34 protein-coding genes and 2 pseudogenes are annotated in these 51,454 nt (G+C 47.8%); 16 read left to right on the top strand and 20 right to left on the bottom strand.

The features are described 5' to 3' along the window. Positions 1–38: 38 nt before the first annotated feature. The 8 genes from B5D35_RS11585 to B5D35_RS11620 all read right to left on the bottom strand — a co-directional run bounded on the left by B5D35_RS11585 (position 39) and on the right by B5D35_RS11620 (position 8,658). The gene (locus tag B5D35_RS11585; RefSeq protein WP_078752740.1) at positions 39–443 is read right to left on the bottom strand and encodes an SDR family NAD(P)-dependent oxidoreductase; all 405 of its coding nucleotides are present in this window, start codon (positions 441–443) and stop codon (positions 39–41) included. Next, on the bottom strand, positions 443–1,468 hold the full coding sequence (locus B5D35_RS11590; RefSeq protein WP_078752741.1) for a zinc-dependent alcohol dehydrogenase: 1,026 nt from the start codon (positions 1,466–1,468) through the stop codon (positions 443–445). The genes B5D35_RS11585 and B5D35_RS11590 overlap by 1 nt, the downstream gene beginning before the upstream one ends. 54 nt (positions 1,469–1,522) lie before the next feature. Then, positions 1,523–2,614 carry a mandelate racemase/muconate lactonizing enzyme family protein gene (locus B5D35_RS11595; RefSeq protein ID WP_078752742.1) on the bottom strand — a complete coding sequence of 364 codons (1,092 nt, stop codon included), beginning with the start codon at positions 2,612–2,614 and terminating at the stop codon, positions 1,523–1,525. Then, positions 2,611–3,582, bottom strand: a complete 972-nt coding sequence (locus B5D35_RS11600; RefSeq protein WP_078752743.1) for an ABC transporter permease — start codon at positions 3,580–3,582, stop codon at positions 2,611–2,613. Before B5D35_RS11600 ends, B5D35_RS11595 begins: the two co-directional genes overlap by 4 nt. Next, entirely contained in the window at positions 3,579–4,538 is a 960-nt protein-coding gene (locus B5D35_RS11605) for an ABC transporter permease (RefSeq protein ID WP_212567538.1), read from the bottom strand. Before B5D35_RS11605 ends, B5D35_RS11600 begins: the two co-directional genes overlap by 4 nt. Before the next feature lie 41 nt (positions 4,539–4,579). Further along, a complete protein-coding gene (locus B5D35_RS11610) occupies positions 4,580–6,085 on the bottom strand; it encodes a sugar ABC transporter ATP-binding protein (RefSeq protein WP_212567539.1) in 1,506 nt (501 codons plus the stop codon). A 73-nt stretch (positions 6,086–6,158) separates the two neighbouring features. After that, positions 6,159–7,136, bottom strand: coding sequence for an ABC transporter substrate-binding protein (locus tag B5D35_RS11615; RefSeq protein ID WP_078752745.1), 978 nt, complete (start codon positions 7,134–7,136; stop codon positions 6,159–6,161). A gap of 49 nt (positions 7,137–7,185) precedes the next feature. Next, positions 7,186–8,658: an aldehyde dehydrogenase family protein gene (locus tag B5D35_RS11620; protein WP_212567540.1), complete on the bottom strand. Its 1,473-nt coding sequence runs from the start codon at positions 8,656–8,658 to the stop codon at positions 7,186–7,188. A gap of 333 nt (positions 8,659–8,991) precedes the next feature. Between B5D35_RS11620 and B5D35_RS11625 the strand changes: the two genes are divergently transcribed. Beyond that, the gene (locus B5D35_RS11625; protein WP_139367755.1) at positions 8,992–10,602 is read left to right on the top strand and encodes a GMC family oxidoreductase; all 1,611 of its coding nucleotides are present in this window, start codon (positions 8,992–8,994) and stop codon (positions 10,600–10,602) included. A 161-nt stretch (positions 10,603–10,763) separates the two neighbouring features. Here the strand turns inward: B5D35_RS11625 and B5D35_RS11630 are convergent, their stop codons facing one another. Beyond that, positions 10,764–11,933, bottom strand: a complete 1,170-nt coding sequence (locus B5D35_RS11630) for a Card1-like endonuclease domain-containing protein (RefSeq protein WP_078752747.1) — start codon at positions 11,931–11,933, stop codon at positions 10,764–10,766. 397 nt (positions 11,934–12,330) lie between these two features. On the opposite strand from B5D35_RS11630, the gene B5D35_RS11635 reads away from it, so the two are divergent. From B5D35_RS11635 to B5D35_RS11650, 5 genes are all read left to right on the top strand, one after another. Continuing rightward, positions 12,331–19,620 (top strand): retention module-containing protein, encoded by a 7,290-nt coding sequence (locus tag B5D35_RS11635; RefSeq protein WP_244556568.1) that lies wholly within the window; start codon positions 12,331–12,333, stop codon positions 19,618–19,620. A gap of 66 nt (positions 19,621–19,686) precedes the next feature. Continuing rightward, complete coding sequence (locus B5D35_RS24860) at positions 19,687–21,495, top strand: type I secretion C-terminal target domain-containing protein (protein WP_244556569.1); 1,809 nt, start codon at positions 19,687–19,689, stop codon at positions 21,493–21,495. 170 nt (positions 21,496–21,665) lie between these two features. After that, a complete protein-coding gene (locus tag B5D35_RS11640; RefSeq protein ID WP_078752748.1) occupies positions 21,666–22,409 on the top strand; it encodes a glycerophosphoryl diester phosphodiesterase in 744 nt (247 codons plus the stop codon). A gap of 121 nt (positions 22,410–22,530) precedes the next feature. After that, positions 22,531–23,007 carry a Dps family protein gene (locus tag B5D35_RS11645; RefSeq protein ID WP_078752749.1) on the top strand — a complete coding sequence of 159 codons (477 nt, stop codon included), beginning with the start codon at positions 22,531–22,533 and terminating at the stop codon, positions 23,005–23,007. Between the two features lie 474 nt (positions 23,008–23,481). Next, positions 23,482–24,630 carry a PKD domain-containing protein gene (locus B5D35_RS11650; RefSeq protein ID WP_078752750.1) on the top strand — a complete coding sequence of 383 codons (1,149 nt, stop codon included), beginning with the start codon at positions 23,482–23,484 and terminating at the stop codon, positions 24,628–24,630. A gap of 184 nt (positions 24,631–24,814) precedes the next feature. Here the strand turns inward: B5D35_RS11650 and yccS are convergent, their stop codons facing one another. Then, a complete protein-coding gene (gene yccS, locus B5D35_RS11655) occupies positions 24,815–26,989 on the bottom strand; it encodes a YccS family putative transporter (RefSeq protein ID WP_078752751.1) in 2,175 nt (724 codons plus the stop codon). Positions 26,990–27,189: 200 nt separating this feature from the next. On the opposite strand from yccS, the gene helD reads away from it, so the two are divergent. After that, entirely contained in the window at positions 27,190–29,268 is a 2,079-nt protein-coding gene (gene helD / locus B5D35_RS11660; RefSeq protein ID WP_078752752.1) for a DNA helicase IV, read from the top strand. 88 nt (positions 29,269–29,356) lie between these two features. On the opposite strand, the gene rluF is transcribed toward helD, so the two are convergent. The 3 genes from rluF to B5D35_RS11675 form a co-directional block, all read right to left on the bottom strand. Next, on the bottom strand, positions 29,357–30,643 hold the full coding sequence (gene rluF / locus B5D35_RS11665; protein WP_078752753.1) for a 23S rRNA pseudouridine(2604) synthase RluF: 1,287 nt from the start codon (positions 30,641–30,643) through the stop codon (positions 29,357–29,359). Between the two features lie 288 nt (positions 30,644–30,931). Then, positions 30,932–32,392: an HD domain-containing phosphohydrolase gene (locus B5D35_RS11670; RefSeq protein ID WP_078752754.1), complete on the bottom strand. Its 1,461-nt coding sequence runs from the start codon at positions 32,390–32,392 to the stop codon at positions 30,932–30,934. Between the two features lie 73 nt (positions 32,393–32,465). Further along, positions 32,466–32,957 carry a hypothetical protein gene (locus tag B5D35_RS11675; RefSeq protein ID WP_078752755.1) on the bottom strand — a complete coding sequence of 164 codons (492 nt, stop codon included), beginning with the start codon at positions 32,955–32,957 and terminating at the stop codon, positions 32,466–32,468. 353 nt (positions 32,958–33,310) lie between these two features. On the opposite strand from B5D35_RS11675, the gene B5D35_RS11680 reads away from it, so the two are divergent. From B5D35_RS11680 to B5D35_RS11690, 3 genes are all read left to right on the top strand, one after another. Next, the gene (locus B5D35_RS11680) at positions 33,311–34,045 is read left to right on the top strand and encodes a PilZ domain-containing protein (RefSeq protein WP_078752756.1); all 735 of its coding nucleotides are present in this window, start codon (positions 33,311–33,313) and stop codon (positions 34,043–34,045) included. A 99-nt stretch (positions 34,046–34,144) separates the two neighbouring features. Then, positions 34,145–34,765 (top strand): chemotaxis protein, encoded by a 621-nt coding sequence (locus tag B5D35_RS11685; RefSeq protein WP_078752757.1) that lies wholly within the window; start codon positions 34,145–34,147, stop codon positions 34,763–34,765. A gap of 25 nt (positions 34,766–34,790) precedes the next feature. Continuing rightward, positions 34,791–35,525 (top strand): oxygen-binding di-iron domain-containing protein, encoded by a 735-nt coding sequence (locus B5D35_RS11690; RefSeq protein WP_078752758.1) that lies wholly within the window; start codon positions 34,791–34,793, stop codon positions 35,523–35,525. 132 nt (positions 35,526–35,657) lie between these two features. On the opposite strand, the gene B5D35_RS11695 is transcribed toward B5D35_RS11690, so the two are convergent. Then, positions 35,658–37,289 carry a VRR-NUC domain-containing protein gene (locus B5D35_RS11695; protein WP_078752759.1) on the bottom strand — a complete coding sequence of 544 codons (1,632 nt, stop codon included), beginning with the start codon at positions 37,287–37,289 and terminating at the stop codon, positions 35,658–35,660. Positions 37,290–37,391: 102 nt separating this feature from the next. Between B5D35_RS11695 and B5D35_RS11700 the strand changes: the two genes are divergently transcribed. The 3 genes from B5D35_RS11700 to B5D35_RS11710 all read left to right on the top strand — a co-directional run bounded on the left by B5D35_RS11700 (position 37,392) and on the right by B5D35_RS11710 (position 42,760). Further along, entirely contained in the window at positions 37,392–38,840 is a 1,449-nt protein-coding gene (locus B5D35_RS11700; RefSeq protein WP_244556570.1) for a phosphatase PAP2 family protein, read from the top strand. A gap of 287 nt (positions 38,841–39,127) precedes the next feature. Continuing rightward, positions 39,128–42,184 carry a D-2-hydroxyglutarate dehydrogenase YdiJ gene (gene ydiJ / locus B5D35_RS11705; RefSeq protein WP_078752761.1) on the top strand — a complete coding sequence of 1,019 codons (3,057 nt, stop codon included), beginning with the start codon at positions 39,128–39,130 and terminating at the stop codon, positions 42,182–42,184. A 159-nt stretch (positions 42,185–42,343) separates the two neighbouring features. Next, entirely contained in the window at positions 42,344–42,760 is a 417-nt protein-coding gene (locus tag B5D35_RS11710) for a VOC family protein (RefSeq protein ID WP_078752762.1), read from the top strand. Between the two features lie 41 nt (positions 42,761–42,801). Here the strand turns inward: B5D35_RS11710 and aqpZ are convergent. Continuing rightward, positions 42,802–43,494 (bottom strand): annotated as a pseudogene (gene aqpZ / locus B5D35_RS11715) (aquaporin Z). Between the two features lie 318 nt (positions 43,495–43,812). Here aqpZ and B5D35_RS24310 point away from each other — a divergent pair. Next, entirely contained in the window at positions 43,813–43,971 is a 159-nt protein-coding gene (locus tag B5D35_RS24310; protein WP_157828351.1) for a hypothetical protein, read from the top strand. A gap of 64 nt (positions 43,972–44,035) precedes the next feature. Here the strand turns inward: B5D35_RS24310 and B5D35_RS11720 are convergent, their stop codons facing one another. From B5D35_RS11720 to B5D35_RS11735, 4 genes are all read right to left on the bottom strand, one after another. Beyond that, positions 44,036–46,333 (bottom strand): YgiQ family radical SAM protein, encoded by a 2,298-nt coding sequence (locus B5D35_RS11720; protein WP_078752763.1) that lies wholly within the window; start codon positions 46,331–46,333, stop codon positions 44,036–44,038. 132 nt (positions 46,334–46,465) lie between these two features. Then, a complete protein-coding gene (locus B5D35_RS11725; RefSeq protein WP_078752764.1) occupies positions 46,466–47,452 on the bottom strand; it encodes a DUF2860 family protein in 987 nt (328 codons plus the stop codon). A gap of 131 nt (positions 47,453–47,583) precedes the next feature. Next, complete coding sequence (locus B5D35_RS11730) at positions 47,584–48,120, bottom strand: DUF6942 family protein (RefSeq protein ID WP_078752765.1); 537 nt, start codon at positions 48,118–48,120, stop codon at positions 47,584–47,586. An 8-nt stretch (positions 48,121–48,128) separates the two neighbouring features. After that, a complete protein-coding gene (locus tag B5D35_RS11735) occupies positions 48,129–48,998 on the bottom strand; it encodes a LysR family transcriptional regulator (protein WP_078752766.1) in 870 nt (289 codons plus the stop codon). 120 nt (positions 48,999–49,118) lie between these two features. Between B5D35_RS11735 and B5D35_RS11740 the strand changes: the two genes are divergently transcribed. Together B5D35_RS11740 and B5D35_RS11745 are read left to right on the top strand one after the other, a co-directional pair. Then, positions 49,119–50,318 (top strand): MFS transporter, encoded by a 1,200-nt coding sequence (locus tag B5D35_RS11740; RefSeq protein ID WP_078752767.1) that lies wholly within the window; start codon positions 49,119–49,121, stop codon positions 50,316–50,318. 220 nt (positions 50,319–50,538) lie between these two features. Further along, on the top strand, positions 50,539–51,003 hold the full coding sequence (locus B5D35_RS11745) for a hypothetical protein (RefSeq protein ID WP_078752768.1): 465 nt from the start codon (positions 50,539–50,541) through the stop codon (positions 51,001–51,003). Between the two features lie 151 nt (positions 51,004–51,154). On the opposite strand, the pseudogene B5D35_RS11750 reads toward B5D35_RS11745, so the two are convergent. Further along, positions 51,155–51,370: pseudogene (locus tag B5D35_RS11750) on the bottom strand (diguanylate cyclase domain-containing protein); the annotation flags it as partial. Between the last annotated feature and the right edge of the window lie 84 nt (positions 51,371–51,454).

Raw genomic sequence — 51,454 nt, forward strand, 5'->3', positions numbered from 1 at the left:
GCCTGAAACTCAGTATATTGCTTAAGAACCGAACAACTTTAGGCTGCCATGTCTTCCAACCGAATTAAGCAACAAAGCCCGTTTAAGTTAACCTCGATGGTTTCATCCCAAAACGCATCACTGTGTTCGACCGCAGGCGCACGTTTAATGGTACCTGCATTGTTGATGAGAATGTCGATATCAGGGTGTTCTTCGTTTATCTTGGCTAGAAAGGCTTTCACAGATCGGCGATCAGAGAAATCGCACGGGTATGCCCAACATTGTCGGCCTTTTGCCGATACTGCTTTTTCAATGTCGCTGCCTTGCGTCTCAATACTTTGGCTTACGGCGATAATGTCTGCGCCAGCCTCTGCCAGTGCTTCTGCCATGGCTTTGCCAATGCCTCTTTTCGCGCCTGTCACTAATGCTTTTTTACCGCGTAAATCAAATGCACTTTTTTCCATTAGTTCAACTCCGAGTTAACTGCGATTAGCGTTTTCATCGACAAATCTTTCGGTGGAATAAAGGCTGATTGAATGTCGTCTAGAGAGTGTTTATCTATAATCACATCGTCCGGATTCACTTTTCCTTCACGTAATAAGCGAATGGCGTATTCGAAATCAGTATCTTCGTAGACGCGAGCACCTAACAGTTCGAGTTCTTGCCAAAAGAATTTAAACAGATCGATAGTGGGCTTGCTGGTGTGGATGGCAACCATGCAAATACGCGCTTGTGAGGCGGATACTTGAGTAAACAAATCCACCCCTGCTTGCACGCCTGATGTGTCAAAAATGGCGTTGAAACCGCGCCCATCTGTGTCGGAATGTAGCTGCTCAACAAGATCCCCATCTTTTGCGTGGCGGGCATTAAAGCCAAGACCTTGTGCATACGCGATACGCTTTTCATCGATTTCACAAATGGTCACCTTGGCACCGATTTCTCTGGCAACCATGGCGATAAGCATGCCAATTGGCCCACCACCAATCACCAATACATCTTCCCCAGTAACGACGCGTGCGCGATTGATATCGTGGCAGGCTACCGCCAAAGGCTCAACGATAGCGGCATGGGCAAGAGAGACTTCATCAGGAAGGTGGTGAATGGTATGCGCCGGTACTGACCAATACTCTTGGAACGCGCCGTCGGTGTCCAAGCCCAAAAATTTGAGGTTTTCACAGATGTGCTTCAAGCCGCGCTGACATGTCGAACAGTCACAGCAATGGTTAAGGGGGCGCACCACCACACGATCACCCAGGGTGACGCCTTTTACATCATCGCCCACAGCATGGATGACGCCAGACATTTCATGACCAATCACGCGATGCGTACCTACACGAGCATCCATATGGCCGTGGTAGACATGCACGTCGGTGCCGCATATTCCGCAATATGCCACACGGATTTGAACTTCATCCTCTTTGGGCGGAGAGATGGAGACGGATTCAACAGTAAAGGTTTTGTTTCCTTCGTAGAATGCTGCTTTAGTCATGATAATTATCCTTTCCTTTTGTGGTGAGGTGTAACCTTGTTGTGCGATGTGACGTTAGCCAGCATGTGCAGATTCAAGTTTTTCCCAATCAAAAATGACGCCTGTCCCTGGCGTATCCGATGCGACTGCACGCCCGTTTTCGATGACGACAGGGCGCGTGGTGTATTGCTCTATAGGGAAGGAGTGGATTTCTAACCACCCCTCACAGGGCTGACTGGAGACCAGACTGACGTGGAGTTCCTGCATGCCGTGACTGCATACAGGGATACCGTATTTTTTCGCTAATGCTGCTACGTCTAACCAGCCAGTGATGCCGCCGCAATTAGACGCATCTGGCTGAATGAAAGAGAGTGATGCAAGCTCAAACGCCAATTTGAACTCTTCTTGGGTATGAAGGTTTTCACCCATGGCGAGCGGAATTGAAGTGGATGACGCGATGGTTTGGTAAGCGAAGTAGTCGTCGGGCAGGGTGGGCTCTTCAAACCATGCTAAATCATAAGGCTCGAACGCATGGCTTGCGGCTATGGCATGCTCTACGGTCAAGGAATAGTTGGCATCCACCATAAAGATGCGGTCTGGTCCCAGCATTTCCCGTACAGCGTTTACACGCGCCGTATCGTCATCCAGATTAGGCAGTCCCACTTTGATTTTTATCGCTTCAACACCGCGCGCCAGATAGCCTTCAATGTTGCTGATCAGCTTGGGTAGAGGGAAATTCAGGTCGACGCCACCGCAATAACAGTTGCAGTGATTCGCATGCCCGCCCGCCATTTTCCAAAGGGGCTGATTGCTTTGTTTGCCTTTGATATCCCAAAGCGCGATATCGATTGCCGAGATGGCGAACGTCGATATTCCCCCGCGGCCAACGTAGTGCATTCGCCAGAGCATGGCGTCATAAATGCCTCGAATGTCGGAGGCATTCTTTCCTATCAGAAAGGGGAGCAAATCCGCGTCCAAGGTGGCTTTAATGCCGTTCCCACCTACGCCGCCTGTGTAGGTATAACCCACGCCCTCATCGCCATTTTCCAGCGTAATTTCAACGGTGACGAGTTCAAAGTGAGTGTGTGCACCGTGCTTAGCATCAGCAAGGGGTTCATCCAGAGGGATGCGGAAAAGACGAGATCTCGCCTGCGCAATTTTTGTCATGTCAAACTCCGTTTATTCAATGCGTGTTTTTTGACGAGGTGTGCTTGAACCAAAATGACACCAAGCAAGAAACCGCCACGGATCACCATCTGCCAGTACGCAGATAAGCTAATGCTGCCTAATCCATTTTCGAAATTAAGGACGTTGAAAATCAGCCCTAAGAGAAGTGCGCCGCCGACAGTAGCGGTGATTGAGCCAGATCCGCCAGTCAGCAAGGTGCCGCCGACAACCACCCCGGCGATGGCTGACAACTCCCAGCCAACGCCTTCAAGCGGTTGTCCTGCTCCGAAACCTGAGGCAAGAAAAACACCGGCTAAACCAGCACAGCCGCCGCTGAGCAGGTACACAAAGACTTTGACGCGATTAACGTTAAGCCCCATCAGCGTGGCTGCTTGTTCATTGTCGCCAACCGCCAGCACTTTTCGTCCAAGTGGCATGCATTCCAGCAACACCCAAGTGAACAACACCAAAATCAGCACCACGACGATGGTCCAAGGCAATACACCAAAGGCTTTCCCTAAGCCGAGTAGAGTAAAGTTAGATGACCAGTCAATGGAGATGGTTTGCGCACCGGAAATGACGAGAGAGCCACCTTTGGCGCCTAGCATGGTAGCGAGGGTGGCAATGAAAGGCGGAATTCGCATGACGGTAATGAAAAAGGCGTTGATGGCACCAAACGCCATGCCAGCGAGAATACCTCCGGGCAAGGCGACTTCTAACCCATAAGGGCTGAGATAAGCGGCAATGACAGAGGCAAATGCCGCAACAGACCCGACGGATAAATCAATTCCGCCTGTCATAATCACAAAGCACATGCCGATCGAGATGGCGATAAACATGGCGTTATAGTTAAGAAAAGAGGCGATGTTGTAACTGCCGAGGAAGTTGTCGTAGCGCAAGCCACCAAAGATCACCAACCCGAAAAAGACCAGCCAAACGCCGAGAGTTTGTCGATGAGAACGTGTCATTCGCCAGCCCTCCGCGTTTGTTGTACGTACACAGCGAGCACGATGATGAGTGCTTTAGCGATAAGCGCGACTTCATCTTCAACACCATTCGCCAACAGGGTGTACTTCACGAGTTGAATGATGACGGCTCTGAATACAGCGCCAAAGATAGGGGCCTTGCCACCTTGTAGCACTGCACCGCCAACGACGGCTGCAGCAATGGCATCGAGCTCCATCAGCTCGCCATTTCGCGCAGCATCAGACGCAGAATTGATAGACACGACAATCATGCCGGCAATACCCGCGAGCACACTGCATGTGGCGTACGCGGCGATTTTGACCTTTTTAACGGGGACACCCGCAAGGTGGGCAGATCGCTCGTTGCCACCCACCGACAGCAAATAGCGGCCAAACGCTGTGCGTCTGACAATGAAACTGAAGATGATAGCCAAAACCAACATGAGCCAGCCTTGGAACGGCAATCCGAGAATTTCACCGCGGCCGAGGAAAGCGAACCCTTCGTTGTTGAAGGTTTGCAGGTTGCCGTTGGTCAGTACCTGAGAAATACCACGACCGGAAATAAACAAAATGAGGGTGGCAATGATGGGCTGAATGCCCCAGTTACAAATAAGATAACCGTTGAACATGCCGCACAAGGCTGCCACAAAAAGGGGAAGCACAATGGCTGCAGTCAGCCCGAGGGCAGGGTAGCTTTCGCCGAAAGATGACGTAATAATCAACGGAGAAAGGGCACCAGCCAATGCCATGACTGCACCAACAGAGAGGTCTATCCCTGCTGTTGCAATCACGAGCGTCATGCCGATCGCGACAATCGCGATTGTCGCAACCTGACTGATGTTGACGTACAGCGTCTGTATTTGCAGGAAGTTGGGTGTAAACAAGACATTGAAACCTAACAGGAGGAGGAAGCAGATAGCACCGCCATACCGCCAAAGGCTTTGTTGTTTATCTTTCACAGTGTGATGTCCTTTTCCCTGAAAAAGTATCCAAAACATGGTTATTTGCCGGCCATTTCGCGTACGAGAGCGTCTTCAGTGATGTTGGGTGCGACCAGTTCAGAGACCGCAGAACCTTCGTTCAGCACGACGATGCGGTCTGCACCTTCTATCAGCTCTTCAAACTCCGAACTGATAAGGAGCACCGCGTTTCCTTGATCGACGTAGTCGCGAATGATGGTTTGAATTTCACGTTTTGCTCCGATATCAACTCCGCGCGTAGGTTCATCAAGAATGAGGATGTCTGGCTCGGTGGCGAGCCAGCGGGCGAGGAGAACTTTCTGCTGATTTCCCCCAGAAAGCTGACTGATAGGTTGGTTAATATCTGCGGTTTTGATACCGAGTGCACGGACGTACTTTTGCACGAGTGCTTCCTCTTCATCAGCATTCACAATGCCACTGCGTGAAACCTTTGAGACCATCGCAAGGGTAAGGTTTTCGCGCACACTCATTTCGGGAACGATGCCTTCCATTTTCTGATCTTCAGACAGGAAGCCGATATTGAGCGCGATGGCGTCGGACGGTGAATCTATCAACACGTCTTCGCCCTTGATCTTGATGCTGCCTGTTGTTAGTGCATCGACACCGAAAATGGCGCGTGCGGCTTCTGTTCTGCCTGAGCCCAGTAAACCACCCAAACCAACAATCTCATTTTTCTTTATAGTGATTGAAACCTTGTTTAAGTGGTGGTTGGTGGAGATGTCTTTGGCCTCAAGCAGCACTTCGCCGGCCTTATGACCGCCGCCTTTCAGCTCAGTTAAGCCGGATTCTTGGATAGAGTTTTCATCTCGGCCGAGCATGTCTGAAATCAATTCCAGCTTGTTGGTGTCTCCAATCTTGCGACGCGCAACCGTTTGTCCATCACGCATAATGGTCACGCTGTCACAGACCGCGAAGAGCTCTTCAAGAAAATGGGAGACATAAAGAACAGAAACGCCTCTGGCTTTCAGTGAGTGAATCACCCCAAACAAGACGTTAATTTCCTTGTCGTCCAAAGAAGAGGTAGGTTCATCCATGATCACTAATTGTGTGTTGAGCGAGACGGCACGAGCGATGGCGACCAACTGTTGGATGGCTGTTGAGTAATCACCGAGTGGTGCCTTGACATCGATGTCTATGTCGAAGCCTTCAAGCACCTTTTGGGCATGCTGGTGGCACGCATTCCAGTCGATAAAACAGCCCAACCTTGTAAGCTCGTGACCCATCATGATGTTTTCCGTCACGCTTTGGAGTGGTACGAGATTGAGCTCCTGGAAAATGGTTGCTACACCGTGATCTTGCGCATCACCGGGACCAGTAAACAGTGCCTCTTTCCCCGCGAAAACCACACTACCAGCATCGCGTGTGTACACCCCGGTCAGAATTTTTATAAGGGTCGATTTTCCTGCCCCGTTTTGGCCGATGAGCGCATGCACTTCACCGGGTGCGATCTGCAACGATGCATCTCGCAATGCGGGATTCCCCGAAAAGGCCTTTTGAATCCCTTCCATGTTGAGCAACATGTCCATATAGCGCCTCTTAAAGTGCGGGGCATTTCCGCCCCGCGATCTCGCTGTTTCTATTCTTTTACGAGTGGATAAATCAGTACGCTGAGTCAACAAACTGTGCGGCATTTGCCTTGGTAAATATGCGATCTTTTACCTGCACCCAAGGCTCAATGTTTTCGCCGTTGGCATAACGTGTCATGGTTTCGCAAGCAAGAGGGCCAAAGAACGGGGAGCTTTCTACAGTGACGCCCATTTTGCCGTCGATGATGGCTTGAAGTGCATCACGGGTTCCGTCAATTGACACGACCATAACGTCTTCACCGGGTTTGCGGCCTGCAAGCTCTAGTGCTTGAATTGCACCGATTGCCATCTCATCGTTGTGGGCATAAACGATGTTGACGTCAGGGTGGGATTGCAGAAGGGTTTCCATGACCTGACGACCTTTGTTGCGGGCGAAGTCGCCGGACTGAGAGGCAACAATGGTCATGTTGTCTTGCTTGGCAATCACATCATCAAACCCTTTACGACGGTCATTAGCCGGTGAGGAACCTGTCGTGCCTTCCAGTTCGATGATCACACCTTTATCGCCACTGAAATTGGCCACGGTCCATTCCGCTGCACGCTTGCCTTGATCGACAAAATCGGAGCCAAGGAAGGCAACGTAATGTTCACCCGCTCGGGCGACATTTTTGTCAACAGAGCGGTCAACGAGGAAGGTAGGAATCCCCGCGGCCAGCGCTTTCATTACCGCTGGAAGCAGCGGTTTTTCTTCGCGTGGAGGCAGGAAGATGACATCGACGCCTTGCGCGATCATGGAATCAATATCCGCGACTTGCTTTGCCGCTGAGCCAGCAGCATCGGTGATCACTATGTCCCAGTTACATTGTTGAGCGGTATCTCGGAAAGACTGGGTTTCAGCGATTCGCCAAGGATTGTTACTTTCCATTTGGGCGAAGCCAACTTTGTAAGTGTCCTTTTTCTCTAGAGGAGGCAGATCCCCGGCGGTTGCCGCAAAAGTGAGCGTTGCAAAACTTAGCGTAACCAGTTGTGTTGCCAGTGTTTTAAGTTGCATTCCTTTTTCCTCTTACTTCATTGTCTACGTACAACAGATACGTGCAGAATCAGCCTTGCCAGTTCATGTACAAGGTTTGTTTCTTCAAATACTCTTCAAGACCATATTTCCCGTCTTCCCCCCCAAGTCCAGATTGTTTCCACCCATTATGAAAGCCCTGAACTTGTTCACCATTGGCGCGGTTAAAGTAGATTTCGCCAACCTTTAGAGAGGATGAAAGCACCATAAGACGACTTATCTTTTGGGTGAAAACATAGGCGGATAAACCGAAGTCGCTGTCATTGGCATGCTCTATAGCTTCATCAAAATCAGACACGCGAAGGGCAGGAACAGCAGGGCCGAAGATTTCTTTTTGCATGAGGGGGTTTTGGTTGTTTTTGACTTCCAAAACACTGGGAGCAAACCAATAGCCTTTTTCCGATTCGCCACAGGCTTGAGGGCCTCCCTTGAGCAAGTATTCCGCGCCTTCTGCTACGCCTTGATCAATCAGACTTTGCACTTTATCCCGTTCAATACGGCTGACTTTTGGCCCAAGTGAGACATTTGTCATGGGGTCGCCAACCGTTAATGAACGGCATTTTTGTATAAATTTCTCAAGAAACTCATCGGCAATTGCGTGGTGTAAATACATGCGTTCGTTGCAGGTGCATATTTGGCCAGCATTGGTAAATCGAGCAACGACAGCGGCGTTAACGGCTTTTTCGAGATCGGCATCTTCCATCACGATAAAAGGGGCTTTACCACCTAGTTCGAGCCGCACCGCTTTGATTTGTTGGGCGGCGGTGGTAAGGATTTGACGTCCTGCCCGGTTACTGCCCGTGAGGGTAATGAGATCGGATCGAGGGCTTTCTACCAGTGTTTGTCCGACGACAGCACCTCGTCCCGTCACCACGTTAAACACTCCATTCGGCAGCCCGATATCGCGGGCGATTTTTGCGAGAGCTAGACCTGAGAGTGGGGTGTTTTCGTGGGCAAGGAGGACAAAGCTATTCCCTGCGACAAGCGCTGGTCCCAGTTTTCTGGCGACCAATGCACAGGGGTAATTCCACGCGGTTAATCCAACCACGACGCCATAAGGCACTTTGTGGATCCAGATTTCCTCGTCGCGGTTATCCGAAGGAATGATGTCGCCTTCCAGACGGTGAGCGTTGTTGGCAGCAAAATGAAGAAAGGCGGCAGTCGCACTGACTTCGCCTTGTGCTTGGTGAAATGGTTTGCCCTGTTCTGCGGTAATGATTCTGGCGAGATAATCGCGCTGGCGATCCAGCTCCAATGCCATTTCCCTTACATATGTCGCGCGCTCTGCGGTTGTTTTACGCGCCCAAACTCTCTGAGCGGATGTTGCTGAACTAAGCGCCGATTCAGCATCGCTCGGCGATCCATCAGGAATACTCGCAATGATATTTTCATTGGCAGGGTTGTCGACGACGAGGGTGCTTTTAGCATCCCCTTTTGTGAACTCCCCATCAATGAACATCTGAGCATCAATAACATTCCCCACTTGGAGATCTTTCAACCACATTCTCAAAATCCTTTTTGGTACGATCAAACTATTTTGTTTGATATCTGCAATTTATTCATTTGGGGCGTTATAGCCCGATATATTCCGATATAGCGGCGTGAAATTCTTTTTATGTCTTATTTTTAAAAATGTTTTGTCATACCAAAAAGTATATCTTGTGAATGGTAGGTAGAGAAAATTGTCATATGAAACTGAGTGTTTATGTCACCCTCGTGAGTATAGCCAAGCGCGGTTATAGGGAGGCGTTGGCTATCTTTAGGTGGATGAAGGCTAACATTCAACAAGCACGCGCTTGTGAAAGTACTAGCCAGAATGAATCGTCAAGGAGTGATTGTGGAAACATCGTATGACTATATTGTGATTGGCGGCGGGTCAGCAGGGTGTGTGGCTGCCGCCAAATTGTCGGCAGTGGGTACGGTATTATTGTTAGAAGCCGGACATTCTCATCACCATCCTTTGCTTGATATGCCTCCGGGTATTTTCAAAATGATCAACGGTTCTAAGTACATGCGGTATCACACCACCACACCTCAAGCCCATTTAGACGGCAGACAACACGATATACCGCAAGGTCATGTTTTGGGGGGCGGTTCCTCGGTCAATGCGCAGGTTTATATTCGGGGAAGACCGTCTGACTATGACGAATGGCAATCAATTCTCGCTGAAGATGAAGAGAACCCTGGCTGGGGGTGGGATGATGTGCTGCCGTATTTTAAAGGGATGGAATCTAACAACCGCCTGAACAATGCGTTACATGGTGTTGATGGCCCTATGAAGGTTTCTGACCCCGGCCACATTGATGATTTTTCACGCTGGTTTGTGCAGGCCATGCAAGCGGTGGGCATGCCGTTCAATCATGATTTTAATGGTGAATCCCAATTTGGCGTTGGCTTTTATCAGTTTATGAACCGTCACGGTAAACGAAGCTCAGCGGCATATGCTTACATTGAACCTCAGAAAGACAATCCTAACCTCACCGTGTCTTTGAACACAGAAGTGCACCGAATTATTCTCAAAGACGGCGTGGCAACCGGAGTGGAATGTGTGCCCGAGGCCGGGGGGAATATAACGTTTACGGCGAAGAAGGAACTGGTGGTGAGTGCAGGAGCACTCGTTACGCCGAAATTGTTGATGCTTTCGGGGATAGGTGACAAAGCGCACCTTGCTGAACATGGTATAGCTTGCCAACTTGATTTACCGGGCGTTGGGCAAAATTTGATTGACCACCCTGAAGTGCCTATTACTGCCTTTGCTAATGGTCCCTATGGTTATTATCGGCAGGGTGAGGGATGGCGAATGGTGAGAAATGGGCTGCAATTTACGTTGTTTGGCTCAGGGCCAATAACGTCTGCAGGCGTAGAGGCTGGTGCGTTTGTGAACCCAGCAAACTTTGATGCGCCACCAAGCATTCAAGCTTTCTGTGTTCCTATTGTTTATTTGGACAGAGACAGTCGTCAATTCCTGAATGATGACTATGGCTTGACGGTGACCACTGTGGTGGTGAAGCCCTTGTCGCGTGGTGAGGTAAAACTCGCGTCTGCCGATCCAACTAGGATGCCGATTGTTTCACCGAATCTATTAAAGGATCCGCACGACATGCAGCAGATGATAGAAGGGCAGCGCTTTTTCCTTCAAGCTTTCTCAGTGCCGCCACTCAGAGATTGCATCCGTAGAGTAGCCATCCCTGACCCTAATGACACATCTGATGATGCACTTCTCGCACACTGCAAACGTTTCGTCAAAACCAATTATCATCCCGCGGGTACCGTAAAAATGGGGGCGAAAGAAGACCCTATGGCAGTGCTTGATGCAAAAATGCGTGTAAGAGGAACGCGTAATTTACGCGTATGTGATATGTCATCGGTGCCGAACATCAACGCAGGAAACACCAATTCTGTCGCAATGATGCTGGGCGCACGCTGTGCTGATTTTATCGTAGGTTAATTCTTCAACCGTGCCGGTTTTCACTGAGTGGCATTAATTAGTCCGTGTACCCTCATAAAAAAACACCCTCAGTTCTTGGTGAACTGAGGGTGTTGTTAACAATCCTATAAATGGTTCAGCTGATCACGATCTTAACTGACCAATGCCTTCACTGTTCGGTGTTAGGCAAAATCCAATTTCTCGTAGCCGCCAGCACCTAAGAACCATTGGTGAAGGTGTGTTTTTAGATCGCTCAATTCGTCTGGGCCAATCAGCGCTAATCCTAGGTCAGTCGCACGGGTAATATCGTGATGACGAAGAGGGCGGAAGCTTACCAACATCGCGCGTGCCTGAAGACCGCCTAACAGGTCTCGAATTGATTCCAGCTTGTACAGTGTGTCATCACCGTCGCTCGACATGCCTTTCGTCTTGCATTCAATGATATGAAGCTTGTTATTCACCACGGCGGCCACATCGAGCTCGTTACGAACCTCTTTATCTCCAATTTGGCGATAAACCTGAACACCCAAAGAAAGGTCTTGAATGGTCAGTAGCTCGCGACGGATCTCTTCAACAATATGGTGTACGTACCATTCAAGCCATTCACCGTTAGCAAAGCGTCTCGCAGCTTCGCTTGAGAAGGTAAGGATGCCATTGTCATACATTGACAGCCCAGCTTGCGTTAAATCGTCGATAAGCATGCCCAGCTCACGATAACCTTGCTGCTTTTCGCTGAGCTCTACATCCAGTTTCTGTTCTTTACGGCACGTCGTCGCCAAATAGTTCAGTGTGGCTAACCCTGGGCCTAATTCGTAAGCGTTGCTTGCCCATTTATGCCCAAGGGTCTCAATGGTTGAGTCGAGCACGCTTCGAGAATCATCTTCTTGAAGCTCACAGCGCGCACCGAATATGGTCAAGTAATCGCTGATATTGATGTGGTCTTCCACTTGTTGCTGCTGACGCCCGTCAGGGTACAGCCAGCACAGTTCATCACTAAACGGCTCAATGACGTAAATCGGCCAGTGATACGTACGGAATATTTCATATGCGCTGAGCAGGCGATGACGCAAGCCACAACTTGCATTAAACCAGACGTCGGAGCTTTCTTCTTTTAGGCGTTCAGCAAGCTCTTGGATCTTGGCTTTAATCAGGGGGATATTGATATCAGAAGGGATCTGGAAAAACTCTGTTTCAATACCCTTTGGGGTGAGCACTGCACTCATCTGCTCGTACTGCGGAGCCTGACACTCAACACCAATGAAAATCATCTTTGCGGCCTTGAATTTTCGGTGCAAAAGTGCGGTGACCAGTCTAACTGGGTCTTGATCTATGATACCGACATGAATGGCCATAATAACTCCGTGGTAGGCCAGTGCTATTTGAATTGTAGGGGAAATGCACTGACCTTTTAAATTAGTCTCATTAATATCTGGTCATGCGACGTGATATTCAAGTACTTAGTGTCATTTCTCCTTAAAACAGTTCCCCGACTTTGTTTTGTTCGCAGATTTTCTGTTCAATTTGTTTATCTAACCGCCGTGATTTTTCTAATCTTAATAATGTTATCCGTGTCAGTAGTGCGAAAACACCCTGAAAAGAGGCTGCGAGTCGTCTCAAAATTCTCAATAGTGAGGATATAGAGAAACTCATTCTCGCAACGTAAGACAGTTAATCCTCTGATCGTTAGACTCAACGCATATTTACTGGATACGAAATTCGCGGTACTCGGCGGGAAGGAAGGGAGCAGATATGATTGGTCATGAGTTTGACTCAGCACTGAAGGTAGATAGCGTAAACGGGCAAGCATACTTAGTGTCACCCGATGCAAAAATTGTTTCCCTTCGCGAAGGCATGCAGATAGCGGCAAATCAAGTGGTGCTGACCGGGTCGAACAGCTCAGTGGTTGTGGCATCGGATGGGCAACGATTTGTGATAAACGACCAATGTGCCTCTTGCCTGATACCATTCGCCGACGCCGAGGCATCAATCGCGTCTCAATCTTATGGTGTGACCTTTAATGAAGCTGCTTACGATGAGAGCAGCTTAGCGGATTTAGATGTTGCCCAGTTACAACAGCTCATTTTGGATGGCGTTGATCCTACCGAATTGTTTGAAGAAGCCGCCGCTGGGGGCGAAACAGGTTCATCAAATGCCGGTTTTGTCGTGATTGACTATTTGAATGCCGCCACCTTGACCGAGGCGGGATTTGACACTTTAGGGCCTCAGCGTGATGGAGACAACCCACTCGACTTCCTTGGGGGAGATGAAGGTTCTCGTAACACTGGCAATGGCAGAGGAAGGCCTCCCGCAGCGCCACCAGGCCCAGATATCGATGCCGAAGGTGGACAGAAAGTTGCATTGTCCGTTACAGAGGGTGATTTAGACGATGCGTCTTATGGCGCCCCCGTGATCAGCACCTTTGATATCGAAGGTGGAACAGAATCACTTCTTCCAGGATCACTTCAAATTGCTCCGAGCGACTTGGCCGCTTTCGAAGCAGAGCTTGCAACCTTAACCTCAAATGGCGAGGCAGTGGTTTTCACGCGGGAGACCAGTGTTGATGGAAGCGGAGTCGGCACCTTCACATTAACGGGGACCGCGAACGGTACAACCGTCGTCACGCTAACATTGACAGCGACGCAAGACGGTACGGGGTTGTCGGTTAAAGCGGAATTGCAGCAGTTTGCACCGCTTGACCACAAAAACGGCACGGGCAGTTATGTCAATGTGGACGGGAATACAATCTCCATCAATATGCCGCTTCAAGTTGCGGATACGGGTGGTGATTTGATGAAAAATCCCGCCACGATCAGTATGGAAAGTCATGATGGCGGCTTGCCAGCAGCGGGCACGGCACAAGTCGAAATGGTTGAACCCAATGCGGGTCCTGATGAAGAGCAAACGGCATCCACGTCAGACGGCATTGATTTAGGCAGTGACGAAATTGCGAGTATTGTGTTTGATGCAACCGAAGTTGCCGCTCAGTTCGCAGGAGTAACGAGTCATGGGCACCCAACGGAAGTCTCTGTATCTCCTGACGGCAGCGTGATTACCTTAAAAGCGGACTATGACAACGACGGAACGTTTGAAGAAACGTCGCTGGTCATTTCTCTCACTCCTTCTACAACAGCGGGCGAGCCTGCTGAATTTGCAGTTAAGCAATACCACCCGATCGACCAACCGGACGACGGAACAGATGATAAACAACATGCGTTTGTTCTTTCTTACAAGGTGATCGACGCGGATGGCGATGAAAGCGGCGACTCCACGGTCACTTTCGTGATTAAAGACGGTGCTATAGCAACAGGCGGGGATCAATTTGATGAAGCTGGCAACAAAACGGAATTCTTCTCGTTAGCAGAACGCGAGACGCCAAACAATTATGATCCGAGTGCGTCGCCGAATGAAACCTCTGGGACGGTTGAGATAAAAGCGGCCAGTGACCGCCTCCTACCAGACAGTATTTCCATTGATGATGTGGACACCTTCAAGTCTGAATTGATGCTACTGAAAAACAATGAAGGAGAGTTCATTGATTCGGTGACAGTGACCACCAGTCCTGATGGAAAAACGATCACCATACTTGCCTCTATAGGTGCAGAACCCGCACTTCAAATGACCCTGACTGCGTCGCAGGCTGCTGATGGTTTAGGTGTGGATGTTGACACGAAATTTGAACAGTTTCAGTCACTTATTCATCCGAGTGATGAAAGTGAACATATTACTGATAAAGAGTACGTAGCGGTTGATGATGAGCACCTTGATATCCACGTTCCGTTGCAATTGCTCGATACCGATGGCAATAAACTGGTTGATGAAAACGACGCGAGCCAAGAAGCGCCACAGTTGATTTCTCTCAGGGTTATTGATGACAACTCTACGACATTCGGATTGACTAGCACCGAGCCCGTGTTTGTTGAAGAGAGCAGTATTGATGATGGCACTGGCGAAAATGAAGGTTCAAAAAGTGCGGGCACCTTAAATATCGATACAGAAGATGACGACGGTAATGCCTTCGATTTAGACCCTGATAATCAGGCGGGCGATGACATTCATAACTTCTTCTTTGTGTCTGATTATGTGGTATACCCGTCAAGCAGCGATCAAGCCGGTCAGCCGGTGACAGCAAGCGGCTTCCCTGTGTTCCTCGACCAACGACCAGACACTGATACCTACCCGAAAACCTATTTCGGTGTGGCATTTGATGAAGACACCGGAGATAACCGAGATGTCTTCAAAGTGACGCTAAATGAAGACGGCACCTTCGATTTTGAACTGTATTCTGCACTCGATCATCAAGCTGGCGATGGTGAAAACACGCTGACCTTTGAACTACAGGCATTTACGGTTGATGCGGATGGAGATGAATCCAGCAAGATTCGCGTTCCTATCACGGTCAAAGATGATATTCCTCGAACTCAGGGCACAATAGAGGTTGAAATTGAAGATTCTTCTTCATCTGCGGTAACGGGTTCTGTAGATGTATTTGATATCACAGATCCTTCAACGCCGTCTGACATCACGGATCTACAAGAGGCTGATGGTGCACGTATTTCCCACATCAGTTTTGATGGCGTGAATTGGATTGAAGTGAGGAATCGCTCTAACGAGGAAATCGATCTGGTGCATGACGGAGAAGTCATTGGTGTGATTAAGTTTAACACCCGCGACAACCCCGGTGAGATGACGTTTGAATTTGACCCGAACATTGATAACCCGTCGGCTGTGCTAAATAAACCTATTCACTATCGTGTCACCGACCGTGATGGTGATACTGCTGAAGGTGAGGTCACACTCACACTAAAAGATCAGGCACCAATTATTACTGTCGCCACTAACGCTGATGGCGAAATAGAAGGGGTTGAAGACCAAGGCCAGCTTAATACTGATACCGAAAATACGGGTGTGAATGCGGCCAACGGTATCGCGATTAACATCCAACTGAATATTGGTGATAACGATCTCGGCGAAGCCTATGACGATGCTGGGACACTCGTGCTGGATGGTGAAGTCACCATCATGCCGAACGACATCACTGATGTCGGTGGAACCTTCTATTTTAATGGCACCGAAATTCCTCAAGATGGCGACGGAAACATTGTACTTTCGAACAACATGTTTACCGCGTCAGGTACAACTGCCCCCATCATTTTTACGCTACAGAATGTCACCTTTATTCCGGATCCTGATTACTCAGACTACAACAATACGGATTTGATTAAATTCGATGTTGAAGTCAACGTAAACGGTCACGATGCCCAGACACAGAGCGACTTGATTAAAGTCAGCATTGAAGGGGTTGCAGACACGCCAAGCATTAGCTTGATTGGTGATGCTGCTGATGGCGTCTTTGAACTGAAAGAAGACTATGACCCGTTTGGAACGCCGTTGACGGATCCCGCCCAGTTTGTCATGTCCGATTTGATCTCCGCGTCGTTGCAAGACACCGATGGCTCAGAATCACTCAAGATTGAATTTACGCTCAGCCCAGATTCTGGTTCGTTCCAAGGGGGCGCAATTGTAAAAGTAGGGGATACGTGGGTACTTAACGATCCTTCTCGTTTAAATCAGGTGCGCTTTATTCCAGATGATGATTTTAGTGGCGATATTGAACTCGGCATTAAAGCCATATCGACAGAAGGGAGTCCTGCTCAGTCTGGCTCAGAAACCGCAGAAGCAACCGATACGCTGACATTGAGGGTTGAGCCTGTTGCTGATGATGCAAGGCTGGTGGTGCGTCAGGTTGTAGGAAGCGAAGATGCAGGTAATCCCGATGATGGGATTGCAGAAGGCGACGCTATCTCACTGGCAAACAGTATTTCGTTGACAACACTGGGTTCGGATGACGATGGCTCAGAAGCCTTGTTTGTTCGCATTTCCGATATCCCTGATGGGGCAACCTTACAGTTGAATAAAGGTGGCACATTAACAACGCTCACCGATACAGACCGCATTTCGGTTGATGATATTCAATATTTAGAATTTGTCCCACCAGTGCACAGCAATGAAACGGTGACACTAAAAGTCGAAGGGATTGTGGTCGACTCTGCCGCTAACTCCGCGGACGATGAGCGAATTATCAGTGCGCAAGATTTGGATATTCGTATTAAAGGCGTTGCGGATGATCCTGTGTTCAGTGTCGCTAACCCAGGTACGGGTGAAGGTGAGTGGCAATATGATGCGGATACAGGAGTGGTATCAACGACGGTACCTGAAGATGGCATTGGCGGTGATGGCTTGGTTGCGATTGATTTCCAAGTCGTGTCTGGAGAGAAAGCGCTTTCACCAAGTGATACATCTGAAAGCATCACAATGATCCTGAGTAATGTCCCTGACGGTGTCACATTCGTGACGAAAGATGGCTCCGACATTGAAGACGTCGAACTGACTTTCGCGGGTTGGACGACCAATGGAAGTGGCATGTCAGTGCCCATGTATTCCGTCGATGTTTCGGTTTTCGCTGGCGGAAATGTTTACATCAAGATCCCACCCCATTCGACCGAAGATATTCAAATCGGCGCCAAGCTTGTTGCCACTGAAAATGATGGCGATGTGAATGCCATTGAAACCACCATCGAAGTGAAAATCGACCCGCCTGTGATTGATACTGCCGATGGCTATATCAATTCAGAAACGCTGGGTAACGAAGATGCCTGGTTTGAAGTGAATTGGCAGCCAAACCTGACTGCGACATTAACAGGTACGCCAGATTCTGACGCGCAAGGCGTGAAAGAGGTCGTAGTAGGCGCGACAATTACAGGTTTTTCTGCAGCCGACAGCGTTCGTCTCGTGAAAGGGGCTGATGAAATCACGCTGACACCAGATGCTAACGGGGCCATCGTGATCACCGAGGCGCAACTGGCTGACGGTTATCGCCTTGAGATGAAGCGCGCAGAGCACAGCGACGAAGATTTGGTGTTAACGACGAAAGTCACTGTTCGACAGGACGATTTTGAAGGTAACTCGACGGCTGAGAAGGAAATCAACGGTACCGTGAATGTTGATATTCGCGCGGTGGTTGAGCCGGACGGTAACCTGAGCTTTGTTGATAGCACTGGCGATCCAATCACTGAACTTTCAACGGATGCGTTGGGTCAGCTTAAGCTAGAAAATGCCATCGATTTTATTCATCCCGATGCCTCTAGTGACGAGTCGCCGCTCAAGGTGTATATCAGTGATCTTCCTGAAGGTTTCTTTGTGACGAATGCTGTGTATGACGGTGACGAAGGTTGGGTGTTGAATGATCCTGATGATTTCACCATTGTTGCGCCACCGAATACCGCACTGACACAAACCACGTTTACCCTGAGTGCGCTTATCACTGACAAAGGAGACAACAGCGAAGGCGATGAAAGTCTGGCTGAGAAAGTTTCAACCACGGTGACGCTGAACTATCAAAACAGTTCAACAGATGTGACTGAGGCGCAGACGGTTGGGTTGCCAGTAAGCATTGATATCGAAGGTGATGAAGACAACCCCATCTCGCTGGAAGCACTGGGAAATGCGGTGACATGGCCAAGCGGCACTGCTGGCGATGTGGAATTTGATTATGTCACCGTTGTGATTAATGGCGACGACCTACCCACTGGTACTGTGATTGGTGGCGCGTTCTACCACGTGGAGAACGACGCTTACGTATTTGAAGTACCCGGCCGCGTTGATAGTGGCAATCCTTATGCGGCGGGTTTTGACTTATCAGGGCTGTCCATTACACCGCCAGAAGATTATGCGGGTACCTTGAATATCCCAATCACCTTCGTAAGCTTGGATTCAAAAAGCGGCGACACAAAAGAAACAAGCACCACGGTGAACTTGAAGGTTAATCCACTCGTGGATATTGCGCCGCCAACGGGTGATGCACAACCGGGCGACAATACTTTGTCCACCGAGTTTACGCTGACGGTGAAAGAAACGCAGGGCCTTAACAGTGAGCAGCAACCGCTAGAACCTGGGGAATCAGAGGCGATAGTCTCGGGTGAAGCCTTGGAAGACGGGGTTGTGATACTGACCTTGGGCAATACGTTAGCAGACATGGATCAGGCAAATGGAGAGGAAAAGGTCTCCGCCGTCACGTTGGAAGTGACCAATGGTTCGGGCAAATTTAAAAATGCTGCGGGTGATCTGGTTGATTCAATCACGTTACCAGAGCCTCCAGATACCGAGGTTGGGGATATTCAGTTTGTACCGAACACGGACTTCAGCGGCGATGTGTCGATTTCTGCGTCAATAACGATCACCGATACGGCATCGACGGGCACGGATTCGAAAGACATCACAGCCGACTTCTCGTTTGACGTGATACCTGTTCATGACACAGTGACGTTTACGGATGATGGCACGGATCTGGGGGGTAGCGATGTGCTGGAAGTCGAGACGGATGAAGACAACAGCGTGTCTTTGGCGGATTTGGGGATTAAATTTGTTGATACTGATGGGTCAGAAACATTGGAATCTGTGCTCATCAACAATGTGCCAAACGGTTTTACCTTGTCTTCACCCGCGTTGAATGCAGGCAGTGGCCAGTGGCTGATCCCGGCTACAGCGATTTCAGACATCACATCACTCTCCCAAATTACGGTAAACCCTCCTGCTGATTTCAGTGGGGAAATCCAATTTACTGTCACCGTCTTTACGTCTGACAGCGGTGTCGTTAATCCGGATGGTTTCAGCCAAACAGTCGAAATGACGGTCAACCCTGTTGGTGATGGTGCCACTGCCAATGTGGTGGCAACCGCCTCTGGCGTGGAAGATTCTGACATCGATTTGGAGCTGGAAATTTCCGCCAAAGATGACAGCGACAGCGTCAGTACGACAGGCCAGCCTTCGGGTGTTAGTGTCACTGAAAACGACCCAGAGACATTGCTTATCACGGTATCGGGCATACCAGAAGGCGGTAAGCTCGTATTGCCTGCAGGTGTTGTGGGCACCGTCACACCCGAAACCTCCACGGGGGGTGACATAGTCATTACAGTTAATGCACAGCAATTGGATGACCTGACATTTGTTCCACCCGCAGACGCCAATGGACAGTTCGTTTAAGATCTTGCCATTCAAACCGTCGACAATGGCCAAGTGTCTGCGGATGTCTTGAATAAGCAGGTGACGGTGAATATCTCTGCCGTGAACGATGAGCCTGTGAATATTCTCTCAGACAGCTACGAGTTTGACGAAGGGGGAGCAACGATCACCGACCTTCAAATTTCTGACGTAGATGCCGCTGATGGCACTGGCGTGATGAATGTGGAATTGGTTGTCGGTGCGGGTAGCTCACTGGCGATTATCGGCGATTCTTCGGGTATTACGGTCACAGGCGACGGGACAAACAAACTTGTTTTGGAGGGAGATTTAGATGCAATCAATACCTTGCTTGCCGCTGGGGTTGATTACAATTTTACCGGCGAAAATGCATCCGGCAGCGATTCCCTGACGATGACGACACGCGACCGCGGCAACACGGGGGCTGGCGGTCAGAAATTCGACCGTGATACGGTTTCTATTATTGTATTGCCTAAATCCGATACGCCAGAGTTAAGCGCAGCACCACAGCTTGCATCTATGCGGGCCGCAACGGGCGCATTGGTTCCTTTGCTTGGGTTGATGGCGACACTGGTAGAGCCAATAGATGATGAGTTTACGTTGACGTTTGATGGTCTAGGTACAGTAGGTCAATTAGTGGATGCGTCGGGCACACCCGTTGGAACGGATAACGGCGATGGGAGTTGGACCTTAAACCAAACGGAACTGCAAACCCTGACACTTTCGGAACTCAATCTGACATTCACGGGTCAGCCTGCGGGCGCAGTGACGATCACCGCGAAGTCTGACGTGGGTGATGGCGATCCGAAAGAAGCCTCGATGACATTGAATGTCAGTGTGGTAGATACTTCAACAACGCCAACACTCAATGACACGGGTAACACGAATGATGATTTGGTCGTTGATGGCAATCAATCAACGCAGGTCTTTGGTGGTGCGGGAGAAGACGTTGTGGCGGGTGGACTCGGCGAGGATATCCTTACGGGAGGCGCGGGTGACGATGAAGTTTGGGGCGGTGATATCGGCGGATCGGATGATGGCGTTAAAGATACCCACAAATGGGTGTCAGGCGACTTCGGTACAGCAGCGGCCGCATCAACAGATACCATCAAAGACTTCGAAACGGGGATTGATGTTATCGATATCTCCGGTGCGTTTGACTCTTCAGGTCTATTTACATTTACGGATCTTGCCAATCGCGTGGACATCCAAACGATGGGAGACGACACGCGTATTCAAATCTTTGATGATACCAGTGCACCCATACAAAATATCATCATTGAAGGCAAAACACTGAACGAGCTTTTGGGCATGGAATCGTCTGGTTTAACGCAGGACGAAATACTCGAATCCATGTTAATGGCAGGCCAGCTTATCGTCTTTGACCCAACCCAAACACAGTTCGGAACCGAAGCTGATGATACGCTTACAGCGGATGACGCAGGTGAGCGCGTTATTGCGGGGGATGGCGATGATACGCTTGAAGCTGGGCTCGGTGATGACATTCTTGTGGGTGGCGAAGGCGAGGACATTTTCAAATGGACTGACGCTGGGGTCAGTGACACAGAGAAAAATACTGACGTTGTAGCCGATTTTGAATTGGGTGACACTGTAACTAAAAATAAGCTTGATATTTCTGCAATCATACCAGATGGTGTCAGCAGTAGCTCGACGATTGAGGAGTTGCTTGAATACATTACACCCGATGTATCGGACGGAAACTTAACCCTGCATGTTTCAAAAACATCGGGCGGGACTGTCGTTCAGGATATTGTACTAAATGATGTTGGCCTCACTGAGTTAGGGTTAGACGCAAGTGCAACCAACTCAGATATTCTTAATGAACTGATCCAGCAGCAAGCGCTAACATTGAACTAGTGCATATTAGGAAAAAGGGCACTGCTTACGCGGTGCCTTTTTCTGTATATACACATGTGTTGGTTATCTATTGATAAAAATATTAGCTGTGCCAAATTATTGTGAATACAGACGTTCACATCTGAATTGAACGTGTATATTGGCATTTCAGTTGGCGGAAAAGTAGAAAGATGAAGACGTTATTTGCACACCGAGGTATGTCCTCACTCGCTCCAGAAAACACACTTGCAGCATTCTCCCTCGTAAAAGAGCATGGCTTAACGTGGATTGAATGTGACGTTGATGTTCTTGCGGACGGCACCATTGTTGTCAGCCATGATGATACTCTCGATCGTTGCACAGACCGAACCGGTAGCCTTTATGACCTTACGCGGGAAGACCTGGAGGATATCGATGCTGGAAGCTGGTTTGCCGATGATTTTATTGGGGAGCGCATTCCGACGTTTGGTCAACTTATTGCGTTGGTAAACGTACATAAACTTAACATCAATGTGGAAATCAAATCCTGTACTGCTGGGATGGCGATGACCGAAAAACTGATTGATGGCGTTATAAAAGGTTTGGAAAATCTCAGTGATGACTGTGATTTATTGGTGTCCAGTTTCAATCCGCTCGCATTGGCAGAGTTTAAACGTCGAAGCCCGGAAACCGCGGTGGCTTGTCTTTTTGAAAAAGAGACATTGCAACCGGATTGGCTGTCAATCCTACAAGCATGTGGTGCAGATGCCATTCATGTAGAAGATACGAGTGTGACGAAAGAACGTGTTATTGCCATGAAAGAACAAGGATTCATGGTAAATGTGTATACCGTCAATAATCTCGCCCGTGCTAACCAGCTCTTTAATTGGGGTGTGGATGGTGTGTTTACGGATATTGGTCAGTCATTTCCATCGCGTTATCGTCCTGCACGCTGATTAATAGGTTCAGCCTATTTCAATGATGCAAAGGGTCGATTATACCTATCAATCTTTGGCGCGTATTCTTTATCCAACAGTCAGGGGAAACCTGACCGATAAACAAACAGGGGATAAGAATATGACGTCAATTAACATCGGTATTGCAGAAAAAGATAGGATGGCCATTGCCGAAGGCTTGAAACATCTACTCGCAGATTCTTATACGCTGTACCTACAAACGCATAATTTCCATTGGAACGTGACAGGTAAGCAATTCCGCGAATTGCATGTCATGTTTGAAGAGCAGTACAACGCGTTGGCGTTAGCTGTTGACGACGTTGCTGAGCGTATTCGAACATTGGGTGTAGCAGCTCCGGGAACGTACAAAGCTTTTGCGCAATTGAGCTCCATCGAAGAGGTAGACGGCGTACCCTCAGCAGATGAAATGATTGATATCCTGACACGCGGACATGAGCAAGTTGTGAGAACATCACGCGATGTATTGAAACTGGCACAGGACGGCAATGACGAGTCTTCCGCATCGCTGGTGTCTGATCGAATGCGTGAGCATGAGAAAACAGCGTGGATGTTGAGAGCCATGCGCGAAAACGGCTAAAGCCAACTGATATTGATAAAAAAAGGGTTGTGTCTAACACAGCCCTTTTTTTATTTGAGAGCCACTCAAAACTGGCGTTCTATGTGCCTGTTTACATAAAATTTTCACACACCACCGAAATATATATGCACTGCGTGTTCGGCATACTGTGACGCCAACATATTAGACAGAGGAGGAGTGTAAAAGTAGGTAAGACTGCCAACTTTCCGTTGAGTCTCAGTTATGGAGCGACTGTCTGTCCTATAGCTAGCTAAAAATGGACGTTGAATGAAGGAATGCAATTTAGAGTTGATTGGCTCGACAAGGAGATATGTCAAACATCATCAAGATGTTTGAAAACCCTTAGCGACTCGCTGAATTGTATCGAATGGCAGTATGAAAAAGGATTATAGAGGCCATGCCCAAGGAAACAGCGCCTTACCACCGTAGAAATGTGAAGAAAATTTTAGTTATCTACTTCGTATCTGGCACCAATTGCCAGCTTGGCACAAAATTGGTGTGGCGTCTTTTGCGTTACTGACATCCATGGCTGCCATATGGCCGGATGATAACTTTGAATCACTTGGAGAGCCTTCGCCAGAAAAAAGCATTTCTCCTTTTCTTGTTTCGCCTGCCGAGGCATATAGTGGGTCGCACTCGTCTTCATCAGAAAATGCATCGTCGTCGAAAAAGGCTGAGATTCAACCGAATGCCGCGCAACGAAATTCTGCGAAAGAAATAGCAAGCAGTCCTGTGTCAATGCAGCCTTCTAGTCGAACTGATAAAGCGGTCAGGTCGAACGATCGTAAGGTTGAGAGCAACACCTTGGTTCATCATACGACAGATGGAAAAGAAGAATCCTCCACAAACAACGACACTGACAAACACTCAGATAAAGGAAAAAAGGTGCTAGTGACGGGCAATCAGCCTTCTCAGCGCTTTTTACCTAGCAGTGATTTGCAAACAACCCATGAAATTCCGACAGAGGTTAAACGTTCGGGTTCGAGAGACAAGTCGGACGGAAATAGAGTTTACGTTCCGTCATCTCCGCCGGTCAGTGCCCATTATGCACCTCGATCTCGCCTAAGAGAGATTGCCTATATTGAGCCCGCTAATGCTGGACATACCAATGTAAAACATTTGCGTTCAGGAAAAGCGCTGAGTTTTAAGAAAGATCAAGACGGTGAACTCGAAGAGTTCTATATCGAAGTCGACGGTTTGAATGTGTCGGTCAGAAACAACAGTTATGATCCTGATGGTGAAATTGTGCACCACTATTGGGACTATGGAAACGGGAAGGGCAGCTTAGAGCAATCACCGAATTGGTCTTATGACAAGCCAGGTGATTACACCATTGGATTAACCGTTTACGACAACGATGGCGCTTCAAACACTTACTCGCATGTTGTCAGTGTGGATGATGGTAATGTACTTCCCAAAGCAGATTTTGCGGTTCAAACCTTTGGATTGGAAGCAAAAGCGGACAACAACAGCTTTGATGTAGACGGTGAAGTGGTAATGGCACGTTGGGATTTTGGCGATGGGCGAACCAGTGATGCATTTTCACCTGAGTGGCGATACAAAGAGCCGGGCGCATACGTGGTGACGTTAACGGTACTGGACAACATAGGGGCGGCCCACTAGTTTGAACGCCTTGTCCATGTGGATACCGGTAACATTGCGCCAGTAGCAAAGTTTACCGTAAGAACGGTTGCCAAAGATTCGAGTCTTTACACCCGTCAGCCGGATGGGACATTCGCTAAGTTGAAGTGAAATAGGGCAGGATAAACGCCGAGCGAACGGCCGTTCGCTCGGCGTTGAATCACGGTTATGATTTAGAGCTTTTCAGGGCTTTTTGTGCCAACCCATCGGTCAGAGCGTGCATCTCCGGTAAAATCCGATGAATAAGATGAAGCTGCTGAAGTACCATTCGTGCAGAACTGCTCTCTTCATCACGCCAACGTTCGAGGTGTTTACCCAATGCACTGTCTAAGCAAGGCGTTGCATCCACCGTTGCGCCTGACAGTTTCTCAATCAAACAGTCGAGCTCCTCATGAATGCCTCGGTGCGCTTTCGACACCAATTCATGAATACTGTCGTCGTCCATCTGCATGCGGTGTGCACCCAAGGTCGATATGTAGCTCAGCATTGCGTGGTTAAGACATAAGAAACGGAAGCTTTCATCAATGGCGGTACGGTAACGGCCTGGCTCGGCAAGCATGTTACTGATTGCGTTGGTGAGATGAGCATCGTTGTTGTGCGCATCGCGTCTTGCCACTCGGTACGCAACCGTATCGCGTTTACCGATTCGGTATTGACCAATAATTTGCCCCAAATAATCACGGTTAGCAGACACGGAGTCTTTCATAATTCCGCGAAGCCTGTGAGCTTGCCAATCCGGCAATATGTAACGCACGGCCACCACCGAGAGTAAGCAGCCTGCCAGTGTGTCGCCCAATCGAGGCAGTATGACGGCGAAGCCTTCACCCAGTTGGTTGAAACACATCAACACTAGCAAGGTGATAAAGGCAGTTGCGGCTGCATAATGCGTGGTTCGGAAGGCAAAGAAAAGCACTCCAAATAACAGCATTAACACCAATTGTCCGGTAAGGTCTGGGAAGAAAGTGAGGAGCGGTAAGCCAATCACCAAGCCCGCTAAAGTACCGGTGATCCGCTCTGTGAGCTTGCTTCGTGTCATGGCATAGTTGGACTGACAGACAAACAAGATGGTGAGTAAAATCCAGTAGCCGCGCGTCAAGTCAAAGCCTTGAATCACACCGTAACCTGCCGCCAGAGCAATACAAAGACGCACTGCATGTCGAAACAACAGAGATTTTGGGGTGAGCTGAGAGCGAATACGGGAAATTTTGTCGCGAAAACCGTGGGCGTCAGAATCGGCGATTTCTTTGTCTTCGTCCGTTTGTGTCGCATCAGGGTTACTGATATTGGCAAGTTGTCGTTCAATGGTTGCCAGATTTTTGAACAAATAATCTAGCTGTCCATGTAATGGCTTCCACTCAGGGTTGTCCTGCGACTTGATATAAAGCAAAGACTCGCTGACCTCGTCCAGTGCTTTTACGCTCGCTTCACCATGCTGGTACGGCTGGGATAGGGTCAGGCATTGTGATACATCCAAGCAGGCTTTTGCTTGCAAGCGCATCAGGTGCTGAAGCCTAAACAGTACATCACTGTGGAAGAAAACTTCTGCCAGTTCTTGGTAGCGGTAGTGAGAAGAACTGGCACGTTCGTGAATGTCTTGAGCCAGGAAATAGATTTTTAAGAACTGGCGGCCTTCACTGCTTAATCGGCCGCCTCGCACACGGTTAAGTAGGGTCGCTTTTGCCACGTTCAACGCATTCACGACAACGGCATTTTCTTTGGCATTGCGAAGCCGAAAAGGTTGTGGAGCCAAATTGCGCGAGGGGTGAAACATATTTGATTTCTGTTCGAGGAACCCCGACAGGGTGTTAAAAACATTGGCCAGACTTTGTTGAACGGGTTGCATTGGCCAGAACAGCAGCCACACCAGCGAGATGACGCCGTACCAAGCCGCTCCCGCAAGGAGCAAAGAGGGTTGGTACCAAATGGAGGGAGATTGATGTGCGCCCAACATGGTGTAAACGGCAATTAGCAAGGAAGCAAAAGCTATGCTTGCATAGCGGGGCCCTATCGCACCCAGCATGATGAAACCAAAGGTTGAACTGGTTAAACCCAGTACGAACAGTAAGGGGTAATCGAAGAGAAGCTCGACAGAGACTGTGGCGATAGCAAAACAAAAAAGCGTAGTCAGTAAGGCGGATAGCCTTCCCGACCAATTATCGTCCGTTTCAGCTAATGCAGAAGCGATAACACCGAGAACTAAGGGGGTGATTGCTTCGGAAGCACCCAGCCACCAACAAGGGATAGCCACGCCAACTAACGCAATAAAAACACGGACACTGTAATTTATGCGACTGTTTGCCCAGTACTCACGAAAAGAGAGAGATGCGCGTTTCGAAATCATGACAGCTTAGAGAGATTACGGATGACCGTAAGATAGCAGATTGGAATACGCATCCAAGGGGTGAGATCAAAATCACGCTCTAATTCTTTGTATTATTCTGCCAATAGCGTGTTTATGCTGGTGTTTTATCCAGTAGTACATGAGAAAAAGGCGAGAACTTGGTATGCTGGCAACTCTTCTCGCAACAATAGTTTACCGACATGATACTCAGTGCTAATCGTTTGGCTCAGTGGCTTGTGCAAGGTGATCGCTTCAGCGTCACGCTCGATGAGTTCAATCTTGTTTTTGAATCCAAACATTTCACCGAAACCGTGCCTTTCTCTATTTGGGATGGCCAATGCAGGATCACACGTGGTTTATTGTGGGGCAAAGTGACGTTTATCGTTTCCCCCTCTGATCAACCTGCCAAATCCATCACCGTGTATGGGCTGCCCTGGCGACAACTGGCTGCTTATGCAGAGCATTTGACGGACACATATCAGGTATGGCTGTCGAAGCAACAGAGCAAATTCTTCCTTGTTGAACCGATTTTCAAAGAACTTACGCAAGAACTGAACACGTTTTCGGGGTATTTACGCGACGAAGATTTGTCTGCGTGGAAACTGAAAGCGGAGAAGTTGCTAGCAGAGAGTGACGTGTCCCCCCAAGTTATCGCGGCTTCAAACCCTTCCTTGTATCAGTCTTTTTATGCGTGGCTACAGCAAGGCGATGCGAAAAGAGTGGTGAAAAATGATGTCTGGAAACAAGAGGAACTGGAACGCTGGTCGACATGGTTTGATGGCGTAGAATCTTCGCCGCTGAATCCGTCTCAACGTGACGCGGTGTTGATGGACGACAACCACAATTTGTTATTGGCAGGTGCAGGTTCAGGTAAAACCAGCGTGCTAATGGCAAGGGCCCAGTATCTGGTACAAAGCAAGGCGACACAAGCCGATCGCATCCTCATGCTGGCGTTTGGCAAGAAAGCCAGCGAAGAAATGAAATCGAGACTGACCCGCGCGCAGCTAGCCAGTGTCGAGGTCTCGACTTTTCACAGTTTTGCTATACGCGTAGTCAAAGCGCTTTCTGGCGATGTACCTGTGATTTCGGCATTGGCGACCGACGAAGAAGCCAAAATGAGCTGGATGACGCTTTGGCTGGCAGAGAACCTCTCTGTACCCACGACGGAGAAACGTTGGCTCAAGCATCTAGAACAATGGTCAGTTTCAGGCGTGTCGGCAGACAGGCCGTTAGTTGAACAAGCCCACGAACCGAGATTGCACAAGTGGTTGTGGCGACATCTGGATTTGCTGAATCAACAAAAAGCGTCGCTAACCAATGTTAAAAAAACGGTCAAAGGCGATGCGAAAGCAGAAAGCGAGTTGGCGCTTGTCTGGCCGTTGGTGAAGCACTATCAGGAGACGCTATTAGTGTCTAAATCTTATGATTTTGAAGGCCTGATCCGCGAAGCCACAAAGTTACTTGCTAAAAAATCGGCCACATTTGCTGCGAAGTATGACCATGTAATGGTGGATGAGTATCAGGATATTTCGCCGTCACGCATGGCCTTACTCGATGCGGTTTGTGGCGGTAAAAGAGACCGTGCTCCCGCGCTGTTTGCTGTGGGCGATGACTGGCAAGCGATCTACCAGTTTGCCGGCGCTGATATTCGTTTGACGACGGAATTCCTTCAGCGGTATCCAAAAGGTGTTATCCGTTATCTGGATACCACGTACCGATTTAATTCTCAAATTGGCGCAGTCGCTAACACCTTTATTCAGGCTAACCCTGCGCAGTTGGAAAAACCGTTGAACAGTGTCTCGATGCAGAAGAAAAAAGCGGTATCGCTGATTGGCGAAAACGAGATTCAAAGCCAGCTGGAAAAAGTAACGAAAGAGGTAGGTGATAAGTCAGCATCCGTAATGTTTATCGGTCGTAACCATGCTAACAAACCTGAGCTGTTTGCAACGTGGAAAAACGCATGGCCTTCATTGCAACTTTCATACGTTACGGCGCATGCGAGTAAAGGTCTTGAAGCGGATTATTGCTTTATCGTCGATGTGAATGACAGTGTTTTTCCTGCCAAGTGTAGAGGCGAAGGCCTAGAGGCAGCGCTGCTTCCCAGTGAAGACACGTTTGAATATGCGGAAGAGCGGCGGCTGTTTTATGTGGCATTGACGAGAGCGCGAAAAGCGTGTTGGATTTGCTGCAACCCCGAGAAGCCATCGGTATTCGTTATCGAATTAGCGAGAGATTATCCTGTGGTATCGAAACTGTCTCGAAAGGTGTTGGCGGTATAAGTTCGGGCAGAGAAATTTTGGACATATATGGACGTTAATGGCTCGTCGATATATGTCCAGCTTACTCATTTATTCAGCCATGTGTGCCTTATGGACGGCGATCTTTAGGCTTGCGATTTTTTGGTGCGCCACTGTTGCGTGGCCCTTCGCGACGTGTGTTATTGTCGCTACGATTTCCGTCCTTGTTTCCGCTTTCACGACGTTTGTCGTTTGGGCGTCCTTGGTTTGGACGGCCGCCAGAACGGCTTCCACTCGGGCGATCGCTATTTGGACCGCTTCGGTCAGATCGGTTGTTCTCATTTCGCCCACGATCACTGCGGTTGCGATCTCTGTCAGCGCGGTGTTCCGGACGCCCATTGTCATTACGGTCGCTTTCTGAACGAGAACGGTCTGAACGTGCGCTTCCTTGGCGGTTACCGTCTTTACTAAAACCGTCTTTATGTGCGCCATCACGCGCTGGACGATCTTTCGAAAAACTGCGCTTATCGCCATGACCCGAGCGTTGGCCATGTTTAGATTTGGCTTTTGGCTTGGCGAAAGAAATCTTGCCAGACTTCAGGTTTTCTTGCGCGGTATCACTGGTGCCACGTTTCACATCACCAGAGGCAATGCCTTTGTGTTCGTAATCTGCGTCTGGCTCGAACGTGCCTTTTGAATGAACAACAGCGCTGTTGATCTCATCCATCTCTTTTTCGGTCAGTTCACGCCATTCACCGAGTTTCAGGCTACCCAGCTTAACGTTCATGATGCGGATACGCTTCAGCTTGGTCACTTCAAAGCCTAAGTATTCACACATACGTCGGATTTGACGATTCAAACCCTGTGTCAGGATAATTTTGAAGACAAACTTGCTTTGGCGCTCGACGAAACAAGGCTTAGTCACTGTGTCGAGAATCGGAATACCATTGGACATCAGTTCTACAAATTTAGGCGTGATAGGTTTATCGACGGTGACGATATATTCTTTTTCGTGGTTATTACCCGCACGAAGAATTTTGTTCACGATGTCGCCATCGCTTGTCAGGAAGATCAGCCCTTCAGAAGGTTTGTCTAAGCGACCTATCGGGAAGATACGTTTAGGGTGGCGGATAGCATCAACGATGTTGCCATGCACATTGCGGGCAGTGGTGCAGGTAATTCCAATGGGCTTGTTGTAAGCAATGTAAACGCGGTCAGATTTGTTTTCTGGCACAGTATCAATGCGTTGGTTGTTTACAAGCACTTCATCGCCGGGCATTACTTTCGTGCCAAGCTCTGGCACGATACCGTTAATGGTCACTTTCTGCTGTTCAATGAATTTGTCTGCTTCGCGACGCGAGCAAAAACCAGAATCACTGATGAATTTATTTAGACGTATTCCGCTATTTGTGTTCACAAACGTTTCTTATCTCAAATTAACTGATCGCGTTTAGCTGAAAACCCAACGTAACATGGTGGTCGAAATCGATGACATGCTGTGGTTATCATGCTTCTTGATGCCCCAATGGGTGATATTGCCATCTCTATTGAGGCTTTTCTCAATGTAATCGGCGATTATACTTGAAACTGAACACCCAAAAATAGCCACATGAGCGGTTTTTTGTTAGAGATAAAGACTGGACGCGAGGAAAACTGGGCTTAGTGCCCGATGGCGCGTAAATCAACGGTGGATCAACAGGACTTATCACGCCGCATGTGACGCTTTATCGCGGTATCTGTCCGCAATCTCCGTGAACTCCTTTTCGCACACTAAAAAGGCTTCCACCACTGCGGGGTCGAAGTGCGTGCCGTTGCCTTCTAAGATGATGCTTTTGGCTTTCTCATGGCTGAATGCAGGTTTATACACTCGCTTAGAGATAAGCGCATCATATACATCTGCCACGGCCATTAATCGCCCTGACAGCGGAATATCCTCACCGCCGAGCCCATTTGGATAGCCAGAACCATCCCACTTCTCATGGTGTGAGGCGGCAATCTCTTTCGCAAACTGAAGAAAGGCAATGCCGTCCGAATTTTTCTCTGTGATTGAGAGGGCTTCAGCCCCTAATTGCGCGTGCATTTTCATGATTTCGAATTCTTCGTCAGTCAACTTCCCGGGTTTGAGTAAGATGGCGTCGGGAATACCAACCTTACCAACATCGTGCAGAGGTGCTGATTTATACAAAAGGTCGATGGTCTGCTCAGTGAGATAGCTGGCATACTTCGGTGTTTTTCTTAGCTGCAAGGCGAGGGATCGGACATAAGATTGTGTGCGGAGAATATGGGCGCCTGTCTCGTTATCCCTGACTTCGGCCAACGTCGACAAACCAATTATTGTGGCATCCCGTGCTTTGTTGATCTCCTCGTAGCTGATTTTTAGGTCATGGAGCATCACGTTTGTGTAGTAAGCGACAACCCCCAGTTCACCACTGTGATTACAGGGTAACTTCTCACTGAAGTCGCCTTTAGACGCTTGCTTCATTGTGTGAATTTGTTTTTGTAATTGCTGGTGGATGAGCGCCATACCGTTTTGGGTGATCACTGCTATATAGGCCAGTACAATGATAGATACATAGGCAAACTCTTTCAAAATACTGTCAATGTCAGCAATCGCAGGTTTGTGTTCTGTGTGCTCGACAAGCCAAAGTAAATCTTTCGTCACCACTAGCCCTAACAGCACGGTTACCATGATGACGAGAAGCATTGCTCCCAGCCCTACCTGTTTCGCAAGCGGCACCACGTTTTCAGGTTTAACGATCGATTTTATTTGCGTTGGGGTGTCCTCGCGGACGCTAGAAATAGAAAGGTCAAGGCTGATAACGATACCCAATAGAATGAAGCCAAAAATAACTTTCAAATTACTCTCTAGTGGAAAGTTGTAGAGTACGTAGTACCACGTTGCCAGACAGATGCCTGCCATCGTGAAAATACCGATATTGGTGATGAGATTCACTTCCTGATGCTTAATGGCACGCATGAGTTGTCTGATGAAAAACAGCACAATAAAAACAGTCGCAGTCTGGATAAATAAGACGGCAGGAGGAAGCGTGTCGAGAAAGGGGCAAACCCGAGCGCCATACAGCGTAAAAACGACGACCCCGACAGCATAATGAAGTATGCCGCGTGTGAAGGAAAAACGGCTTCTGTTGTCAGTTAGCTGATTCATTGTGGCTGCTGCCTATACGTGATTTCCTGTCTCATCATTAAGACGCGGGATGTTTTAAGTATATTTCAAATTTTCACAGCCGCTTAACGCCGCACTCAAGCGACGTGTGAGTTTCAGAATCTATGAAAATCACAACATGGTATTCATAAGGTGAGATGCTGCTTGTTGCCCTAGCATCCGGTTGGCTAAGGGCTTTCTTCGTGAGAGAACCGAACGCTTCAAATGTGAAGGCAGAGCGTTGGTCGGTCACCGCTATGCCTAATTTGGAGCAGAGAGCAATGCTATTCATCAGTGTTGCTTGAAGCGTTGTTTCGTTCATCCAGTCCAGTGACAATTTTGCAAAATAGCGCTCATTGGCCAGCACTATCTCTCCGCTATCAATGACCTGCTTCTCGCCGCTGTCGGTAGGCGTCCAACTTTGATTGAAACCGAGGAGTGACAGTTTCTGTTTTAGATGACGGCTTTCCGAGGCGCGGTCTGACGCAGATGCCGCCGCGCTGAATAGCAACGGGGCGCAGAATAGAGCGAAAGCGAGGCTGAAAGCTTTATAACAGTGATGTTTCACATGACCATCCCAACAAATACATAGACTGGTCTTTTAAATTATAGCCATTACCTTAAAAACTGACTTATTACTCAATACTTGTATTAATGAATCATATTGAGGATATTTTTAACGCGTCGTTCTTGGTGATGTTGTTAAGCGTCAAGTCCCTTAAAATAAATGCGTTTTATCGCTATATCACATTGAATTAATGCCATCTTTTGCCTATACATTATTAATGCGAAAACGAGAACTTGATGCGTAACTTTACATTCAGCATGTAAAAAATACCGACATTAACGAAACGCATCGTTCGCAATAACCAAGAGGTTTCGATTGCGATACTGACCATGCATCACCGGCGGGAGCATTAAATGAATACAAATTCTACGCAATCAAAGAAGCCACCGGCGAAGCAAAAAGAACGCGTTGTCATGGGACTACAAGCCATGGATTTCATCCAACATGGCACAGAAGCATCGCTAGATATTGTTACGCCGTTGGGTCAACGCCTTCACTTTAAAGCAAACTTTATTGGGTTTGATGATCAGCAAAACATCTTCTTTACCATGCCTAAATTGTCTAAAGGGGATTACGAAGAGTTCTTCATGGAGGGATTCAACGTTGACATTGAAGGGATCTCTGAGCAGGGAGAAGGGGCCCTCATCAAGTTCCGGACACGAATAGAGCATGTCATTTATCGTCCTGTACAACTGTTAGTGTTTCCTGTGCCGCAACAGGCGAAATTGGTCTTGTTGAGAAATGAAATACGATATGACTTGAGGCTGCCGAGTGATATTCAGCTCACCAATCGGAAGTTGCGCGTTATTTTGATTGACGTGTCTTCCGGCGGTTGTGGATTTAGTTATGACGCGATTTCACCCGAGTTCGATGTTGACCAACGCATCGTTCTGGAAGTGGTTAACAGTGCGAATGGTGATACTTACGCACTGAGTGGTGCGATTAAAAATGGTCGGAAAAAACGGGGTAAGCAAACCTATGGAATGGTGTTTGATGACCCTGGAAAAGCGAACTGCCGTCGTCTGCTGTCTGTGTTGATTTATGACGGCACGAAATACGTCTTTAAGAACCCTAAAAAAGAGGTTTAACGTAAACTTGAAACCGAGAGGTTCGAGTTTGCTTTCATTCACAAAGACTTGTGTTAAGACGTATCCTCGCGCGAGTCATCAACATAAGAAGTTATCAGCATGACAGAAGCCACATCAGAGAGTGATTTTGTCACAGCAGCAGTCGTGGCAGCGGAGCTTTTTAAGGCTAGGGAAATCGCGAACAACATATCATTGACAGCGAGTAACGCCCGAGCTTTGGCATTAAGGGCTGGTCAAGGCGCTGCGGGTTTTCGTGCGATCACTGATTTCATTGATATGCTGGCAGACAGCACGGTGAAAACGTCAGACATTATCAATCTAAAAGCGGTCACTATCAGTGAATTAGCAACGACGCTTGAGCGGATGGAACGGTCAATCGAATATTATGCGAAGGCGGCCAAATCTATTGAAGGTTGCGAGCATGTCAGCAGCATACTGCAGCCCCTTAATAATATGCGGGAAGCTCACGGTAAGATTACACGCCAGTTTTACCGTGAAGTCGATAGGCTTTCAGATTTATTGGAAAACCTCTCCAGAGAAATCAAAACGGCATCAGTACTTTCAGCAATGTCCCGCGTGGAAGCCTCACAGTCTGGGAAAGAGTATGAAGATGGACTCAATGTCGTTGCAGACAATGTATCTGAAGCCGCAGACAAAATTCAACGACACATAATGGTATCAAGGTCCTTATGCTTGGATCTCGCTGATGATGTCTACTGAATTCGACTAAAAGGAATATTTAGGCATGCTAACGCACGAGCTTTTTTCTTCAGAAACGCATCAATGGTTTATGTTTGGGCGTGACTCTTCTAAACCTGAGAAAATCATCGATACTAACCAATATATGATTCGCACGCCGGGCAGTGCTTTGCTGATGGATCCTGGGGGTATAGAGATATTCTCTGCGATGCTCGCAGCAGTAGTAAAACAAGTCCCAATTAATCAGATCCGTCATATTTTCGCTTCACATCAAGATCCTGACATTATTTCATCGTTAGGGCTGTGGGATTCTGCGTTAACGGATACCAAATTGCATGCTCCTTGGCTATGGGAAGGGTTTATCCGTCATTTTGGTATGAAGAGCATAGAATATGCACCGATTGCCGATGAAGGGAGAAGTCTTGTTCTGAATGGGGTGGAGATTCGCTTTATCCCTGCTCATTACCTCCATTCTTCTGGTAATTTTCATGTCTACGACCCTGTCGCCAAAATTTTGATGAGTGGTGATGTGGGGGCGGCAATGGAGGCTGAGGGTGCACCACTAGAAGTGGGTGACTTTGATGAGCACATACTGAAAATGAAAGGGTTCCATCAACGTTGGATGCCATCAAATGAAGCGAAAAATGATTGGATCCGTCGCGTACGAAAACTCGACATTAAGATGATGTGTCCACAGCATGGCAGAATTTTTACGGGCGACAATGTTGGAAAATTCCTTGATTGGTTTGAACAGTTAGATGTCGGTGTAGCGATCAAATAGCCATGTTTAACCCGTGACATTGAAATTCGGTTCATCGACAAAAGAACACATAAAAGGGCCTACTGCAGGCCTTTTTGCTTTTCGTTATTTATAAACAACGTTTGAGCCAATCGGGTATGTCAGCGATGCATTTTATGCATCATGAGACGTGGGCTGTTTAACGTACAGTACGTTTGCAGCAATGCCGTGAAGGTTAAGAAAATTTAACCATCTAATTTGGTGATGTTGCAGTTTATCTCCTGGGCCCTTTATTTCAACAAATTGGCAGTTACCTTCTTTGACCATAAAGAGGTCAGGGTGGCCAGAGCGGTTGGTTTTTGGGTCAAAAAGAATTCGCCTAAAGCAGGCTACACATTGTTCGGGTGTTAGGCTGCTTATTGCCGCAGAGAGCAATGCTTTATCGATATACTCCCAGTGGACCCAGTCATTCGCGATCCCTTTTTTCTCATCGTAAGTATCAAGGATGCTAGCGAGGTCATGCGTTAGCGCATCAAGACGGGCGAAAATTTCTTGCTCTCGTGCCTTCACAAAGTCAGGTAAGTACATATCTTTCGGGCCTCTTTGAAAGGGGTTAAGGAACGCGCCGGGTTTAGGGAGAAAGATAATGTCCCAGAACGCGAGCCCAAACAGAGCGTTAAGAACAAGGTTTTCGCTAAACCACACCTCCCAGCCTTGGTCGACAAAATAATCAGCGCAGACTAGTTCAACGCGTTTTGTTAGCGCTAGCGTAATGGTCTCTTCTTTGAATGTGTTTATGACGTTGGCTGACCCCGTCATTACGCCTTTTTTCGCCAGTTGTTTTACAAGCCTTTCTGCTACATCTTTCTCGTCTTCGTTGTAAGGGGTATTGAGCATTGTTGCTACTGTCTTTGCGGCTTTTTCAGGTTCTCCTCGTGATAACGCAATACGGGCCAAGCGCTCCCTCGCGGGAGGCATTGTGCTTTGAACATAGAGTTGCTCGGCGATGCTTGTGTCTCCTAAGCGTTCTAAATCACGCGCAATGGCATTGATGAGTCGACTACGTTTTTGTGCCAATGGTGGCCACTCAAATAAAGGTGGGAGCTTATTGACGATCTCCCTAACTCGCTCACGCTGTTTGCTCTCTACCGTTTGCCAGTATTCCTCCGCCAGTGTTGAAAGGCTGAGCCAGGCTTCGAGTTGGCTTCTTTTCTCGAACAGTCGGTCTTTGATATTTAGCGGTACTTTTTCGTATTGGTAGATCCCTAAATCATTCACGACAAACTCACTGAGATTTTGGCGAGCATTACCAAAGTAAAGCAGCAGCAAAATGGGCATTACGTCATGCGAAATGGTAATGCAACGATAGGGGAGAATTGGGCTTGAGTCAGCTTGTCTCACTATTACTTCGACTATCTCATTTTTTTTAGCCGACGCTTTGAGTGTCAATGTATCAAATAGCCTTATCAACTCCGGTTTGGTGTGCAGTTCAAGCAGCATGTTGAGATCGGGAGTTGTGGTGGCAGAGATAAGCGTAGATGAAACGAGAGCATCTAACGCACTGGCAATACATGGAATTTCTGGGTACGTAAATTTGTCCTCTCGGAACCAATCCCCTTTCCGAGAGAGCATGCGAACCAGTAAAGCTTGGGCGGGCTGAGGAAGTGTTTTAAAGCGGGTGATCCAATCCGTTTCACAGGCCAATAGCAAGTCTGGATAGCGTGAGGACACGGTATCGAGAATTGATCGAAAGTTGCTCAAATAATAAAGCGGTGGAAGGAGGGAAGTGACTGCTGGATCTGCCATCAATGTCTTCAATCAGTAAAACGAAAACTAAATAGAATTATGACAGCACCTAATGTGCTGCTTCAACGTCGATAACAAAATAGTTGGATAGGAACACGGATAGTGAGAATACTTATCACCGTGCTGGCTTGCTTGGTGCCTTTTTTTGCGCAAGCCTCGTCAAATGCAATAAACAGCACACTTCCCATAGAGGCTGCAGATTGCCTCATTGTGGACCATGACCGCAATATCGTGATGATTGAAGAAGCCTTAAGTGGGAAGCTCTCTATTCCTGGAGGGTCAATCATCGGAAAAGAAACGCCTCAAGAAGCCGCTAAACGTGAAACGATGGAAGAAACGGGCATGAATGTCGAGGTGGGTAAGGAAATTGCGCAAACCTACAACTCTGCCATTTATGCCTGCAAGGTGTTGGGACTTCCTCGGTATTTTGAAAATGCAAACGGACAGCACCTTATTTATTCATGGTACGCCCCTCATTTTGGGAAAGAAGTAAAACGTGTGTTATTGATGCCTGACTCGCAGGCGATGCGTGATCAATATCGGTTTCCTGAGCACAAGTGGATGTTTGATAAATGGACGAAGTTGGTTGAACCGAGTCGGTTTCGGCTAACTCGTGATGCTCACAGCGAACTCACGGCCTTCTATGGCTACCAATTGTCTTGGTTGGAAAGCTTGCGGGCGAAAACATTCAATGGGGGCCTTTCTTCCACTCTAGGAAATACAGTGATATTGGTGGGAACGATTGTTTCACCAGTTTTCTTTCTGTTGACGTTGCCTCTGGTGCGAACGTTCCTTGGTCATCGTGCGTTACTGATATTCAGTGCAGGGATGTTGTCGACGGCATCCGTCACGTTAATACTTTCAACCATTATCCACGTTCCTCGGCCGCTCTATGTCGAGCCGATGTTTGGCTACCATGACACCCTTGGTTTTACGCTCCCCAGTACCATGCTGACACTGACTACGTTTGTTTTCACCTGTGCATGGGTGTTTTGGAATGAAGATAAATACCCTAAAAGACGTCTCTGGGTTGCTTTATTGGGCGTCATTCTGATGTCAGCTTCAACGGGAAAAGCCATGTTGTTGGGGGAACATTACCCTTCGGATATGATCGTCAGTATCTTGTTAGGTGTGGTCGCCGCGCTGAGTCTTTTGAAAGTGAAAGAACTGCGATTTGCAGATCGGTCACGAATACTGACATCCACACGTTTTTGGGGGACGGCGTTTGTGATAGTGGCGGTTATTGGCACTGTGATACACAAGCCACAGCTTATCTATTTATCGGCACTGACATTGGGTGTCTTTTGTGCACTAATTTGGTTAAAGGTATCACCTGTTTATGTGTCGCCAGTCCGTAAAAAGTACAAGATAGCCTTTTTTACGGCAGCTACGGCTGGAATCATGGTGGTCATGTTGTTGGATAGGCATCTAACTACCAATACGGCGATCAACGAAATTATTGTGCTGTGGAATTGTATTGCGCTATGGGCGATCTCCGTCTGGTTGTTGGTGCTTCTGCCAAGAATGTTCTATCGATTAGTGAAAAAGTAATTCGCCGTGTACTCAATGCATTCTTTCCAAAACGCAGGCATTCTAATGTTTAGTTCCTCTTATTTTTCCCCTTAATCCAATGCTTTTCGGTGGTTAAGTAATCGATTGCGCTTTGATGCCTGTCACACCTGATGTAAAGTAATTGTCCCCAAGCGATATAAAGCGGGCGCACGTATGGCCACTGACTTTGCGCATTTATATGGTGTTTGGGTTTACCATAAAAATAATTCGTTTTATCGCCAAAAGCCGTAAGGATAGACGGCGACATTGAGGCATCAGGGAGCAAGATGTTACCAGCATTAAACCACCAATCTGTCATTGACCCCATCGTTAGCCAATTTTTAGACACGCTTAAAAGCAAAGGATTTAATGGCGAGGTCGAGACCTTTTATGCCAGCCGGCTTGCAGTGGCGACAGATAACTCTGTCTACCAATTGTTGCCTCAGGCTGTGGTATTCCCAACTTCGGTTGAGGATTTAACGTTACTTGGAAATGTGTGCAAAGATGGCACCTACGAAGGTATTCGCTTTTCTGCACGTGGTGGTGGCACGGGAACAAACGGCCAATCTCTAACGCAACATATTGTCGTCGATATGTCTCGCCACATGCGGAAAATCATCGAAATTAACGCGGAAGAAGGCTGGGTGCGTGTTCAGTCTGGTGTGGTGAAAGATGCGCTAAATGATGCATTAAGACCGCATGGCTTTTTCTTTTCACCCGACCTCTCAACCAGCAACCGAGCGACCGTTGGCGGAATGATCAATACTGATGCGTCGGGGCAGGGCTCACTTCGCTACGGGAAAACGTCGGATCACGTGCTGGCATTAAAAGCCGTGTTGGTAGACGGGTCCGTGCTCGATACCGAGCCTGCTGATTTTTCCGATCTTGCTGCGATTTCGCCGACAAACTATGCGGAAAAAGCACTGAAAGCTGTTTCTGAAATCTGTAAGTCGAAGCGAGCGGAGATCGACGCGAAATTCCCACCGTTAAATCGATTCCTGACGGGTTATGATTTAAAAAATGCCTATCAACCTGATACCGATTCGTTTGATATTGCACGCGTACTTTGTGGTGCGGAAGGGTCGCTGGCGTTCATTGCTGAAGCCAAATTAAACATTACCCCCATACCTAAAGCGCGCACCTTGGTGAACGTGAAATACGACAGTTTTGATTCTGCGCTTCGCAGTGCTCCCGTGATGGTTGAAGCGAGTGCTTTGTCGGTGGAAACTGTTGATTCGCGGGTGTTGAACCTTGCACGTGAAGACATAGTTTGGAATTCGGTGAGTGACCTGCTGCAAGATGTGCCCGGCAAAGATATGCAGGGCATCAACATGGTTGAGTTTGCGGGGAACGATGACGCGGAAGTCACTGAGCAAGTCAGGTCTCTGTGTGAGCGTCTCGATGTGCTTGTTGAAGAAGGTGATAAAGGCGTAATCGGCTATCAGGTATGCTCCGATTTGGCGTCGATTAACCGTATATACAATATGCGTAAAAAAGCGGTAGGGCTGTTGGGTGCGGCAAAAGGCGCAGCAAAACCCATCGCGTTCACGGAAGACACCTGTGTGCCGCCAGAAAACTTGGCCGATTTTATCGTCGAGTTTCGAGAGCTTTTGGATAGCCACAAACTGAACTACGGCATGTTTGGTCATGTGGATGCGGGGGTACTTCACGTTCGGCCGGCACTTGACATGTGCGACCCTGAGCATGAAAGGTTGATGAAAATCATCTCGGATCAAGTGGTTGCGCTGGTGGCTAAATATGGCGGCTTGATGTGGGGTGAGCACGGTAAAGGTTTCCGCTCGGAGTATGGCCCTGAATTCTTTGGTGAGGAACTGTTTGCTGAGCTTCGCAAAGTAAAAGCAGCATTTGATCCAGACAACAGAATGAATCCGGGTAAAATTTGTACACCTTTCAATAGTTCAGATCAACTGGTGAAGGTGGAAGATAAAAAACGCGGGGCGTTTGATCGCCAGATCCCGGTGACGACCAGAGACAGCTTTAAGCAGGCTATGGAATGTAACGGTAACGGCTTGTGTTTTAACTATGACACGAGCTCACCGATGTGCCCGTCAATGAAGATCTCCTACGATCGAAGACATTCACCGAAAGGACGAGCTGGCATTGTTCGAGAGTGGCTGCGTCTGTTGGCTGAACAGGGTGTTGATCCTATCGTACTTGAAAAAGAACTGATGGAGAAAACGCCGACAATCAGGCAGATCTTTGCGCGTTTTAAAAACACATGGTCAGCCAAAAAAGATGAATATGATTTCTCCCATGAAGTCATGGAAGCGATGAACGGCTGTTTGGCGTGTAAGGCATGTGCTACCCAGTGTCCAATCAAAGTCGATGTACCTAGTTTTCGCTCGCGTTTCATTAATCTCTATCACAGTCGCTATCAGCGTCCGGCTAAAGATTATCTGGTGGCGAATATAGAATCGATGCTGCCTTGGATGGCCAAAGCGCCCGTTGTTGTTAATGCCTTCATTGAGCCTAAATGGGCAAGAAAGGCAACGGAGAAGGCGATAGGCTATGTTGATGCGCCAACCTTGTCCGTGCCAACACTGAAAGAGTCTTTGGATGGACATCATGCAACAAAATTCGATTTGGTTTGGCTGCAGGCACTCAGCGAAGAAGAGCGTAGCCGCTACGTTATGATTGTTCAGGACCCCTTTACGAGCTTCTATGAAGCGGATGTGGTTCGAGACTTTGTTGCGTTGATAGAAAAGCTGGGTAAGAAGCCTATGTTGCTGCCGTTTAAACCCAACGGTAAGGCGCAGCACATCAAAGGTTTCCTGAAGAAATTTGCGAAAACGGCCTCATCTACGTCAGATTTTCTGAACCAAGTGGCAGCACTTAATATTCCCATGGTGGGTGTTGATCCTGCGTTAGTGCTTTGCTATCGCGATGAATACAACGAGATTCTGGGTGATAAACGGGGTGAATTTGTTGTGCATACCGCACATGAATGGCTGCTTGGTGAGATAGACGGTCTGGCAGTACGAGAAAAAAGTGCCGATTCGGATGCGTGGTACTTGCTCGCGCACTGTACCGAAAAAACCAAGATGCCAAATGCGGAAGCGGAATGGGGGCGTATTTTCACGCACTTTGGTGCTACATTGGAATCTGTTTCTGTAGGGTGTTGTGGTATGGCCGGTACCTATGGTCATGAGTCAGATAAGCTTGAAACATCGAAAGGCATTTATGGGCTGAGTTGGAAGCCTCGTCTAGAATCACTGCCGATCTCGCGTTGTATGGCAACGGGTTACTCGTGTCGGAGCCAAGTGAAGCGTTTTGAGCACAAGAAGCTTTATCATCCGGTTCAAATTCTGTTGAAGTTTGCTTAACCACCCTCAGATTGGTTAACAACCAAAAAAGGAAGCGATACGTTCGCTTCCTTTTTTATTTCTGTCACTCATGTCTCGCTGCGTCTTAATAGTTAGGCGAGACAAATATCACGGTCTGATAGTCTTACACATATCACAAAACCAACAGGAGCTATCTCTATGAGCCAGCTTCAGCCGCATATTACGTTTCATGGATTGTGCAGAGAGGCGTTGGATTTTTACAAACGGGCACTCAATGGTGACGTTGCAATGCTACAAACGTTCAATGACTCTCCGGTTGAATTTCAACAACATATTTTGGATCGTGTCATGCATGCAGAGTTTGTGTCGGCAGAGGTGTCTTTTTTTGCTTCTGACGGATTAGACGGGTCGTTGGCGCAAGGTTCCGGCGATGTTGCATTGTATGTGCGTTTTGACGATGAAAAACGTCAGAGTCAGGTGTTTAGCGCACTCTCCGATCAAGGGGTGGTTGTCATGCCTCTTGACTATACGTTTTGGAATGTTCGCTTTGGTATTTTGACGGACAGGTTTGGGATACGTTGGATGCTGAGTTGTCCGATGAAAGCGTCTGAATAAAGGACTAAAGCCTCATGGTTTGAGGCTTTAGTCCTTGTTATTTAGTCTTCGTTGGGGCTAAGCCAACGATAAACGACACCCGCAATGAGTGCACCGATAATCGGTGCTACCCAGAACATCCAGAGCTGAGCGATAGCCCAATCACCAACAATCAAAGCAGGACCTGTACTTCTGGCTGGGTTAACGGACGTATTGGTCACCGGAATACTGATAAGATGAATTAGAGTGAGGGAGAGGCCAATCGCCAGCCCTGCAAATCCAGGGTTAGCTAGGTGGTGAGTCGCACCAAGAATGACAATGAGGAACATGAAGGTCATCACCACTTCGGTAATAAAACCTGCTTGCATACTGTATCCACCCGGAGAATGTTCACCATACCCGTTGGACGCAAGACCTCCGGCCAGATCAAACCCCGGTTGGCCGCTGGCGATGATATAAACTGTGAACGCACCTAAGATAGCCCCTGCAACTTGTGCCATGATATAAGGCAATAGTTCAGCTGTTGGGAATCGACCGCCAGCCCAAAGGCCGATAGACACCGCTGGATTGAGGTGGCATCCGGAAATATGGCCGATAGCATACGCCATGGTAAGAACGGTTAAACCGAATGCAAATGCCACACCCAGAAAGCCAATACCTAATTCAGGGAAGCCAGCAGCGAATACTGCACTGCCGCACCCCCCTAGGACTAATCAAAAGGTGCCAATAAACTCTGCTGTTAGCTTTTTCAACATAACATACCTTCCTTTCTACGTTTTTGTTCGTAGGGAGCTTATTCTGATAACGCGCAACGTGAGCAAACGTGAATAAATAGCTACTCAAGAAGCGGAAACACAAAAAACCGACCCGAATATGCACCTAAACCACCTGAAGTTTCAGGATTCAGTAAGCAATTGCTTTTAGGGTAGGTAATCCTTCAACAAGCTGCCAAACGCAGTTTAGACCGAGAAAGGTAACTATGTGTCACATTGCATTTCCGACGGTGTTTGGTCGCGTGTTTATCTGTCATGTGATAATGTTTAATAATCAAAGCGTTACTTGTTAAGGAGAGAATGATGGTTAAGATTACATTTATTGTCGGGCTCATCGTTCTGGGTTTTTTAGCCGCAAAGTTTCTTGATGAGAAATCGCAGAAGAAAGTAGTAATAGGCATGGGTGCTGTGGCGTGTATCGCATTCATTTCACTCGTGATCTCTGAGCTCATGCGATAGAACGCAGCACGAAACGGGTGTAATAGTGAAAAAAAAGCGAACCTATAAGGTTCGCTTTCTTGTTTTATCGCGCGGCAGGTCGGTTTCGGTTGCCGGATGGACGTTTCTTTCCTCCACCCATTGGCTTGCTACCGTTGGAGGCACCTTTCGGCTTTCCACCTTTGTTCACAGCAGGTTTGCCTTTTCCGTGTGAAGCTACGGGTGCATTCCCTGTTGGTTTACCGTTTTTGCTGCGTTGTTGCGGCTTACGAATATCCGGTTGGTTTGGATGTTTCGTCGCGAAGCGTTTTGCTCCAGGACGATTTGAACCTCGGCGTTGTGTCGAATGCATCATTTCTTCTTCACTGCCTTCACGAGGAACCAGACAGCCTGGACGCTCGCCAATCAGGTGACGTTTACCCATATCAACCAATGCTTCACGAAGCAGTGGCCAGTTTGCCGGATCATGGTAACGCAAGAAGGCTTTGTGCAAGCGGCGTTGACGTTCACCTTTGGCAACAAACAGATCTTCGCGCTTCTTGTACTTAACGCGTTTCAATGGGTTTGCTTCAGCATGGTACATCGCCGTTGCGTTACACATTGGTGATGGATAGAAATTTTGTACCTGATCGCAGCGGAAATCGTTTTCCTTCAGCCACAATGCCAGATTCATCATATCTTCATCGGTACAGCCAGGGTGCGCAGCGATGAAGTAAGGGATCAGGTATTGCTTCTTGCCTGCTTCTTTTGAATATTTTTCAAATAGCTCTTTAAAGCGATGATATGAACCCATGCCAGGCTTCATCATCAGATCCAATGTGCCTTTCTCAGTATGCTCAGGGGCAATTTTTAGATAACCACCAACGTGGTGCGTCACCAGCTCTCTCACATACTCTGTTGACTCGATAGCCAAGTCGTAGCGTACGCCTGAAGCGATAACGACTTTCTTCACGCCCGGCAAGTTGCGTGCTTCACGATACAGATTGATGGTGTGCTTGTGATCAGTGTTTAGCTTTTCACAAATTTTTGGGAACACACATGAAGGACGACGACAGTTTTTCTCTGCACGAGGATCTGAGCAGCCAAGGCGGTACATGTTCGCAGTAGGACCACCAAGGTCAGAGATCACACCAGTAAAGCCAGGCACTTTCTCTTTGATCTCTTGAATCTCATTCAGGATAGAATCCTGAGAGCGGTTTTGGATGATACGGCCTTCGTGTTCGGTAATGGAACAGAAAGAACAACCACCAAAACAGCCACGCATGATATTGACCGATGTTTTGATCATCTCATACGCAGGGATTTTTGCATCACCATAGCGAGGGTGAGGAACACGTGCAAACGGCAAACCGAACACGTAGTCCATTTCTTCTGTCGTCAACGGAATTGGAGGCGTGTTCACCCACAGTTCGCGCTCACCATGCTTTTGAATCAGTGCACGAGCCGAGAAAGGGTTGGTTTCCAAGTGCATAACACGGCTAGCATGCGCGTAAAGAATGCGATCGTTAACCAGCTTTTCGAATGAAGGGATACGCACATAGCTGTTTTCGGCGTCATGACGCGACGGACGAACCATTACGGGTTTCGCTGGTTTGTCTTCTTCTTTGTTGGTTGCACATGCAGAATCCGTGGCATACGGATTTAGCATCGCCATAGCCTTGCCAGGTTTGTCTATGCGCGAGCTATCAATCTCTGTCATTTCTTCCGGTGCACTTTTCAGCATAACTGCGGTACCTGGAATGCGTGTCATTGTGCTCACGTGTTCGCCGCGAGACAAACGATGTGCTACATCAATTAGTGCGCGTTCGGCATTACCAAACAACAGAATGTCAGCTTTGGCATCACAAAGGACTGAACGACGGACTTTGTCTGACCAATAATCGTAGTGTGCGAGACGACGAAGGCTGGCTTCAATACCACCCAATACAATCGGTGTCTCTTTATATGCTTCACGACAACGTTGAGAGTACAACAACACAGCACGATCAGGGCGTTTACCGCCTTCATTACCCGGTGTGTACGCGTCATCGTGGCGCGGCTTTCTGTCGGCGGTGTAGCGGTTGATCATGGAGTCCATGTTACCCGCGGTCACGCCGAAAAAGAGGTTAGGTTGACCAAGTGCCATAAATGCATTTTTATCGTGCCAATCTGGCTGAGAGATAATGCCGACACGGAAACCTTGCGCTTCCAGTACACGGCCGATTACCGCCATACCAAAGCTTGGGTGATCGACATATGCGTCGCCAGTGACAATGATAATGTCACAGCTATCCCAACCGAGTTGGTCCATCTCTTCTCTGCTGGTTGGCAGGAAAGGAGCGGTACCGTAGCACTCAGCCCAGTATGGTTGGTATTCGTTTATTGGAGTAACAGAATTGCGCATTTTTTAACCTCTTTCTCGCAAGGCGGCAATTATAGCGGCTTGAGCTGATGAGAGCCAGAAGGATTAAACCCGCAATTTCACAAGGTTTTAGAAGGAGAGACGCCACATTTCATTGAAATGCGGCATTTTTATTTAGAATCGGTAAGTTACACCCAAGGAAAGTAGGTATTGGCTTTCTGTGTAAAAATCGATATTAGAGTCTATATGGCTATAACCAGCGAGGGAAACAAGCGATAACGGATGTATCTCAAACAGATGTGCGTATTCATACGCCAAGAATGCGCTGTATTCTGTGTCTGCACGCTTAATGCCAAATGCGGGGTTTACTGCTTCGTAATCGCGGTAGTTAAAGCTACCCGTGAGTACAATTTTGTTTCTGCCAAGAAAACTGAAATAGGTGAGTTCACCACCATAAGTTTGGTGAGACATCGCATCACCATCTGCATCATGTTTAAGGTATACAAAAGCAGGCGTGATTCCTAATCCCTTACCTAAGAATTGACGATAGCTGATTTTGGAATAGAAGCTGTCACCTTTACGAGCGAGAGTTTGCTGTTGCTGAGTCGTCAAGCCGAGACTTGACCCGCTTTGTTCATCATCGAATTCTGTTTGTGCATAAGCCATATCAAGCGACAAGAATGAACCACCAATGCGGTTAAATTGAAGGCGGTAAGCATTGCCCGTTTTTTCTGTTTCTGTCCGTGGCGATCCGATGAGGAAAGGGTCTGCCCAGACATCTTCGGCGAGCAGTGTTGGTAAGTAGGAAAGTGAGATTTGTGTGCCTGAAGCGAGTTCTTGCTTGTAGCCAACTTCAAGGGCAACGATGCCGATCGCAATATCTTCCCGTGATGTCCCTGCGAAAATTTGTTTGTTTAACCCTTCGCCAAACGTGAATTTCGCGCTGCCAAGTGGGCCGAAAATAGCATCATTTTCTCTGTTACCTTCGGTGTTTAATGTACCCGTTTTCGTGTTATTCGCACTGGTGGAGAGATTGGAGTCGGTTGAGGCTATACCGCCAAGTACCGATATTTCACCGGTCAAACCGCCGCGTTCAGCGAGGCTTGCATGGGTACTAAATGGCAGGATAGAGAAACAGGCGAGCAGGAGCGTGGTCTTCATTATTTATTCATCCCTGAAAGGCGACTTTCATATCTTAAAAGCTGGAATAGTATCGTATTTGTAACGTCACCCTAACAAGTTGTAGTCCATAGAAACAAGTTTGAAAACCGATACTTGCACGGAATTGACAATTAGGCGCACTCTAATGCTGTTATCAAGGTTGTCAGATACCGTATTTTTACATTCGACAGTTGGCGGTAATCAAAATAAGGGCAAATCACGATGGGTTTATCCGGATGCTTAGCGAATTCACTGTCTAGCCAGAGAAACTGTTCAGCTATCCCGAGCTTTGTGGCATGTGTGCGTCCTGCGATAATGTGGATAGCATGTCTGTTGTCTAACAGGTGTTCTGAGACATGGCCAAAGTGCAATGCCGTTGTTGAGTGCGATTGGAGAAGGGTTTCATCTCTATAGTGTTGCCAAGAAGGTGAGTTTCGAGGATACCACTGAGAGGAGTCAGGTAAATCAAACAATAGCTTTGCATACACATTGAAAACTTTGCGCCAACCATTACCACCAAGATCGCCAAGTGATTTGATATCACCGTTACGTAGTGAGGTTGTTGAACCAAACTCGGGTTCATAGCCTTGTAAGTCTGTTAACGGCGCTGCTTTTTCGACGTAGACATTGAATGTGGCAGTGGGACTGCCTATGGAAAAAGTTTTCAACGGTTTTCCTATTTGTTCTGTTGGACAAAATCAATAAAGGCGCGGTCTGCGAGTGAAAGGTAACCTTGTTTTCGCCACGCCATCGCAATATCGAGCGTAACGGGCTCTTCGAAGGGGATCGCAACCAGCCCTGGTTCATGCTCGGTAACAAGTTCAAGCAGTGCCGTGATTGCAAACCCATGTCTAACAATGTTTAAGATCATTGCCAGTAAGTTGGTTTCAAATGATAAATGCGGCTCGATATTGTGCTCATGGCAGACCCTATCAATGAACTCGCGGTGGAAATATCCCTTCTTAAACATTACTAATTCTTCGTCGAAAAACGCGCGAAAACTTATGGATTTTTGGTTTGCCAAAGGGTGTTCTTGACTAGTTACCGCCACCATTTGCGATGAGATCAGGTGCTTAGTTTCTAACGCAGCAGGCACATCTCTGCTATGGATCACGCCAATATCCAACTCTCCGTCTAACAGCATTTGTCGAATCGATTGCGTGCCAGCCTCAACAACGATGAGCTTTAAATCGGGGTACTGAGATTTAAACCCCATCAAAATGGAAGGAAAGAAATAGGAGCCAAGCATGCCTGGGACGCCAACTCGCACTTCACCTTTTTGAAGACCTCGGAGCTCGGCCATTGCCGTGTTAGCGTCTTCCACTTGTTGGAGAATACGTTGAGCATGCACTTTCAAGACTTCACCTTCATGCGTGAGGTGAACTTGTTTTTCATTTCGGTCAAAAAGTGGCAGTCCGATGGCGTTTTCCAGTTTCTTTATCGCGACACTGAGTGCGGGCTGTGCAATATGAAGTTGTTTGGCGGCACGAGTGAAGTTCCTTTGTTCGGCTACACATAAAAAATATCTGAGTTGTCGGACGTCCACGTTTATCTGATTCCTTTCCTAGATCAAAAAGATCTTGAAGCGATATATTTAATATATTTCTTTTATCATAGAAGCGCTGTTAATTTTTATATAAGTACAGTCTATTAGAGCACAATCTAAATGATCGAGTTAAGGACACCCGAGTATCGTAAAGCCGCTTTTGCGTTGGCATTTGGTTCGTTTCTGGTGTTTTGTAATCTTTACCTTTTCCAGCCAATGCTCCCGCTTTTCGCAGAAAGCTTTCATGTCTCTGCAACCAAAGCGAATTGGCTGCTTGCGGCGTCAACACTTGGGTTATCTATTAGCTTACTGCCGTGGGCTCTATTGTCAGAAAGGTTCGGTCGGCGACCTGTGATTGTCGTGAGTTTGATGATGATGCCCTTAATAGGTTTTTTATCACTGTTTTTGAGCTCATTCTGGGGTCTTGTTGTCCTTCGCGGGGTAATGGGCATTGCACTTGCAGGATTCGTCGCGGTAGCTGTTGCATACATGGCTGATGAGTTTAGTCCTACCGCGTTAGTTGTCGCAGTGGGGGGGTATATCAGCGCAAACTCGCTAGGCGGAATAGCAGGGCGTCTGTCGGGAGGCTTTTTGTCAGAACATGCCGACTGGCAGGGTGCTGTGATTTCGATGGCATTATTTACAGCGATTGGTGGTTTGATAGTTTACGCACTGTTACCAATTCAACGTCGCTTCAAACCAACGTCAAGTTCTCTGTTTAACCAAACGAAATCCATCGTGAACCATTTGAGAAACCCCGTGCTCTGGGTTGCCATGGTGGTCGGGGGCTTGAACTTCGCACTCTTCGTTAATATTTATTCGGTGACGACATTTAGGCTTATCGCAGACCCATTTAATCTTCCTGTGAGTATCGCGTCTGCCATTTTTGTGTGTTACTTAGCGGGGACATTTTCATCACGTCTGAGCGGCCGCTGGGCGAATCGCTATTCCCCCATTTCAGGAATGTATCTGGGTACCACGGTCACCTTGTTCGGTGTGTTAGTCGCGTCGGTAGAATCTGAAATCGCGGTGGTATTGGGCTTGTTAATTGTCAGTGGTGGGGCGTTTTTTACGCATTCATTGGCGTATGGTTGGGTAAGCAGAAAAGCAACGCATGCGAAAGCAGCCGCGACCGCCTTATATCTTTGCCACTACTATATCGGTGGTAGCCTGGGTGGATTCTATTTAATCGGCTGTTGGGAATTTGGCGGCTGGACAGCCGTTACGCTAGGAGCCTTAACGATATGGGTTCTAATGTTCTTTTGTATCCACCTTCTTAGTGTAAAGCAAAGGGGCGTTTTGAACGAAAACGCCGTTTAGTCAGTTATATATACATTGAAAAACGGTGAAACGGCCATATCGAAGTACACCACCTGAAGAACAACGTTATTTTGTGATTTGAGTCGATAAAATTGTCACGTTAGAGACTGAGTAATAGTGCTAATATCCGCCGCGAAACCGCCAATTAACAGATTGTTATTTGGCGGTTTTTTAATGTTCGATTGTCATGTTTTTAATGGTTTTCATTTAGGGAGTTAACATGAGAAAGTCTCAGGTCGCTAAGTTCGTATTTCTCAGTTTATTTGCTTCTGCGTCAGTATCGGCAAATCAAATTAATGGCGTGTTTGGTATTGGTTATGGATTTGGTGGTGACGAACTGCTTGAAGTGCAATATTGGGGCGGGGACTCAGGTTCGATTGAGGCGAACGCTGGGATATCAGTCTTTGGCGGCATGGATTACTGGTTCCAAGATAAATATTTTGCTCGTGGAACCATTGGCTACAAATTTGATTCTGAGTCGGCGGATAATGGCGAAGTGTCGTTTGACCATATTCCGCTGGAGTTGACAGCAAATGCGAAGTTTGGAAACCATGTACTGGGCGCCGGTATTGCTTATCACACGGCGGTTGAATTGGAATGCGATATGCGTACACCTGCAATAGCTCATTGGAATTCGATAATGCGTTGGGCTTCGTTGCACAATACGAATACCAATTCGAACTAAATGGTGGAAACCGTGTGGCTTTGGGTGCTAAATACACCAATGTTGAATATGCGTTGAGCTCGGGTTTAACTGAGGTTGATGGCAGCGGCTTCGACGTTTCTGTTTCATACTTTTTCTGATAAGCCAGTAGCTGAGTTTGTGAACTTTTTTGTTAGTTCGCAAATTCAAGCCAGGGGCGTTTGTTGTTTTCACCAGCCCGTTTATCACACTCTTCGTAATAACGGCTGCAATCGCGGCCGTGATTTTTAGCCTGATAAAGCGCGAGATCTGCCTTTTCGAGCAATGATGAGAAATTGTCATTTTTGGAAATGCTCGTGCTGATACCAACCGACGTCGTTACGTCAATGGGCTTAGCCAATCCCTGGCTTTGTTGCTTAAATCGATGGAACTAAATCTAGAAGCTACGATCTGATCGGCTACACCCATCAATCGTCGTAGTCTCATGTCTAAA

The sequence above is a fragment of the Enterovibrio nigricans DSM 22720 genome (genome assembly GCF_900167155.1).
Lineage (GTDB): Bacteria > Pseudomonadota > Gammaproteobacteria > Enterobacterales > Vibrionaceae > Enterovibrio > Enterovibrio nigricans.

Coding starts and splice junctions, on each gene's coding strand:
- B5D35_RS11640 (WP_078752748.1), top strand. CDS start 21,666: ATGAAGACGTTATTTGCACACCGAGGTATGTCCTCACTCGCTCCAGAA.
- B5D35_RS24310 (WP_157828351.1), top strand. CDS start 43,813: ATGATGGTTAAGATTACATTTATTGTCGGGCTCATCGTTCTGGGTTTT.
- B5D35_RS11680 (WP_078752756.1), top strand. CDS start 33,311: ATGAATACAAATTCTACGCAATCAAAGAAGCCACCGGCGAAGCAAAAA.
- yccS (WP_078752751.1), bottom strand. CDS start 26,989: ATGATTTCGAAACGCGCATCTCTCTCTTTTCGTGAGTACTGGGCAAAC.
- B5D35_RS11595 (WP_078752742.1), bottom strand. CDS start 2,614: ATGACAAAAATTGCGCAGGCGAGATCTCGTCTTTTCCGCATCCCTCTG.
- B5D35_RS11630 (WP_078752747.1), bottom strand. CDS start 11,933: ATGGCCATTCATGTCGGTATCATAGATCAAGACCCAGTTAGACTGGTC.
- B5D35_RS11600 (WP_078752743.1), bottom strand. CDS start 3,582: ATGACACGTTCTCATCGACAAACTCTCGGCGTTTGGCTGGTCTTTTTC.
- B5D35_RS11725 (WP_078752764.1), bottom strand. CDS start 47,452: ATGAAGACCACGCTCCTGCTCGCCTGTTTCTCTATCCTGCCATTTAGT.
- B5D35_RS11635 (WP_244556568.1), top strand. CDS start 12,331: ATGATTGGTCATGAGTTTGACTCAGCACTGAAGGTAGATAGCGTAAAC.
- B5D35_RS11690 (WP_078752758.1), top strand. CDS start 34,791: ATGCTAACGCACGAGCTTTTTTCTTCAGAAACGCATCAATGGTTTATG.
- B5D35_RS11710 (WP_078752762.1), top strand. CDS start 42,344: ATGAGCCAGCTTCAGCCGCATATTACGTTTCATGGATTGTGCAGAGAG.
- B5D35_RS11745 (WP_078752768.1), top strand. CDS start 50,539: ATGAGAAAGTCTCAGGTCGCTAAGTTCGTATTTCTCAGTTTATTTGCT.
- helD (WP_078752752.1), top strand. CDS start 27,190: ATGATACTCAGTGCTAATCGTTTGGCTCAGTGGCTTGTGCAAGGTGAT.
- B5D35_RS11610 (WP_212567539.1), bottom strand. CDS start 6,085: ATGGACATGTTGCTCAACATGGAAGGGATTCAAAAGGCCTTTTCGGGG.
- B5D35_RS11685 (WP_078752757.1), top strand. CDS start 34,145: ATGACAGAAGCCACATCAGAGAGTGATTTTGTCACAGCAGCAGTCGTG.
- ydiJ (WP_078752761.1), top strand. CDS start 39,128: ATGTTACCAGCATTAAACCACCAATCTGTCATTGACCCCATCGTTAGC.
- B5D35_RS11590 (WP_078752741.1), bottom strand. CDS start 1,468: ATGACTAAAGCAGCATTCTACGAAGGAAACAAAACCTTTACTGTTGAA.
- B5D35_RS11585 (WP_078752740.1), bottom strand. CDS start 443: ATGGAAAAAAGTGCATTTGATTTACGCGGTAAAAAAGCATTAGTGACA.
- B5D35_RS11740 (WP_078752767.1), top strand. CDS start 49,119: ATGATCGAGTTAAGGACACCCGAGTATCGTAAAGCCGCTTTTGCGTTG.
- B5D35_RS11615 (WP_078752745.1), bottom strand. CDS start 7,136: ATGCAACTTAAAACACTGGCAACACAACTGGTTACGCTAAGTTTTGCA.
- B5D35_RS11645 (WP_078752749.1), top strand. CDS start 22,531: ATGACGTCAATTAACATCGGTATTGCAGAAAAAGATAGGATGGCCATT.
- B5D35_RS11670 (WP_078752754.1), bottom strand. CDS start 32,392: ATGAATCAGCTAACTGACAACAGAAGCCGTTTTTCCTTCACACGCGGC.
- B5D35_RS11720 (WP_078752763.1), bottom strand. CDS start 46,333: ATGCGCAATTCTGTTACTCCAATAAACGAATACCAACCATACTGGGCT.
- B5D35_RS11695 (WP_078752759.1), bottom strand. CDS start 37,289: ATGGCAGATCCAGCAGTCACTTCCCTCCTTCCACCGCTTTATTATTTG.
- B5D35_RS11620 (WP_212567540.1), bottom strand. CDS start 8,658: ATGTGGTTGAAAGATCTCCAAGTGGGGAATGTTATTGATGCTCAGATG.